Genomic DNA, 57,076 nt, shown 5'->3' with positions numbered 1-57,076 from the left:
ACCTCGCCCAGGCTGAGCCCGAAGCCCAGCGCGATGATCGACCACTGCAGCACCTGTTTGCCGGCAAAGCGGATGCCCGCATCGAAGCGGCTGCCCGGCGCGAGCAGGTTCTTCAGCACGATGCCGAGCACGATGCCAAACACCGGACCACCGACCAGTGGCAGCCAATGCCCCAGCACGAGTGCGACGGTGGTGACGGCGGCCGTCAGCAGCAGGCCTTCGTAATGGTGCTGGATCCAGGACGGGGTGGTGGAGAGCGGGCGGTTCATTTCAGCAGCTGCGTGGGTTGGGATGGCCAGTGTGGTCTGCCGCGAGCCATGCATCCAATACAAATAATGCAGCCATCCCATATCGAAATGGCATGGCAACGACCGCGGCCCGGCGCTGTACCATCGGCAACGGCCCCGATCGGGCGAACACGGCACACGATGCGATGAACCAAGCCGCTGTTGATGGAAACACCACGCCCTTTCGCGCCATCTTCGCCGGCATCTGCGCGCTGGTGCTTACTGTCGGCCTCGCCCGTTTCGCCTACACGCCCATGCTGCCGATCATGAAGGCGCAGGCCGGCCTGGACTACGTCGCCGCCGGTTGGCTGGCTGCCATCAACTACGCCGGCTACATGGCCGGCACGCTGCTGGCGGCAACGGCGGGCGACCTCCGCCGGAAGTACGTGCTCTACCGCATCGGCCTGGTGGTGGCCGTGGCCAGTACCGTGGCCATGGGGCTGACCCGCGACCCGGTGGCCTGGGGCGCGCTGCGGTTCCTGTCGGGGCTGTCCAGCGTGGCCGGGCTGCTGCTGGCCTCGGGCCTGGTGCTGAACTGGCTGCTGCAGCACGGGCGGCGCCCGGATCTGGGACTGCACTTCACTGGCATGGGGTTGGGCATCGTGGTGTCAGGTGCGGCGGTGGTGCTGACCCTGCCTGCGCTGACCTGGTCGGGGCAGTGGATCGCCTTGGGGGTGCTGGGCCTGCTGTTCTTCGTGCCGGCCTGGCTGTGGATGCCCGCACCGGCATCCACGCCGAGCACCGCGGTTGCGCAGGGCCCGCCGCCACCGGCCACCTCATCCGCGTGGACGCGCCTGCTCAACGCGGCCTATGTCTGTGCGGGCTTCGGCTTCGTCATCGGTGCGACCTTCATCGTCGCCATCCTGGAAAAGCTGCCCGTGCTGCAGGGCAGGGGCGGCTGGGTCTGGGTCGTCGTCGGCGTGGCCGCGCTGCCGTCCACCTTTGTCTGGGATCGCATCGCCCGACGCTTCGGTGCCATCCGGGCGCTGCTGCTGGCCTACGTCTTGCAGGGCATGGGCATGCTGCTGCCTGCGGTGTCGTCCGGCACGGCGATCAATCTGTTGTCGGCAGCGCTGTTCGGCGCCACCTTCGTCGGCATCGTCAGCCTCACCCTGGCGCTGGTTGGCCGCCATGTGCCGTCCAATCCCTCCAAGGCCATGGCGCGCATCACTCTCGGCTATGGCGTAGCGCAGATCATGGGGCCGGTCATCGCCGGGTACATGGCCAGGGCGACCGGCAGCTACCAAGGCGCGCTTGTGGCCACGGCGGCGCTGATGGGCTGCGGGGCGCTGCTGCTGTATGTGGCGGATCGCCGTGAGCGCGCGGTCACGCTTGGCGGCCAGCGCAGTCGACGCTGAAGATCGGCACCACGCGCCGACGCTCAAGGATTGAACATGTCTGGCTTCATTGGGGACCTGCTGGAAGGCATTGCGGACTGCTTCATCGATGTCTGGATGCTGGGCCGCCATCGCGCCGTGAAGGGGCGGCCGCCAATCGCTGGGATGAGGACGCGGCCGCTGTCGTGATGTTCAACGGCTGGGTGGTCGCGGTTTCGGTCGCGGTACAGTTCGCCAGCGTCGTGCTGTCCTTCGTGCTGAAGCTGCCGGTCTGGATCAGCCTGCTGCCCATTGCCGCCGGTGCGGTGTATGTCGGCTACCGATGGATGGCGCTCGTGCGCGCCTAGCCCACCAGACCTGGGCCAAGCCGACGCCATGAAGATTCTCTGGGCCGTGGCAGCCGCCATCGCACTGGCATGCGCCGGGTTCCTGGCCTGGCGCGGGTCTCTCGGCAGCAGTGGGTTGTTCCAGGCATTTCTGCTCGGCGCGGCGGCGTCCATCGCCTGCGTCGTTCTGTCAGTTGCGGTGGGCGGCCAAAGGCGAAGGCTTGTCGCCGGTGTGCTGCTGGCCGGCTACGGGCTGGCATTGATCGGTTTCCTGGTCGCCCTCGGCACTGTGCGCTGAGGGGCGCTGGTGGGCTGTGATGCCCAACGATACATTCCGCCAGATTTCACCAATTGATAACCAATCTCAATTGGCATAGCATTCCGTCCGCCAGCCCCGGACCTTCGTCTCGCCAGCGCCCACGCTCACCGACACGAAGGCCCCATGAAGACTCTTTCCCTGCTCGCCGCCGCCGCGCTGGCAATGGCTGCATCCCTGCCGGCACACGCCCATACGCCCTACCTGGTGCCCAGCACCTTCTCGCCGCGGGCAGGGCAGACCGTTGCCATGGATGCCTCGTTCGCCGAGACCTTCTTCGTCCCTGAAACCGCGTTCGATGACAGCCAGTTCTCGGTGACCGGCCCCGACGGCAAGCAGACGCCGCTGGCCTCGCAGGTGATGAAGACCCGCACCGTGGCCGAGTACACGCTGCCGGCCGGCACGGGCACCTACCGCCTCAGCACCGGCCCGCGCCTGGGCGCGCTGTTCCGCACCTGGCAACAGAATGGCAAGCGCGAGAGCTCGCGCGACCCGGCGGTGAAGATTCCGGCCGGTGCCAAGGTGATCTGTGATTTCCAGTCGCTCACCCAGGCCGACAGCTACGTCACCGTCGGCAATCCCGACCGCGCCGCGCTGGCGCCGCGCAACAAGGGCGTGGAGCTGGTGCCGGTCACCCATCCCAACGACCTGTACGTGGGTGAGACCTTCGATTTCATCGTGCAGTACGACGGCAAGCCCTTGGCCGACCAGGCCGTGGAAGTCAACGAGGCGGTATGGAGTTCGGACCGCACCCCGCAGGTGCTCAACCTGAAGAGTGATGCCGCCGGGCACGTGCGCTTGCCGCTGTCCGCGGCCGGCACCTGGATCGCGCTGACCCGCCACCGCACCGCTGCACCCGCCGGCGCGCCGGTGGCCGAGTACAGAAACAGCGTCACGCTCTCGTTCCGCGTGCTGAATCCCTGATTTCCCCGTAACACCGCCTCCGAGGTCGACATGAAAACCACCGTGCTTGCCAGTGCGTGCGTTGCCGCGCTGCTGCTTCCTTCCGCTGTTTCCGCACAGACCGCGCCCGGCCCGCGCCCGCTGGTGGGCGGCCACGGCAACAACGTGCTGGCGTTCATCGCCGAGCACGATGACAACGGCGACGGCCGCGTGACCTGGGAAGAGTTCGAGACGTTCCGCCGCACCCGCTTCGATGCAACCGATACCGACCGCAACGGCACTATCGAAGAAGCCGAGTACGTGGCCGAGTTCGATGCCCGCGTGGCCGCGGAGATCGAGCGCGAACGCGCCGCCCAGGTCGAGCAGACCAAGGTCCGCTTCGCCGCGCTGGACACCGACAGGAATGGCCAGGTCTCGCGCGCTGAGTTCGATGCCGCCGGCGAGCAGACCTGGCAGGGCGGGCAGAAAGCACTGGCCAGCAAGGGCAAGGATGCCAAGGCTGCACCGCAGCGCGAGGCAAAGACCGCCGTCGGCGCCCAGCGCTTCGACAACCAGCAGCGCAGCCGCCTGGGCATGCCGACCAGCCACACCGCGGCCGGCTTCCTGGAGCTGTACGACGAGAACAGTGACGGCAAGGTCGACCGCGCCGAGTACCAGCGCGTGCGCGATGCGCAGTTCGCCCGCACCGACAGCAGTGGCGATGACCAGCTGAACCTGGATGAGTACCTGGCCGAGTTCGAGACTCGCGTGGACCGCCGCATCGATGCCCTGGACCAGGGCGGCGACCGCCAGGTGCACGTGCGCTTTGGCGTGCTGGACGGAGACAAGGATGGCCACATGACCTTCGCCGAGTACCAGGTCTCGGGCAAGCGCCTGTTCGAAACCGCCGATCGCAACAAGGATGGCATGGTCGATGCGAGCGATGCCAAGGTGCCGGCGCCCGCACCGCGCCGATGATTGCCGAGGTCAGCCCGCGCGGGTGACCCGCCGTTGCAACCGTTGTTCTTTCCGCTGACCGGGCCGCCTGCATCAGGTGGTCCGGGAGGCCCCGTGCCTGATCGAGCCCTCGATGACGTCCCTTTTCAACCTGCTGCTGGCGACCTGCGTGACGCTGTGCGGACTGCATGCCGGCAGCGCCGGCGCTGCCGAACTGTACCGCGACGATGTGCTCGGCACCTCGCTCGACCTGCGCATTGACGCGCCTGCAGCGCAGGCGGCTGCCGCCCAGCATGCGGCGCTCGCCGAGATCGAGCGGCTGGATGCCGTGCTCAGCCGCTGGCGCGCGGACAGCGAGCTCAGTCGCTTCAATGCCAGCAGCGGGCCCCAGCAGCTTTCCGGCGATCTGCGCGCCGTGCTGCGTCTGTGCGAGGAGTGGCGGGCACGTACCGAAGGGCTTTTCAGCTGCCGCCTGGGTACGCTGGCACAGCGCTGGCGGCAGGCGCAGGACAGCGGCGTTCTGCCGACGCGCGAGGAGCTGCGTGCAATGGCATCGGCTGCGGCCAGCGCCGAGGTCAGCCTTGACGGCTGCGAGCCGGTGACCCGCCCGCAGACAGTGGTGTTCGATGTCGATGCCCTGGCCAAGGGCTACATCATCGATCGCGCCCTCGCCGCCGCCCGTGCAGCAGCGCCTGCCGCCACCGCGATCGGTCTGGACATCGGCGGCGATGCCCGTTACTGGCAGGCCAGCGGGGCAGGGCAACCCTGGCCGGTGGGCGTTGCCGACGCCCGTGCACCGCGTGACAACCGGCCCGCGCTCGCCACCGTGGCGCTGCGCGCGCAGGCCATCGCTGCCAGCGGCCATGCCACCCGTGGCTACACGGTGGGACGTCGTCAGTACAGCCACATGCTCGACCCCTGGTCGGGCTGGCCCATGCAGTTCGCACCGTCGGCGACGGTGGTGGCGCCAGATGCGAGCAGCGCCGATGCGCTGGCCACCGCGCTGTCGGTGATGCCGATCCGCCCCGGGCTGGAACTGGCCGATGCGATGCCGGACGTCGCCGCACTCATCCTCAGCGACACCGGTACCGCCTTCGCCTCGCAGCGCTGGCCGGCCTTGCTGCTGGCCACCGACGGTGCAGCCATTGCGCCCGAGCAGCTGGTCATCGATTACCAAGTGCCCAACCTGACCAGCGAGCGCTATCACGCGCCCTATCTGGCGATGTGGATCGCCCGCGAGGATGGCAGCCCGGTGCGCCAGCTGCTGGTGCTGGGCGAGCGCTCGCGCTACCTGCAGGATCTGCCCCAGTGGTGGCGCCGCTACGGCCGCGACGATCTGCCGGCCATCCAGGGCATCGCCCGGCCGACCCGCATGCCCGGCCGCTATTCGGTGGCCTGGGATGGTCGCGATGATCGCGGCCAGGCGCAGCCGCCTGGTGCGTACCGCGTGCAGGTCGAGGCCGCGCGGCAGGGCGGTGGTCACGAATTCCTGTCCGTGCCGATCGATACCGGCCAGGACCGCAGTCCTCCCGCGAAGGCGCAGGGCAGCAGCGAGATCGGCAGCCTGCAGGTTTCAAGGCCCTAATCACCCCCAAGTACCGATTACTCCCAGCAACGCAGACCGCGCCGCACTCCGGCGCTCCGCAGCCAGGAACGCCCAGGGCCACATCGCCCACGGGCACAACCACCTTCCACAACTGCGGAGTTCCCGATGAAACTGCAACCCTCACTGCTGGCCCTGGCCGTTGCCACCAGCCTCGCCGTGCCGGCTCTCGCCCGTGCGGCCGCGCTCGAAGCCGACAGCACCCTCGACACCATCCAGGTGACCGAGACGCGCAGGAAGTCCGACAACCAGAACGTCACCACGCTGTCGGCCAAGAACCTGCAGCAGCAGGGCGCGCAGAGCATGGAAGACGCCATCCGTTACGTGCCCGGCGTGGAAATGGTCGATCTCGGTCGCGCCGGTTTCAACGGGTTCAACATCCGCGGCATGGAAGCGGATCGCGTGTCCATCACCCTGGACGGCCTGAGCTTCCCGCAGAGCATGGACCCGGGCACCTATCAGCCCTATGAGTTCTTCCGTTCCGGCCGCGGCAGCGTCGATCTGGAAGCAGTGAAGACAGTGGAGATCATCAAGGGTGCCGACGCGATCACCGCCGGCAGCGGTGCGCTCAGCGGCGCGATGATGTTCATCACCAAGGACCCGGCCGACTTCCTCAAGGCCAGCGGCAACGACAGCTTCGGTTCGGTGAAGTATGGCTACACCGGTTCCAGCGACGAGAACATGGGGTCGCTGACCCTGGCCAACCGCACCGGCAGGTTCGAATCGCTGCTGGTCTACACCAAGCGCGATGGCCACGAGACCGAATCCTGGTACGGCACCACCATCGATCGCCTTGGCCCGGGCCGCCGCACGCCCGATCCGGTCGACCGCGAGAGCGACAACCTGCTGTTCAAGGTCAACTTCCTGGCTACCGACACCCAGACCCTTGGCGTGGTGTATGAGCGCGCCCGCTCCACCAACGATGTCGACAACTGGACCCGCAGCGACGGCACCGGTTCGTACTTCTTCCGCAGCGCCGAAGACCGCAGCGACCGCGACCGTTACGGCCTGAAGTACGCCTGGCGCGCGGACAACGCGTTGTTCGACAGCATGGAAGCCACCGCCGATTACCAGAAGAACTACATCCAGGGCCAGACCAACGTGCTGGTGGCCAACGGCACCGCAGCCACCTATGGCACCCGATGCTCGACCACCGACCCGTGCTCGCGCCAGGAGAACCGCTGGGACACGCAGAAGCGCAACCGCGTCGCCCTGGACTTTGACAAGAGCGTTGAAGCCGCCGGCCTGCGCCATGACATCGTCTACGGTGCCGCCTGGCAGCAGGCAAAGATCCACTGGAACTCGGTGGACTCGCGCTGGGGCAACGATGGCAGCCTGTTCACCCGCGATACCGATCCGTCGTTGTGGCCGGACACCCGCGAAACCGACCTGACCGCCTACGTGCGTGACCGCGTGCGGCTGCTCGACGACCGCCTCAGCCTGACCGGCGGCCTGCGTTACGACAGCTACAAGTACACCCCGGAGACCTCGGCCGGCGGCAACGGCCAGTCGGGCTACAAGGACGACGCGGGCAGCGTCGGCGTCTCCAGGTTCTCCTCGCCGACCTGGAACCTGGGCGCCGAGTTCAAGTTCACCGACACCCAGTCGCTGTGGGTGCAGGGCGGTCGTGGCTTCCGCGCGCCGGGCGTGAACGACATGTACGGCAGCGCGTCCAGCACTGACTACACCCGCGTATCCGACGGTGCCACCGTGTCGTTGCCCGATGGCCGGAGCAACCCGGACCTGGCTGCCGAGCGCAGCCTGAACCTGGAGATGGGCTGGCGCTTCCAGAGCGATCGCCTGCGCGTGGGCGTGTCGGTGTTCCGTGACAAGTACAGCAACTTCATCGACACCGCCCAGTACCTGGCCGACGAAGGCATCCAGTACCGCAACGGCCGCGGCGTGGTCAGCAACGGTTACACCTACACCATGCCGATCAACCGCGGCGACGTGGAAGTGAAGGGCGTGGAAGCCGAGGGCATGTGGCTGCTGGCTGATGACTGGCTGGCCCGTGTGGCCTACTCGTACAACGAAGGCACCGACAACGACGGTGAGCCGCTGGCCAGCATCATCCCGGCCAAGGCCGTGGGCGGCCTGACCTACAACGCGCCGTCGCGCCGCTGGAGCGTCACCGCCAACATCACCCACCAGCAGCGCAAGGCCCCGTCGGACTACGGCAAGAGCATCACCAACGGCAGCTACGGCGTCGAAGTGGTGCCGGTCTACGCCTACAAGGCACGTGAGTACACGCTGCTGGATGTGTTCGGCAGCTACGCCATCACCCCGAAGATCAACCTGACGGCCGGCGTCTACAACGTGTTCGACAAGGAGTACTACCTGTGGAACCGCGTGCGTACCGCCGGTGCCGGTACCGCGATCTTCCAGGGTGCAACCAGCCCTGATGGCATCGGCCGCTGGTCGCAGCCGGGGCGCAATGTACGCTTCACCCTGAGCTACGACTTCCTGTAAGCAGGGCAGGGGTCGGATCCCTTTCCGCAGGAAAGGGATCTGACCTCGTTGCACGGAACGCATCCACGCATGGCATGGCTCTACAGTCTCTTCTCATACTGCACTTTGATGCCCACTCGGCACTGAGCCGGTTGGTGCCACCGCCGCTGTAGCTGTAGTCCACACTGCTGGAGAAACGCTTGGAGGCCTGCCAATGCAGACCCACGTTACCGCTCAGGGGCGTCTGGTCGGCCAGCCGGTCGTCCGGTTCCGGTACCGACGCCACCCGTGACCAGTTGCGGGTCAGGTTCGCCGTGATCTGCAGATCCACATCCGTGCGCAGCAGGTCGGCCAGCGCGAAACGGGCATCCAGGGTCAGCCCATGCGTCTGCGCCTTGACCCCCAAGGGCCGGACGACACGCTGATCACCTGGCTGTTACTCAAGGACAACCAGCGCTGAGGGCGACCCACGGGTGGGGTGCCTGCGCGGACGACCCTCCACGCCTGGCGCGGATCTACTGGCGCTCAGCGCGCCCGTTCCAGCTCTTTCAACCTCGCCCTGGCATGCTCCAGCCACGGCGCATTGTGGCTGCGCGCATGGCGCGACCAATGCCGGGCATCGTCCAGGATGCTGGTAAACAAGCTGCGGCTCTTCTCACGGTCCGCCGCATCCGGCTGGGCCAGCAGCCACTCGGCGTACAGGCAGCGCGCCGCAGCATCGTTGCCGCATTCCACGGCGCGCTCGAAGGCCGCCTGGGCGCCCGGGGCATTGCTGTCTGCCAGGGCCTGCGCGTACAGCAGGGTCTGCTCGGGTTTGCGGCGCACATCCGGGTGGCGGGCGAACAGACCTTGCAGCGTCTCAACGGCAAGCGTGGCGTTCCCGGATTCAAGGCGCGCACGCGCCAGGCCAGTCAGGATGTAGGGGTCATCGCCCAGCGGGGAGCTGGCGGCCTGCTCCAGCAGCGTCCTGGCCTCCTCGGCCTGGCCGGAGCCCAGCAGCTCCATCCCAAGCCTTACGCGGTTCTGCACGGTGGGTGTGCGATCTAGCTCCGCCCGCGCATTGCGTACGCCCTTGCCCGGGTCAATGAACTGCTTGGCCGAGTGAACCACCTGACGGGCACCACGCGAATGGCGGATTTCGGGCAGGTAGATCGCCACGAAATACACCAGGCTGCCCAGCAGCGGAAACGAGAACAGCAGCAGGAGCCAGTACAGGCTCTGGCCCGAGCGAATGGCGTGGACGGCGAAATAAATGGCCGCGATGAAGTGGAGTCCGATTCCAATGTAGGGCATGGTGTGCCGACAGTTCGCTCTGAAGGGTGGAACTATAAGGGATCGCGCCACCCGGTTCGCCGGGCTGACGCAGGGTTCGATATACCCCGTCCGGGGCAGGTGGAAACCGATCGCGTCGGCTACTAATGCGCTTCATGGCTCAGGGGCAGCGATCTTGCAGCGGCTTTACGTGATGTTCCCTGACAGGGCGCCCTGCATCGGGCTGCTCTGGATGCGCCTGTGCCTGGCCGCATCGCTGTGCCTGTCGATCGGTGACGACCCGTGGCACACCGCCGCCTCGCTGCTGGTCTCGGCGCTGGTCGCGGCCGGATGGCTCACCCTGTTCGCCGTGCGGCTGGCGACCGGCGTGATGCTCTGGAGCGGGCCGTTGACCGCGCTCGTCCTGCTGCCGCTGGGCCTGTTGCTGCTTGGGCCAGGCGCGTATTCCCTCGACGCCTGTTCCTTTGGCCGGCGCGTGATCGATCTGGTAGGCGCCGCACGTAACCCGAAAGAGTAATCAACGCAGCCAACCAACAGGGCTACGTCGCCACGCGAGGCAGCGTCAAGCTGTGCTGCCCCCACGAACCCCTGCGGTCGATGGCCCACACCGTTCCCTCCGAAGCCACGCGGCCAGCAAAGGCTGCCCGCCAGTGTGCGGTACTTCTGCCCCTGGCCCTGCTGGCCACGCCGTCACTGGCGCTGGCCTGTGACGGCGGCGCCTGCACCAACCTCGGCGATGGCCAGCTGCAGCTGGACGCCTCGCTGCGCCTGCGCGGCATGTATTACGACCCGACCCGGTTCGGCATCGGCGAAAGCGAGGACGGCTACGGGCTGCTGCGCGCCCTCGCATCGGCGCGCTACCGCGAGGACAACTGGCAGGCCATGCTGCAGCTGGGCGCCCATGCCGAAGAAGGCAAGGCCGGCGGCCCGGGCAAGACCGATCGCGGCGCGCTGGACATCCAGCAGGCCTACTGGCGCTGGGAAACCAACGGCATGCACGTGCAGCTCGGCCGGCAGGAAGCCGGCTATGGCAGCTCTCGGCTGCTGTCGGTGCGTGACGGGCCGAACATCCGCCTGGCCTTCGACGGTGCGCGCGTCGGCTGGGCCGGTCGCCTGGGCACGTTGGACCTGATGGCCCTGCGCGCGGTCGAGAACCGGCCGGGCGCCTTCGATGACCGCGGCGAACGCGGCGCGCACCTGTGGGGTGCCTACGCCACCACCGCCCGCGGCCACGGCCCGGGCCAGTGGGACCTGTACCTCCTGGACTACCGCCGCGAGGCGGGTCGCTTCGCCGCCGGCAGCGGCATCGAGCGCCGGCAGACCGTGGGCGCGCGCTGGTTTGGCCGTGCAGGCGGCCTGGACTGGAACACCGAGCTGGTCGCACAGGGCGGCGAACTGCGCACGGCGGCGACCGATCTGGACATCCGTGCCTGGACGGTCGCCACCGATACCGGCTGGCAGTGGCAGAACGTCCCGCTGCAGCCGCGGCTGGGCGTCAAGGCGGACATCGCCAGTGGCGATGGCAACCTGCACGATGGTCGCCTGGGCACGTTCAATGCGTTGTACCCGAAGTCGGCGTACTTCAGCGAAGCCAGCCTGCTGGCCCCGGCCAACCTGATGGACATCCAGCCCACGCTGGCCCTGCGCCTGCATGAAACGGTGACCACCGAACTGGGCGTGCAGCTGGCCTGGAAGCACCGCCGCGCCGATGCGGTCTACACCACGCCGGCGCCGCTTGTGGCACTGCCCGGTACGGCAGGCGGTTCCGGCCGCATCGGCAATCAATACAAATCCGAAACACGCTGGCAAGCCAGCGAACACTGGCAATGGCAGCTGCAGCTGGCCTGGATGGATGCGGGTCCTGCGCTGAAGCAGGCCGGCGGCCAGGACACGCTGTTCGCCTCAATCGTTGGAGCATGGCAATGGTGAATGCAACCGCATCACAGAACTCTCCCCAGGCCGGTGCCTGGTCCCCGCTGAAGATCGGCATGTTCCGATCACTGTGGTTGGCCATCCTGGCCAGCAACATCGGTACCTGGGTCAATGACGTGGCCGCGGCCTGGGTCATGGCCGAGCGCACCGGCTCGCCGCTGATGGTGGCCCTGGTGCAGTCGGCCACCACGGTGCCGATCGTGCTGCTGGCGCTGGCCGCCGGCACGCTTGCCGACATCGTCGACCGCCGCAGGTACCTGATAGTCACCCAGGGCTGGATGCTGCTGGTGGCACTGGTGATGGCCGTGCTGACCCACCTGCAGATGCTCAGCCCGGAACTGCTGGTGCTGCTGACGTTCTGCATGGGTTGCGGCGCGGCGATGGCGATGCCGGCCCAGGCCGCGATCGTGTCCGAACTGGTGCCGCAGCCGATGCTGGCGTCGGCGGTTGCACTCAACTCGATCGGCATCAACATCGCGCGCTCGATTGGTCCGGCCATCGGTGGCGTCATCGTGTCCCAGCTCGGTGCCATGTACGCGTTCGCCTTCAACGCCATCACCTTTGCCGCCATGCTGGTGGTGGTGTGGGCGTGGAAGCGCGACGCGACCGCGTCCAGCCTGCCGCCGGAAGGTTTCGGTGCCGGCCTCAAGGCAGGCATCCGTTACGCCACCAAGGCCGGCAAGCTACAGGCCGTGCTGATCAAGTCGGTCGGCTTCTTCTTCTTTGCCGCCGCCGCCAACGCGCTGCTGCCGGTAGTGGTGCGCGGCCAGATGCACGGCGGGGCAGGGCAGTACGGCATGTTGCTGGGCTGCATCGGCATCGGCGCGGTCGGTGGTGCACTGTTGCTGCCCAAGCTGCGTGCAAAGCTCGACCGGGACATGCTGGTGCTGCTGGCCACGCTCGCCCTGGCGGCCAGCCTGGTGGGCCTGGCGCTGCTGCGCAGCTGGTACCTGCTGCCGCCGGTAATGATGATCAATGGCTTTGCCTGGATCACCGTGTTGTCCTCGCTGCAGATCGCAGCGCAGACGTCGGTGCCGGCCTGGGTGCGTGCGCGCGCCCTGGCGCTGTACATCATGATCTTCTCGGCCGGCATGGCCGCTGGTGGCCTGAGCTGGGGCGCACTGGCGCAACAGACCTCGCCGGAACTGGCCCTGCTGGTGGCCGCCATCGGTGCGGCGGTCGGTGGCCTGCTGGTGTGGCGCGTGCGCATTGCTGGCACCGAAGAACTGAACCTGCGTCCGGCCGGGCACTGGCCCGCACCGGAGCTGTCGGTAGCCGTCTCGCATGATCGCGGCCCGGTGCTGGTCACCCTTGAGTACCGCATCGACAACGCAGACCGCGCGGCCTTCCACACACACATGCATCAGCTGGGCATCATCCGCCGCCGCGATGGTGCGGTGGTCTGGGGTGTCGTCGAGGATGTGGCCAGCCCGGGCATCCACCTGGAGTATTTCGTTGCGGCGTCCTGGCTGGAACACCTTCGCCAGCACGAACGCATCACCGCCGACGACAAGCTGATCCAGGAAGCGCTGCGGGCGCTGCACAAGGGCGAACGTGCCCCCGTGGTCCGCCACTTCGTGGGCGGTGGCGAGGCACCCGTGGCCCCGCTGGCACACCACCACCAGGACATCTGACAACGCCGTTGTCTGCAGCAATGCGTTGGACCGCAGGGCGCCCCAGCGAGCGCCCTGTGCACATGAGGGGCTTCCGCAATCGTCCCATGCGCTGATCCGCGCATCGGTGCAAGACGATGTATCAAGTATTACGGACCATACGTAACCGAAACGCCTGCGCACCGGCCACAGTACGTCTCACATCACCCACTCACGCGAGTTCCTCCATGAAAACCATCACCCGCACCCTGGCCGCCACAGCGCTGGCCCTGTCGGTCCAGGCCGGTCTGTCCGCCCAGGCTGCCGAACCGGCCACGCCGGCCGCCGTCACCAGCATCGCGCGCACCGCCAGCTACATCACCACCGCCGATGGCGTGCAGCTGTACTACAAGGACTGGGGCCCGAAGGACGGCCCGGTCGTCACCTTCAGCCACGGCTGGCCGCTGAACTCGGACAGCTGGGAATCGCAGATGATCTTCTTGGCCAACCACGGCTACCGGGTGATCGCGCACGACCGTCGGGGCCACGGCCGTTCCAGCCAGCCCTGGGATGGCAACGACATGGATCACTACGCCGACGACCTCGCCACGGTAATCGACACCCTCGGCCTGCACGACGTGACCCTGGTCGGCTTCTCCACCGGTGGCGGCGAAGTGGCGCGCTACATCGGCCGCCATGGCACCGGCCGGGTCAAAAAAGCCGTGCTGATCAGCGCGGTGCCGCCCTTCATGCTGAAGACCGCCGACAACCCCAACGGCCTGCCGATCGAAGTGTTCGATGGCATCCGCAAGGCGCAGATGGATAACCGCGCGCAGCTGTACAAGGACATCCCGTCGGGCCCGTTCTACGGCTTCAACCGCCCGGGTGCGAAGGTCTCGCAGGGCCTGATCGACGCCTGGTGGGCGCAGGGCATGCAGGGCGGCCACAAGAACACTTACGACTCGATCGCCGCGTTCTCGGCCACCGACTTCCGCGCCGACCTGAAGAAGTTTGACGTGCCGACCCTGGTCATCCACGGTGATGACGACCAGATTGTGCCGATCGACATCTCCGGCCGCCAGTCGGCCAAGCTCATCAAGGGTGCGAAGCTGATCGTGTACCCGGGTGCGCCGCACGGCCTGACCGATACCCACAAGGACAAGGTCAACCAGGACCTGCTGACCTTCCTGCAGGAAAAGTAAGCGACAGGGGCCTCGGTTCTGCCGGGGCCCTGTCTGCCGTCAATCGGCCGCAACCCGCAGCGCCTCGATGACCAGCGCAAAAGCAGGAGAGTGCTGCTTTCTGCTCGGGTAGTACAGGTGGTAACCGGAGAAGGGCGGGCACCAGTCCTGCAACGTGCGGACCAGCCGCCCTTCCTGCAGGTGCGGCGCGAACTCTTCTTCGGGCAGGAAGGCGATGCCGAGGCCTTGCAGCGCTGCCAGCACGATGTGCGGCGAACTGTTGAAGGTCGCCTGCCCATCCACCCGCACATTCACCTGCCGGCCGCGTCGCTCGAACTCCCAGACGTACAGACCGCCGGTGGTGGGGAAGCGCATGTTGATGCAGTTGTGCGCAGTCAGGTCAGCCGGCACTTTCGGCGCCGGGTGCCGGCTGAAGTAGTCTGGCGTCGCTACCGCGGCCATGCGCAGCGGTGGCCCGATCGGCAGTGCGACCATGTCGCGGTCGATGCTCTCGCCCAGGCGGACCCCGGCATCGAAGCGATCGGCCACAATGTCACGCAGGCCGTAGTTCACGTCGAATTCGATGTTCACGTCCGGGTAGCGCTGCATCAGTGGCTGCAGCCGCGGCAGCAGCACTGTCCGCAGCACGTGGTCGCCGCAGGTGAGACGCACGGTGCCGGCGGGTTTCTCCCGCAGCTCGGTCAATGCATCCAGCTCGGCCTCGATTTCATCAAAACGATTTCCGATTGCCTCCAGCAGGCGCTCGCCAGCCGGCGTGGCCGAGACGCTGCGCGTGGTGCGGGTCAGTAGTCGGATCTGCAGCCGCTCTTCCAGCGCCTTGATGGCCTGGCTCAGCGCCGACTGGGAGACACCCAGCACGGCCCCCGCGCGGGTGAAGCTGCCTTCCCGGGCGACGGTGACGAAGGCAAGGAGATCGTTGAGGTTGCGTCTGGCCATAGGGCCAGTGTGGCATGACGGATTGATTAAGTACGCTAATAGACCCTAAAAGGTTCCATTGGCTAATCAAGGCAATGGGGTCTGGTCAGAATGGTGACCACTCCCCATCCCAGGATGCACCGGCCATGACCCTCTCCGTCAAAGCCTACGGCGCCCACGCGGGCGATCGCCCCCTTGAAGCCATCGACATCGCCCGCCGCGCACCCGGCGCCGATGACGTCCAGATCGCCATCGCCTACTGCGGCATCTGCCACTCGGATCTGCACCAGGTCCGCGCCGAGTGGGCCGGCACCCTGTACCCTTGCGTGCCCGGGCACCAGATCGTCGGCCGCGTGGTCGCCGTGGGCGCCCAGGTGCAGGGCTTCAAAGCGGGCGATCTGGTCGGCGTCGGCTGCATCGTCGACAGCTGCCGGCATTGCCAGGACTGCGGCGATGGCCTGGAGAACTACTGCGACAACATGGTTGGCACCTACAACGGCGCCACCGCCGACGCGCCGGGCCATACCCTCGGTGGCTATTCGGAGCAGATCGTCGTGCACCAGCGCTACGTACTGCACGTCCGCCACCCGGAAGACCAGCTGGCCGCCGTCGCACCCCTGCTGTGCGCCGGCATCACCACTTGGTCACCGCTGAAGCACTGGAATGCCGGCCCGGGCAGCAAGGTCGGCATCGTGGGCATCGGCGGCCTGGGCCAGATGGGTGTGAAGCTGGCCCATGCGCTGGGGGCACACGTGGTTGCGTTCACCACCTCGGAGAGCAAGCGCGACGCGGCCGTGGCGCTCGGTGCCGATGAAGTGGTCGTGTCCCGTTCGGCGGACGAAATGGCCGCGCACGCGAAATCGTTCGATCTGATCATCAATACCGTGGCGGCCCCGCACGATCTCGACGCCTACCTGGTCCTGCTCAAGCGCGATGGCGGCATGGTGCTGGTCGGTGCACCGGCAACGCCGCATCCGTCGCCGGCGGTGTTCAACCTCATCATGAAGCGCCGCACGCTGGCCGGGTCGATGATCGGCGGCATCGCTGAAACGCAGGAGATGCTTGATTTCTGCGCCGAGCACGGCGTAGTCGCCGACATCGAGTTGATCCGTGCCGATCAGATCAACGACGCCTACGAACGCATGCTCAAGGGCGACGTGAAGTACCGCTTCGTGATGGACACCGCCACGCTTCCTGCCTGAAGAGACCCCGACCATGAAGCATTTGCTCCTCCTTGCCGGCCTGGTGGCCGGCTCGATGACGGCGTCCGCGCAGGATCTCTCCCGCGGCGCCGACAATTTCTACCGCAGCGAGCGCGTCACCTTGCAGAAGGTGACGTTCCGCAACCAGTACCAGATGAAGGTAGCCGGCAACCTGTTCCTGCCCAGGGACCGCACACCCGGCATGAAGTACCCGGCCATCGTGGTCGGCCACCCGATGGGTGCAGTGAAGGAGCAAAGCTCCAATCTCTATGCGCAGAGGCTGGCCGAGCAGGGCTTTGTCACCCTGGCGATCGACCTTTCCTTCTGGGGCGAGAGCGAAGGGACACCGGGCCATATGGTCGCGCCGGAAATCTACGCCGATGACATCAGTGCCGCCGTGGATTTCCTGGCGATCCAGTCGACCGTTGATGCGCGCCGCATCGGCGCGCTCGGCATCTGCGGCAGCGGCAGCTTCGTGATCAGCGCGGCGAAGATCGATCCGCGCATCAAGGCCATCGCCACGGTCAGCATGTACGACATGGGCTCGGCAGCACGCAATGGCCTCAATGCATCGCAGAATCTGGCCGAGCGCAAGACGATGATCCAGTCCGCCATCGAACAGCGCCAGGCAGAATTCAACGGTGCCGCACCACGTTACGTGCCGGGCACGGCCACCGAACTCAGCGCGGAGACGCCGGAGGTCCAGCGCGAGTTCTTCGATTTCTACCGCACCCCTCGGGGGGCCTATACCCCGGCTGGGCAGCAGGCGGACCAGACCACCATGCCGCTGTTCAGCAGCCTGGTGAAGTTCCTCAACTTCTATCCGTTCAACGATATCGAAACCATCGCGCCGCGCCCGATGCTGTTCATCAGCGGCGACCAGGCCCACTCACGTGAGTTCAGCGAAGACGCCTATCGTCGTGCAGGCGAGCCGAAGGAACTCCATTGGGTGAAAGGGGCAGGGCATGTGGACCTGTACGACCGCACCCAGCTGGTTCCCTTCAACCGACTGACCGCGTTCTTCCAGAAGGGATTGGTGGCACCGTGATGGCCGACGTCCACAACGCACCGGCAAGCGCACATTGGGGTGGCGTCTTCGCGATGACCCTGTGCGTGTTTGCGCTGATCGCCTCGGAGTTCATGCCGGTCAGCCTGCTCACACCGCTGGCCGTCGACCTGCGGGTGAGCGAGGGCCTGGCGGGCTATGGCATCGCCATCTCCGGCGCCTTTGCCGTGCTCACCAGCCTGTCGATTGCGCGATTGGCAGGGCGGATGGACAGGCGAACGGTCCTGTTGCTGCTCACCGCGCTGATGGCGGTGTCCGGCGTGGTCGTGGCCACCGCGCACAGCTACTCGCTGTACATGGCCGGGCGGGCGCTCATCGGCGTGGTCGTCGGTGGGTTCTGGTCACTGTCGGCAGCGACCGCCATGCGCCTGGTTCCCCCCGCACAGGTCCCACGTGCCCTGGCCATCTTCAACGGCGGCAATGCGCTGGCCACGGTGGTCGCGGCGCCGCTGGGCAGCTATCTCGGCGGGATCATCGGCTGGCGCGGTGCGTTCCTGTGCCTGCTTCCGGTCGCGGCGCTGGCGTTCGCATGGCAGTGGGCAAGCCTGCCGCGCATGCCTGCACGCACCGCCGCCGCGCCAGGCAACGTGCTGGCACTGCTGCGGCGCCGGCAGGTGCGATGGGGCATGGCCGCCTGTGGTGCCTTCTTCATGGGCCAGTTCGCGCTGTTCACCTATGTCCGTCCATTCCTGGAAACCGTGACCCACGCGGGCACCACCGCGGTAACGATGGTTCTGTTGGCCATCGGGCTATCCGGTTTCATCGGCACCGTACTGGTCGGCCGCGCACTCACGTATGGGCTGTACCGCACGCTGATAGCCATTCCCATGCTGATGGCGGCCATCGCCGTGCTGCTCGTGCCGTTCGGCGCCCAGCTCTGGCCGGTCGCCGCACTGCTCACGGTGTGGGGGCTGTTCGCCACCGCCGCACCGGTGGGCTGGTGGAGCTGGCTGGCGGACACCTTCAAGGATGACGCCGAGGCCGGCGGTGGTCTGATGGTGGCGGTCGTGCAGTGCTCCATTGCCGTGGGGTCCACCCTTGGCGGCGCACTGTACGACCACGGTGGCCACGGCAGCACCTTCGCCGCCAGTGCGGGCGTACTGGGCGTGGCTGTCGTGCTGGCTTGGCGCACCGCGGCGGGTCAACGCCAGCTGCCGGCACAGGTAACCCGCAGTCAATCCGAGCCCGCCTGAACTTCTACGCCGACCCCCCCACGCAGGAGCCAACACCATGAATACTCCCATCCTCATGCTCGCCCTTGGCGCCACGGCGCTGCCTGCCGCGCATGCCGGCCAGCAGACCATCGCCCGCGCTGGCGAGCAGGCATCGCAGTCCGGCCCGGAGGCGTACTTCACCGGCCGCGTGCGGATCGATCCGGTCTGGCCGGCCGAGGGCGGCATTCCTGCATCCGGCGGCCTGGTCACCTTCGAGCCGGGCGCGCGCTCGGCCTGGCACACCCACCCGGCCGGGCAGAGGCTGGTGGTCAGCAGCGGGGTAGGGCTGGTGCAGGAGTGGGGCAAGCCGGTGCAGGTTATTCGTCCCGGGGACGTTGTCTGGTGCCCGCCGGGCGTAAAGCACTGGCACGGCGCCGCACTCGGTATCGCCATGACCCACTTGGCAGTGACCGGCACGATGGATGGCCGCAACGTGGCGTGGATGGAGAAGGTGGACGACGCCCAGTACAACGCCCACTAAAGCCAGCTCGTGGCTGCTGCTCGCCACACTCATCCTGGCGGGGCTGCCCGCCACCAACGCACGGGAGCCCTTGCCCATGAACACCTCATCCCATAACCAAATGCCGGCCCTTGCATCGCTGAGCCCCCGGCAGCAAGCGCTGGTTCCGATTGCAGCGTTCGCGGCCTCAGGCAACTTCGAGCGCCTGAAGCCGACGCTGGACGCGGGACTGGATGAGGGCCTCAGCATCAGCGAGGTGCGCGAGGTGCTGTTGCAGCTGTACGCCTACGCGGGCTTTCCCCGCAGCCTCAACGCACTGGGTCAGTTGATGGAGGTTGTGCAGGCACGCGCGGCGCGTGGCCTGCATGACGACGCCGGGCGCCAACCCAGCACACCTGCGCCGCAGGGCGAGGCCTTATTGAAGGTCGGGACGGACAACCAGACGCGGCTGGCTGGTGCCCCGGTGGCGGGTCCGCTATTTGATTTCGCGCCCGAGGCCAATACGTACCTGCGCACCCACCTGTTCGGCGACCTCTTCGCGCGCGACAACCTGGGTTGGCAGAGCCGCGAACTGGCAACGCTCGGCATGTTGTCCGTGATCGAGGGTACGGAGGCGCAGGTATTCGCCCATATCGGAATGAGCATGAACATCGGCGTGGAGCAGGGCGCACTTGCCGAGCTCGCGGACATACTGGAGGCCCGCGTGGATGGGGCGCCGGCGCAGCGGATCCGGCAGGCGCTGCAGCGGAAAATGCAGCCGTAGCGCCGACGTCGCAGACCGTGAGACCGCCCTCCGTATTCTCTGGGCCATGCTTACGTCCTCCGCACATCAAGGCTTCCAGCGCGCACCCAACCCCTCTGGCTGGGTGCAGACCGGCGAGCGTTGGGCGTTATGGTGGAACGCGCGCGAAGTAGCCGCGGTCATTCCGGATGGACGGCCGGGCGTTCGCCTCTGGATGAAGGGGCAGAAGATGTGGCATACCAAGGATGTGCGAGCTGCCAGCATCCGCCAGGGCAAACGCTTCGCAGAGCGCTGGTGTGCCGCGCGGTTGTACCCGGAGCTGCCGTTGCGCGAAGCGGTCGCCCGGCTCGTCCAAGCTGCCCCGCACGATCATGCGGCGCCGTTACCGCGCAAAGAGCGGCAGCAGGTCCGTCGTCTCGCCGACGCGGGCGGCCGCGATATCGCGCGCATCAAGGAAGCACTGGACGCGCGCCGGCCGCAGCAGGCGCACTGAGCGCTGTCGCCGCAGAGCGGAGCCCATGCATGAGCATGGGCTCCGCCGGCCGCTTTCACTTCGGCATCAATACACTGTCGACTACGTGCACCACGCCGTTGGACTGCATGACATCAGCGGTCGTCACCGAGGCCTTGCCACCCTTGGCATCGATCACCCAGACCTTGCCGTCCTGCAGCTTCACTGTCAGCGGCTCGCCCTGCACGGTCTTCAACGTGCCGGTGCCACCATGGCTGCGGGCGGCGGCGGTCAGCTGGGTCGAGGTGTAGGTGCCCGATACCACGTGGTAGGTCAGCAGCTTGGTCAGCTTGGCCTTGTTTTCAGGCTTCAGCAGCGTATCCACGGTACCGGCCGGAAGCTTGTCGAAGGCTTCGTTGGCGGGCGCGAACACGGTGAACGGGCCCTTGCCGCTCAGCGTATCAACCAGCCCGGCAGCCTTCACCGCAGCCACCAAGGTGCTGAGGTTCTTGGCCGTGGAGGCATTTTCCACGATGGTCTTGTTGGCATACATCGGTGCGCCGCCCACCATCGGGTTGTCGGCGGCAAACACTGCGGGTGCGGTACAGGCGACCGCGATGCCCGCGGCAATGGCAAGACGCTGGATCTGGCTACGCATGTTCGTTTCCTCACTGGACGAGGCCGTTCGGCCTCTTGATGAATGCAGGGGTGCCTGCGGATAACGCGCCAGTGGCAGCTTTTGCAGCGCGTTGTGCCTACCTCTACGTCCCATCGAGGCCGGTTGGATGCAGCGGATTTCAAGCGTCTTTTGAATGGTTCAACGACGTTGACGAGGCGTGATGAGGGGCAGGACGCATGAAGCGGGCCCGCGCCAGAAAATCGACACTATTTGGCCCGGGCGCGGGCTTTGCTACCCTTCGTCCGGGGCGCGACCACGCGCGCTCCGGATGCCAAAAGGATGCTTCGGTAGATGCCCAACAGAGCAGCGCGGAAATGGCAGGGCCTGCCGAAGTTCCAGGAGGCACCGCGCCGCAGGAAGATTGGCACCATTTTGAAGCTTGCCGGCGTCTCATGCATTCTCCTGGGACTGGGTTGGACGGCGTGTTACCTCTACGTTGACCGCGCCGAGCTGGCCGCGCCCTTCCTCGGCGTGATGGCGGTCGGCGTTCTCGCCCTGGCCCGCAGCCGGCGCGCCGATGCCACGTCTTTGCTGATCGTCGCCCATGGCGTATTCCTGTCCGTGGTGGGCGTGGCGGTGATTGATGCCCCGATCGCCTGGGTGCCGCGCTCTGGGCATCTGTTCATGCTGCCGCTCGCGGCGGGCGCTGCCTTCACCTTCGATGCGCGCGAGCGTTACGGCTCGCTGGTGTTCCCGCTGGTCTGCCTGGCGACGTTTGCGTCATTCGCCATCGGCGCGCTGGATTTCCTGGCCCCCGGCACGTCGCCGCCCATTGAAGTCCGCGTGTGGGGCGCGCGCTCCAATACGGTCATATCGATGACCCTACTGGCCGCGATCTTCGCGATCTACCGCAAGGACATCGGCAACCGGCTGCGCCTGGAGCGCGAGCTGGGTCGCTCAGTGCGCAATGGCGAGATCGAAGTGCACTACCAGCCGCAGGTGCGCGGTAATGGTGTGGTGACTGGCGTGGAAGCGCTGGTTCGCTGGCGGCGTCCTTCCGGCGAACTGCTGCCGCCGGGTGCCTTCATTGCGCAGGCCGAGGAAAGCGGCGCGATCCGTGACATCGGACTTGAGGTGCTGCGGCAGGCCTGCGAGCTGCTGGTGCAGTGGGCCAGCCAAGCCGAGACCCGCAACCTGCGGGTGGCGGTCAACATCAGCCCCATCCAGTTGCTGGACGACGGCTTCGTATCAGCGATCAGCGCCGTCATCCGCGATGCGGGGGTGAATCCGGCGTTGGTCGAGCTGGAACTGACCGAGTCGGCGCTGTCGGCGGAGACCGCTGAGACGATCGAGAAGATGAAGGGGCTGGAAGCACTGGGCGTGACCTGGGCGCTGGACGACTTTGGCACCGGTTTCTCCGGCCTGTCCACGCTGCGCACGTTGCCGGTACGCAAGTTGAAGATCGACCGCAACTTCGTTGACGAGGCCACCACCCAGGAGCGCGCGCAGCACCTGCTGGGCAAGATCGTGGAGATTTCCCAGGTGATGGGCATGAGCGCGCTGGCCGAAGGCGTGGAAACCGCGGCGCAACGCGACCTGCTGATGGGTCTGGGCTGTGATCACTTCCAGGGCTATCTGTTTGCCAAGCCTATGCCGAAGGCGGAACTTGTCAGCTGGCTGAGAGGCCACTGCCTGGTGGTGCCCCGCAACGCTGGCTAGAGCCCTCAGCTTCAGCAGGTGAGTTAGTCCGCGTCCGCGTTGAGGCCGCAGAGCAGCGCATCCTGGCGCCCGAAACGAAGTCCTGACGGAGCCATTGCGCCTGCCGCTCACGCGCCCCAGCGGTCTCCATTGGCCGCTGGGGTGTCGGCCGGATGATCCCCCGGGACTGTCGGACCTCGGGCTGTTACGCAAAGCACGGGTAGTCGCTGGCGCCAGATGTTCCCGGCCCAGCCACCGCATGCCGCAAGGTCAGCCGCCACGGCGCCAGCTTTCCCAGGCGCCCGAGACTGACCATACTGGTCCGCATGAACCCATTCCGCCGTATCCAGGCCTCTCTGGCCGGCCACCTGCGCAGCGAGGCCTGGCGTCGCCGCGCCGCGCTGTGGATCGGCGCCGTGGCCGTCGCGCTCGTCGCGATTCTGTTCGCCAAGGCCAGCGACGCTGCGTTCGGCCTGTTCCAGCGCGCCATCGACCACTCGCCGTGGTGGGCGCTGCTGCTCACACCCGGTATCTTCGCCTTGCTCGCCTGGCTGACCAGCGGCGCCCTGCGCCCGACCCGGGGCAGCGGCATTCCCCAGGTCATCGCCGCGCTGGAAAAACCCGATGAGACCTTCCGGCAGGTCAATCTCTCGCCCGGGGTGTCCGCCGGCAAACTCCTGTTGACCTCGCTCTCGCTGCTCGGTGGCGCATCGGTCGGCCGCGAGGGCCCCACTGTCCACGTTGGCGCCAGCCTGATGTACCTGTTCGGCCGCTGGTTCGGCTTCAAGGATCCCAAAGAGCTGTCGCACTTCCTGCTCGCCGGCGGTGCGGCCGGCATCGCGGCGGCCTTCAACACGCCCCTGGCGGGTATCGTGTTCGCCATTGAAGAGTTGAGCGGGCGCTTCGAGCATCGGTTCTCGGGCACGCTGTTGACCGCGGTCATCGTGGGCGGCGTGGTCTCGCTGGGCCTGCTCGGCAACTACACCTACTTCGGCCACGTGGCTGCACGCATGCCGTTAGGCCAGGCCTGGTTGGCCATCCTGCTGTGCGGGGTGGTGGCGGGCCTGTTGGGCGGGGTGTTCGCGCGCATGGTGCTGGCCAGCGTGGCCGGCCGACCGCGCTGGCTGGGCACGCTGCGGCAGCGGCACCCGGTGCTGCTCGCCGCAGCGTGCGGCCTGGTGGTGGTCGGCTTGGCCGCCGCATTCGGCGATGGTGCGTATGGAACCGGGTATGAGCAGGCACGCAGCCTGGTGCAGGGCCATGCTGAGGTCGGCCACGAATTCGGCCTGATGAAACTGCTTGCCAATCTGGCCTCGTACATCGCGGGCATTCCCGGCGGCTTGTTCTCGCCGGCGCTGGCCGTGGGCGCGGGCATCGGCCACAACCTGGCTGCGCTGATGCCCGCCGTCGATCCGCGCGCCTTCGTGCTGCTGGGCATGTGCGCCTACCTTACCGGCGTGACCCAGGCGCCGCTGACGTCGGCGGTCATCTCGCTTGAGCTGACCGACAGCGGTGACCTGCTGCTGCCGATCCTGGCCACAGTGCTGATCGCCCGCGCCGTGTCCGGTCTGGTCTGCCCCGTGCCGATCTATCGCGGCCTGGCCGAGCAGCTGCTTCCCAACGCAGCCCGGTAGTGCCCGCCGCTGGCTGGGGCAAACCATCAGAACCCGCCCGCCAGAAGCATGAGAATGCGCTGTTTGTTCAATCCAGCCTTGGGGTGGAGAGCGAAACTACAACGCCGCACGGACCGCTTCCATGGACTGGTTGCGCTGAAGCGGCAGCGGGCCGCCATGGTCCCGTCCGCGTTGGCCCCCCGCTTCACTGTGGTCCTGGATTGAGGGCTGATGGGCTCATTTTGATCGGGATGATCTCCGGGTCAGGTTTGGGCGTAGCGTCAGCAGCTCTGCGCGGCTTCCACTCACACCGAAGACCACCATGAAAATACTGGCTGCACTGCTGCTGTTTCCGGCACTTCTGTTCTCCGGCTCGATCACAGCCGCACCAGCACCCACGCAGGGCGTGCGTGCGGAGCAGCTCGACGCGTTTCTCGACCCTGTGGAAGACAGCAGCGTCGATCTGCCTCTGCCGGTCGAGGATCAACCCAGCAACTGACGCAGAAGCAGCGCGCCGCCGACAGGGTTCCCGGCGTCATCCAACGAACCGCCCAAGCTACCCCAAGGCGCGACGAACAAGCGGTCCAGCACAGTGTTCGTCTGCATCAGGCAACTCATGTCCCATGCCGGAAATCGCCGGGCCTCGACCACGGTGTCACCCAGCATATGCAGCCGTACATGGTCACTGCTGGCCCTGATGCGGCCGATGGCACCCTCGATGCCATCCGCAGGCCCTTCGATGTACTGCAGGAAGCGCGACCCATCGAACAGCATTGCGCCGGTGACGCCGGCCATCCGGTTGAAGCGCTGGGCACCCTGTACGATGCGTTCAAGGCGGGGGGCATCAATGCCCGGCACAGCGAAGCTTCGATAGGCAACAGCACGCAGCATGGATCAGTCCGGTCAGGTTCTGAAGATAATGTACGCCTTCCCGTCAGGCCGTGCTTGATCATTTCCGCCCAATGGCTCGGCCGTGCGCCATGTGGTTTCACATGGGGATCAACGCTGCAGCACACCACGTTCTCCCCACGACAGGGATGCTTTGGCAGACATCACGGCTGGAAAGACCATGTGCGAGCGAGAGAATCACTACAGCTGCGGCGCAGCCGGCGAGACAGGCCGGTTTCGACTGGAGCGGGTTGAACGCGGTGAGAATGACCGCGGAACGGGGCCAAGCATCGTGAAGGTGCACGCGCACTGCCATACCTGCGACAGCGACTTCGTCGCGTGCGAGCCGGTCGGACTGACCGCGATTTCAGGCGGCGCCGTGCTCAGCTGCACGCATTGCAGCAACCGCCAGGCCATAGGCCAGGGCGTCTTTGACAGCCTGCGAACCTCTGGACGCCCATAGACAGCCTGGAAATAGAACCCCAAGCCCCCGATTCTGAAAGCTTCAGCACGCGGCTCGCATTGCAAATCCGCGTGATGTCGCCGCCACATGGTCTCTACAGCAGGACCGGGATGCTCCCGACTCCCCGGCGGCAAACCCGCAGCCGGAACACAGAGCCTCCCCCATGCGCGACCAGGTCAGATCCACCCGTTACGCCACCCCGTCCCGCGTCCGCGAAGGGCGTCCGTTTCCCCAGGGCGCTTCCTTCGATGGCCAGGGAACCAACTTCGCGCTGTTCAGCGCACACGCCACCAAGGTCGAACTGTGCCTGTTCGATGACCACGGCAACGAACAGCGCATCGAGCTGCCCGAGTACACCAACGAAATCTGGCACGGCTATCTTCCCGAGGTGAAGCCCGGCCAACGCTACGGCTACCGGGTGCATGGGCCTTACGCCCCGGCTGATGGCCACCGTTTCAATCACCACAAGCTGCTGCTCGATCCCTACGCACGCGAAATCGATGGCGACCTGACCTGGGCAGATGAGCTCTACGGCTACACCATTGGTCACCCCGACGGCGACCTGAGCTTTGATGAACGTGACAGCGCACCATTCATGCCCAAGGCTGTGGTGGTGGAAGATTCTTATGACTGGGAAGGGGACGAGCACCTGCTCACGCCCTGGAACCGCACGGTCGTCTACGAGACCCACGTGCGCGGTTACACCCAGCGCCATCCCGAGGTAGCCGAGGACGTGCGTGGAACCTGTGCCGGCCTCGCCCAGCCTGCCGTGCTGGATTACATCCGCGGCCTGGGAGTGACCGCCGTGGAGCTGCTCCCCATGCACGCCTATCTGGACGACCACCATCTGCTGGAAAAGGGCCTGCGTAATTACTGGGGCTACAACACGCTGGCCTTCTTCGCGCCCAAGCGTCGCTACCTGGCCAGCGGCCACCGCGACGAATTCCGCGACATGGTCAAGGCCATGCACGGGAAAGGTCTCGAGGTCTTCATGGACGTGGTCTACAACCATACCGCCGAAGGCAATGAGCTCGGGCCGACGCTGTCGTTCAAGGGCATCGACAATGCCACCTACTATCGCCTGGCCGAAGACAAGCGGTACTACATCAACGATACCGGCACCGGTAACACCTTCAACCTGAGCAACCTGCAGGCCATCCGCTTCGTCTGCGATTCCCTGCGTTACTGGGCGCAGGAAATGCACGTCGACGGCTTCCGCTTCGACCTGGCAACCATCCTGGGGCGGGAGCCAACGGGATTCGACCAGCGCGGCGGCTTCCTCGATGCGGTTGGCCAGGACCCCCTGCTCAGCCAGGTGAAGCTGATTGCCGAGCCCTGGGACTGCGGCCCCGGCGGCTACCAGGTCGGGCACTTCCCGCCGGGCTGGGCAGAGTGGAATGACAAGTTCCGCGACACCGCGCGCAGCTTCTGGAAGGGCGACGAAGGCAAGCTGGCCGAGTTCGCTACGCGACTGACTGGCTCGGCAGACCTGTTCGATCGGCGCGGCCGCCGCCCGTGGGCATCGGTCAACTTCATCACCGCGCACGATGGGTTCACGCTCAACGACCTGGTCAGCTACAACGAAAAGCACAACGACGCCAACGGCGAAGACAATCGTGATGGCTCCAGCAACGATTCGTCCTGCAATCATGGCGCCGAGGGGCCGACCGACGATGCAGGGATCAACGCGCTGCGCGAACAACAGATGCGCAACTTGCTGGCCACACTGCTGCTTTCGCAGGGCACGCCGATGATGCTTGCCGGCGACGAGCGCGCGCAGACGCAGGGCGGCAACAACAACACCTATTGCCAGGACAACGAAACGGCCTGGATCGATTGGGAGCGCGACACCACCGAGGGCCGACTGGCCCAGTTCGTCCGCGATCTGCTGGCCCTGCGCCAAAGGCATCCGATCCTGACCCGCGGCCGCTTCCTCAACGGCCAGTACAAAGAACAGGCCGATGTGCGCGACCTGACCTGGCTCAATCCCGCAGGCCGGGAGATGACCGATGAGGACTGGAATGACGCGGGTGCGCGCTCGGTCGGGCTGCTGCTGGAGGGCAGGGCACAGGTATCAGGCGTGCGCGAGCATGCCAGCGATGCGAGCCTGCTGGTGGTGATCAACGCCTATCACGAAGGGGTCGATTTCGCCCTTCCGGACGACGAGGGCGCCTCGCTCGCCTGGTCGATGCTGTTGACCACGGATGCAGCCCTCGCGAGCGAACAGGAACTGCAGGGTGCCGGCCACTTCCTGGCCCCACCGCGCAGCCTCACCGTGTTCCGGTGCGGGACCGTGTCTGCAGGCTGAGCCATATACAGAAGCCCCGCTTTCGCGGGGCTTCTCTTGTTTAGGCAATATCCCACTTGTGCGCGGACGCGGGCTTCTGCTTGTAGATCCCGCCCACGAAGTCCACATGCAGCTCCATCCAGTCGCCATTGATCTGGCGGGCCAGCACCTCAAAGTGCTTGGGGTGACGCTGCGGCTCGCCTGCGGGTGTCCATCCCGCCCGCTTCACGGCATCCAGCGCGACGGCGGGGTCCATCTGCACGTGCTTCCCGGCATGGTGGCCTGGCCCGTGGTGCGGCTTCTTGTGCTCGATCTCCACCCGCTTGCCACCTTTACGGGCGATGCTGAGCACCTTGATCTCCGAAGGGCGACGTTCGCCTTCCAGAGTGACGGCCAGGCCGGGCGCGATGGTGAAGGCGTCGGCGCCCTTGGGCCCTAGATCCGCCAGGTAAGGCCGGCCATCTGCCAGCAGGGTGAAACGGTGGGCGAACACGTGTTCAACAACGCCGGACAAGGCGATTTTTTCGTGGTGCGGCATGTATTTCTCCTGAGGGCGCCCATGCTCGGGCGCAGGAATCAGGTGGGTGCCGCACCGCGTACGCTCAATGGAGCGCTGCGCAGAGGTTCAGCGCAGGTTGCCCGCTTCAGGTCAGTCGAACACTCAGCCAACGCCGGTCGGCCCCTCCAGGACCAGCCGGACCTTGCGCAGCAGCTGCTGCCGGTTGAAAGGTTTGTTCAGCACCTCGTATTCGGAACCGCCGGCGTCGGTACGCTCCAGACTCGCTTCCGCATAGCCGGTCGTCAGCAGCACCTTCATCCTCGGCAGGCGGCGCTTGGCCTCACGGGCCAGCAGCACGCCGTTCATGCCACCCGGCATGATCAGATCGGTGAACAGCAGGTCGAATACCTCGCCCTGTTCCAGCAGCGCCAGCGCCGAAACGCCATCGTTGGCAATACGGGTCTGGTAGCCCCCCGCTTCAAGCAGCATCTGCGCCAGTTCGGCAACATCATCGCGGTCTTCGACAATCAGGATGCGCTCGCTGCCACCCCGGTCCATGGCCATGTTGGTGGGTGCGGCATCCTTGGTCAGCGCATCGTTCGTGGCGGGGAAGTACAGGCTGACCGTTGTGCCTGCGCCGGGCTCAGAGGCGATCCGTACGGTGCCGCCAGACTGCTTGACGAAGCCGTAGACCATCGACAGTCCCAGTCCGGTACCTTCACCCTCCTCCTTGGTGGTGAAGAACGGATCCATCACCCGCCGCACGATGTCCGGCGACATGCCACTGCCGTTGTCCTGCACTGAAATGCAGACAAGACGGCCCGCCGGCAGGTGATCGAGTTCATTGGCGGCCGCAGCCTTGGAGACCTCCACGTTGCGTGTGGTCAGCAGCACGCGCTGGTCCGGGCGTCCTTTCAGTGCATCGCGTGCATTGATGACCAGGTTGAGGATGGCCACCTCGGCCTGGGTCGTGTCGATCCTGCAGTTCCACAGCCCGGGCGCCAGATCCATCTTCAACGCCACGTCTGCGCCGACACGCTGCTCGGCCAGTTCAACCGTGGAGGACACCAGCGAATTCAGATTGACGGTCCGCCCTTCCAGCTTCTGCCGTCGCGAGAAGGCCAGCAGCTGCTGGGTCAGCACCGCGGCCTTGTTGGCGGCAGACTGCGCCTGCGTCGCCGCGCGCCTGACGAAGCTGTCGGGTCGAAGCTCCTCCTCCGAGGTGCCGGTGATCATTTCCAGATAACCGGACATGACCTGCAGGAGGTTGTTGAAATCGTGCGCAATGCCACCTGTCAACTGGCCGAGGGCTTCCATCTTCTGCGCCTGGCGAAGTGAATCCTCCGCATCCCGCCGGCGCGACACATCCAGCTGCGAACCAAAGAAGTACACCAGCCTGCCGTCGTCATCGAACACCGGCGACACAAAAAGTGCATTCCAGAAGGTCGAACCATCCTTGCGATAGTTCAGCACCTCGGTTGCGGCCTCGCGGGTCTCGGCGATGGCTTCGCGAATCTCGGCGATCGCGTCACGATCGGTTTCCGGCCCCTGCAGGAAGCGGCAGTTGCGGCCAATCAACTCGTCACGCTCATAGCCGGTCATTTCAACGAATGCCCGGTTGGCGAAGATGATCGGATTATCGGGCTGGTGCGGGTCGGTGATGATCATCGGCATCCGCGTGGTTTCAACGGCGCTGAAGAAGATGTCCGAGCGCTTGTCACCGATCGGCAACGCGTTCTCGCTTCTTACCGACGGCGAAGGAAAGCCCTTGAATTGATCGTTCGACACGCGATTCCCTGTTCGGTTGGATCGGATCACCGGAATGGCACCGGGCCCATCAGAGCCCGGCACCTTGCCACAACCGGCGTGAAAATGACCGCGTTCAGTCTTAACAGTTCAGTTTAAGCTGCACGTTGCTCAGGCGATGCCCGCACCACCCGTTACACCGAAGACTTCACCAGTCAGGTAGCTGCCTTCCTGGCTAGCCAGAAGCACATAAATCGGCGCGATCTCCACCGGCTGTCCCGGGCGCTTCATCGGCACCTGCGTGCCGAACTTCGTCACCGCCTCGGTCGGCTGCCCACCGGAAGACTGCAGCGCGGTCCAGAACGGACCCGGCGCAACCACGTTGGCCCGGATTCCCTTCTCGACCAACTGTGCCGACAGCGCCTTGGTGTAGGCCACGATGCCCGCCTTGGTGGTGGCGTAATCCAGCAGGATCGCCGAGGGGTCATAGGCCTGCACCGATGCCGTGGTGATGACCGCTGCGCCCGGCGGCAGGTGCGGAACCGCTGCCTGGCAGATCCAGTGCATGGCGTAGAGATTGGTCTTCATCGTCTTGTCGAAGTCCTCCGCGCTCAGCTCGGCAATGCTTTCGCGATATTGCTGGCGGGCCGCATTGACCACCAGGATGTCCAGGCCGCCGAAGGCTTCCACGGTGCGCTCGACCATCGTCCTGCACCACTCCGGGTCGGTGATGTCACCCGGCAGCGCCAGCGCCTTGCGGCCTTCGGCTTCGACCAGTGCGAACACTTCTTCCGCGTCCGAGGCTTCGGACGGCAGATAGGACAGGGCAACATCGGCGCCTTCGCGGGCATAGGCAATGGCTGCAGCGCGGCCGATACCGCTGTCGGCGCCGGTGATCAGTGCCCGGCGTCCGCCCAGCTTGCCCGAGCCCTGGTAGCTGGTTTCACCGTGGTCCGGCACGGGGTCCATGGCTGCGGCCTTGCCCGGCACGGGCTGCGGCTGGGCGGGGAAGGGCGGCTGCGGAAACTGGCTGCGCGGGTCCTGCATTTTCAGACGATCATTCATGGTCGATCCTTATCGTGGGGCGGGGGAAAGTGGGCCGCTCAGGGGCAGCGCTGGGAGTCTGCAACAGTGGCCATGGCCATCACCTGGGCCAGGTGGCTCAGGCCTTGCGGGGTGTTGCCGAGGTAGTGGCCGGTGTCCGGGTCCACCATTTCGCTGAGCACGCCCTGGCAGCGGCCAAGTGCGCCGTTCAGGGCATCCACGCGGGCGCGGGCGTCATCGACGAAGCCCAGGCGCGCATAGGCCTCAGCCATCCAGTAGGAGCAGGCGATAAAACAACCTTCCTCTTCGGGCATGCCCGAGTAGCGGTAGTGGAAATCCGACTGGCCCAGCTCGCGGTCGATGGCGCGCAGGGTGGCCAGCAGGCGGTCCCGGCCGTCGAAGCGGAAGCGCACCGCCAGCGCCACCGATGCATCCAGCTTGCCGCTGCCGGGGTACATCTCGAACGCCTGCAGGGCATCGGACCAGCAATGGGTCTCGATCCAGTCACTGATGCGGTCGCGCTCGCGCTGCCAGCGGTCACGGCACGTGGTCGGCAGCTGGCCCTGGTCGGCCAGCTCGACCGCCCGCGCCAGCGCCTGCCAGCAGCTGATCTTGGACATCGTGTAATGCTCCAGCTCAGGCAGTTCCCATATACCGGAATCCTTCGCGCGCCAGTGGTCCGCGCACAGGTCGGCAATGCGGGAAAGCAGCTCTGCGCTGGCCCCATCCAGAATGTTGCCGGCCGCCACGAAACAGAACGCGGTCTCGAAGATGTCACCGTAGATGCCATGCTGGTGCTGGTCGCCGGCAAGATTGCCTTTCACCACCGGCTGCGTATCGCGGTAACCGCGCATGGACAGTTCCTGCACCGGCTCCACCATCTCGCCATCCAGAGTGAATACCACCCTCGGCCCATGGCGTCGCAGCTGACGCAGCAGCCAGGTGAATGCCGCTTTGGATTCCGCCTCCAGACCCGCGGCCAGAAACGCCTGGATCGTGTAACCCGCGTCGCGCACCCACGCGTAGCGGTAGTCGAAATTCTTGTCGCCGCCAATGCGCTCGGGCAGGGAGGTCGTGGCAGCAGCGGCAATGGCGCCAGAGGGCGAGTACAGCAGCAGCTTGAGGGCCAGCGTGCTGCGCACGAAGGTGGCTCGGTCCCAGCCGTTGTAGGACACGTTTCGTGCCCATGCCTTCCATTCCCGATCGGTCAGATCGATGCGGCCGTCCACTTCCTCCACCGACGGTGCCACCAGCGGCTCGTCCTCGCCGACCACCAGCGCGACAGTCACGCGCTCGCCGGCACTGACCGCACATTCGCCACGTGCGCCCTCGTCGGTCCAGTGGAGTTGCAGCGCCGGATGATGGATCACTACGCCCAGCAGCCGCTGCACATGGAACACCGTGTGCTCGCCGATGGAGGAACAATAGGGGCTGGCCGACTGCGCACGGGTGCTGGGGTACATGTGCACCGCAAAGCGCACTTCACCCTCCAGGCCCTCGATGCGGCGCGCCAGCTCGCACCACGGCAGCCGACCGGCGTTGCCGCTGTTCAATGACTCCGTCAACGACGCGCGGCCGGATGCCGTCGTAAACACGGTTTCCAGCACGTTGCTTTCATCGCGATAGCGGCGCTCGACCGTGCAGGGCTCGGTGGGAGCAATGGTGAAGTAGCCGCCGTTGCCGCCGTCCAACAGGCGATCAAACAGCGGCGGGCTGTCCATGTTGGGCGCGCACCACCAGTCGATGGACCCGTCGCAGCCGGTCAGGGCAACAGAGCGACCTTCGCCCAGCGCCGAGTACTGTTCGATGGGCAGCGCACCGTCGCGCCTGCGCCCACTCGCGACGGGCGACTCACCGATCTTCCTTCTATCGAGGGCTCTCGCTTCCGGAAACGTCGACATCAACGCCCCCTCCGACAAGCGTTCAAAGCTGCCGGAACAGCAGTAGGGGTGCACATGATGAACATCCAGACGTGGGGTGCATCGAACCTAGAGAGCCGCGCGCGCAGACAGGGTGAGGCAGTGTTCAACGCCGTGTGATCATTGCGCGGCGTTGACACCTGCATGCACGCCCCATGGACACGCGGACGACCATGCTCGCGCCGCTACACGCTGAGGTCTACATGCAACGTCCTGTCCTTTTTCTGCTGCACAGCCTGGGCGCAAGCCATCAGGAATGGAGCGCCGTGCGCCGCGCCCTCGGCGATCGATTCGACTGCGTTGCTCTGGACATTCCTGGCTTTGGCGGCACACTCGCTGGCAACGCGACCGACATTGATGCCCTCGTGGACTGGTTCCAGCAGGAAGTCACCGCGCGTGCGCCCACCTGCTGGTTTGTCGTTGGCCACAGCATGGGCGGCAAGATCGCAACGCTGCTCGCCGCCCGCAGCCGCGACGGTGTGCAGGGCCTGGCAGGCCTGGCCGGCGTGGTGCTGGTGGCGGCATCGCCCCCATGCCCCGAGCCCATGGAAGAGGCACGCCGCGAGGAGATGCTCGGCTGGTTCGCCGAAGGCGGCCCGTTACGCGCCGATGCTGAGGCATTCATCGACGCCAACGCGCATCGACCGCTGCAGGGTACCACCCGCGAAGCCGCCATCCTCGACGTGCGGCGCACCGACCCCATCGCCTGGCGTGCCTGGCTGAAGCAGGGCAGCTGCGAGCATCGCCAGGAAGAGGCAGCCCACCTGCACGTGCCGGCGCTGATACTGGCCGGCGCGGAGGATGGTGACCTGGGTGAAGCCGCCCAGCGTGCGCTGAACGCGCCGCATTATGTGCACGCGAGCGTCGAGATCGTGCCGGATGCTGCGCACCTGATTCCCATCGAACAGCCGCAGTGGCTGGCCCAGCGCATTGCCGCGTGGGCGCTGCCGCTGGCGGCACGTGCACTGCCGCCAGCCTTCGTCCAGCTGCTGGACGAAGAACGGGTTGCGCCGCGCATGCGGGCCCGCCTGCTGGCCCGACATGCCGCGCCGCTGCCGCTTCCCGAGTCCGCGCTGCCCGCACGGCACCTGGCCGTGCTCTCTGCCTTGGCGTCATGCCTGGTACCCGGCGCAGATGCCGAGGAACTTGCACTGCGCGTCGGCCACGCACTGGTGAACCATGAGAGCGACGGCTGGCGTTTTGCCGACCTGCCAACGGATGCGGACGCATGGGCGCGGGCGCTGGATCAGCTGGATATAGCTGCCAATGGATTCAGCACGCTTGCTCCCGCGGCACGGCACACACTGCTTGAGCAGGTGCAACGGCAGAGCGCCGCTGTGCCGCCTGGCGCCGTGCTGGACCCCGCGCAGTGGGCACACTGGTTTGAGGATGCGCGGGCATTGTTTGCCAGGACGTGGATGAGTCTTCCGTCGACGTGGGCTGCCGTCGGCTATGACGGCTTTGCTGTTGGCGGCAAGGGCGCGCACAGCCCCGGCTATGAGCACGCCCAGGCCGGGGTCATCGACGGGTGGCAGCTGCCATGCTGAATCGAACCCACCGCAACGACGGCAAGGCTGAATCGTTCGATGCCGTCATCATCGGCAGCGGCGCTGGCGGCGCCCCGCTGGCGGCCCGTCTGGCCGAGGCCGGCGTGTCAGTGCTGGTGCTTGAGGCGGGTCGAACCTTCAGACCCGACGACCACCTCGCCGACGAACTGGCCACCGACATCTACTGGATGGAAGAGCGTCTCAGTGGAGGCCAGACCCCTACCGCTTTCGGGGCAAACAATTCCGGGCAGGGCGTAGGTGGATCCACCCTGCACTGGGGCGCGTTCTGCCCGCGGCCGGACCCGCGGGATCTGTGCCTGCGATCCCTGGCAGGGCAAGGAGCCGACTGGCCCATCGCAGCGGCAGAACTGCAGACGTATGTGCAGCGCGTCGAGACCTTCATCGGCGTATCAGGCCCTGCGCACTACCCGTGGGACCCGGCGCGTCAGTACGGCTATACGCCCGTGCTGCGAAATGCTTCGGCCCAGGCCATGCAGCGCGGTTGCGACGCGCTGGGCATCATCGCAACCGATGCGCCCGCCGCGCTGGTCAGCCAGGCCCGCCAGCAGGCGCACTGGGGCGTGCGCCACGCCTGCAATAACTGTGGTGCCTGCCACCAGGGCTGCAGCAATGGTGCCAAGGCCAGCATGGATACCTCTTGGCTGCCGTGGGCAACGGCGCACGGCGCGGCCATCCGCGACCAAAGCCGGGTGGTGGACCTGGAGCGCGACGCCCAAGGCCGTATCAGCGCAGTGGTTTACCAACGCGACCATCGCCTGCACCGGGTCAACTGCTCTGCGGCGTTTCTGTGCGCGGGCGGCGTGGAAACGCCACGCCTCCTGCTCAACCTGGGGCTGGCCAACAGCAGCGGCCAGGTCGGTCGCAACTTCATGGCCCACGTGGCCACCCAGGTGTGGGGCTTCTTCGAAGCCGACATGTGCATGAACCGAGGCTACCCGTCTTCGCTGATCACAGAGGATTTCGTGCGCCCGCACGACGCTTCGTTCGCCGGCGGCTACCTGGTGCAGAGTCTGGGCGTGCAGCCGGCCACACTGGCCAACACCCTCGCCCGGGGTGCTGGCCTATGGGGCCAGCCACTGGTGCATGCACTGTCCTCCTACCGGCACCTGGCCGGCATCGGCATCAATGGCGAGTGCCTGCCGCAGGAGGGGAACCAGCTGACCCTCAGCGATGAACGTGATGCCTTCGGCATGCGCCGCGCGCGGGTGGACTTCAGCTATGGCCCCAACGAAAAGGCACTGGACGCGCACGCCCAGGCCGCGCTGACCCGCATCTGGGAAGCCGCAGGTGCCACAGGCATCTTCACCGCCGCGCGCTCGGCCCACACCCTGGGCACCTGCCGCATGGGCGACTCGCCCGACACCGCTGTGGTGGACGCCGACGGGCGCAGCTTCGACATCCCCAATCTCTTCATCTGCGACAACTCCGTCTTCCCCAGTGCGCTGGCCGCCAATCCGGCGCTGACCCAGATGGCACTGGGCCTGCGCACCGCCGAGCGGTTCCTGCAGACGCTGCCAACGCGCAGCACCACTTTCTCCCCAACAAAGGACACATCATGGATCTCGGAATAGAAGGGCGCATCGCGCTGGTCAGTGGCGCCGATTCGGGCATGGGCAAACAGACCGCACGCGAGCTGCTGCAGGCTGGGGCACGTGTAGCCATCACCGACGTACCCGACGGCACCCTCGATGAGGCCCTGCAGGAGCTGGCGCCGCTGGGCGAAGTCATCGCCGTCGCCGGTGATGTCACCGATGCCAAGGATGTGGAGCGCATCTGGGCCTCGGTGCGCAGTGAACTCGGTGACCCCGACATCTACGTCAACGCCGCCGGCGTCACCGGCGCCACCGGCGATTTCCTGGATGTCGACGATAACGGCTGGCTGCGTACGCTGGATATCAACCTGATGGGTGCAGTGCGCATGTGCCGCCAGGCCATCCCCGCAATGCGCGCCAAGGGCTGGGGTCGCATCGTGCTGTTCGCCTCGGAAGATGCCGTGCAGCCGTATACCGACGAGCTGCCTTACTGCGCCTCGAAGGCGGGCGTACTGAGCCTGGCCAAGGGCCTGTCCAAGCAGTACGGCAAGGACAACGTCATGATCAATACCGTGTCTCCGGCCTTCATCCATACGCCGATGACCGACGCGATGATGCACAAGCGCGCCAAGGAAAAGGGCATGTCGTTCGAGGAGGCCATCCGCACCTTCCTGGACGAAGAGCGTCCCGGCATGGTGCTCAAGCGCCGCGGCCGGCCCGAAGAGGTCGCCGCCGCCGTCCTGCTGCTGTGCTCCGAACGCGCCAGCTTCATCAACGGCGCCAACATCCGCGTAGACTCGGGCTCGGTCTTCACCCTGGCCGGGTAAACTCTGTCTCCGGCCCAGGTAGTGCCGGCCGCTGGCCGGCACCCCACCCAAAATTCATGATGCCCACCATCGCCAAAGCTGTTGACTGGAAAAACAGGCCGCTCCCCACCCGCCATATCGTACTGATGCTCGACTTCCACCTCGATGCGGCGGAGTCGGCCAGCGTTCGCCATGGGCTCCTGCCCCTGGAAATGGAGGACAAGTGGTTCCTCTACTGCGAGGGAACTACGCTCTACATGCACCGGAGCTGGACCGGTGTCTGCATTGCCCGGGTTCACTTCGTGTCCGAGGGCGACGGACTGCATGCCGTCAGCGCCGAGATCAATCGCGACCCTGAGCAGTATGCGGGTACCGACGATGCCGCGGATATCGCCCTGATCGAGCGCATGGTGCGTGGGATGGGGGCTTCACAGCGTTACGTCGAGCAGCGGCAGGCCGGTCGCCATGGCTGGCTGACCATTACCCCGACAACGTCGCGCTGAATCACCCGCGGTCACAACAGCAGCAACGCACCGATCAGGGCGGGGGGCATCACCAGGATGCCCACACGCAGGAAATCCAGGGCGCCCACGTGCTCGCCCTCACGTCGCAGCGCAACCAGCCACAGCAGGGTGGCAAGGGAGCCGGTCACGGACAGGTTGGGCCCCAGGTCCACGCCGACCAGCAATGCGGCATGCACCTGCGCAGGCAGATCCACCGCCTGCGCCACGGACCCGGCCGCCAGGCCTACCGGCAGATTATTGGCCACGTTGCTGAGCAGCGCGGCGGCAACGCCTGCAACCCAGCCGGCCTGGCTGGTCGAGCTGCGCGCCAGGGTCTCCAGTGCATCCGCCGCCTGCTGGATCACCCCGGTCTGCGCCACCGCCTCCACCAGCACGAAAAGACCCGCCACCAGCGGCAGCACGCTCCACGACACATGGCGCAGCAGCGGCAGGGGGCTGCGCCGTTGCGCCAGGGCTACGACGGCCACGCTCAGCAGCCCGGCACAGAATGTCATCAGCCCCAGACGTCCATTCAGCGCGGAGGTGACCACCAGCACCGTCCCGGTAAACACCACACCCGCCGCTGCCAGCTGGCCCCCGCGCGAAAGCGGCTGCTGCGCTGGCGAAACCGAAATCGGCTGGGCGATCTCGCGCCGGTACAGCACCCTCAGCACGGCATACGTGGCGGCGATGGCGGCCAGCGAAGGGGGCCCGAACTGTTTCAACCATTCCAGCAGGGGCGGCATATGTGCGCCAAATACCACCAGATTGGCAGGGTTGGAAATGGGCAGCACAAAACTGGCGGCATTGGCGATGAATGCACAGACGAACAGATAGGGCAGGGGCGTGACCCCGGCCACCCGGCATGCCGCGTACACCGCAGGAGTAAGCACCACCGCCGTGGCATCGTTGGACAGAAGGATTGTCACGACCGTGCCGACCAGGAACACCAGATCGAACAGGCGCCGCCCCGAGCCGGCCGCATGCTGCACCGCATACAGCGCCAACCAGTCGAACACCCCTTCGCGCCGTGCCAGCTCGGCCAGCAGCATCATGCCCACCAGGAACAGGTAGACATCCTGGCCCTCGGCCACCGCACCCACGAAGGTGGCGACCGGCAGGGACCCGGTCAGCGGCAGCAACAGCGCGGCGGCCACAGCCCAGACGTATTCGGGAATGCGCAACGGGCGGAACAACAGGCCGGCAATGGTCACTGCCACGGCGGCCCAGATGATGATCGACGAAGCTTCAGCGTGCATGTACTAACCAGACCTCATAAGCGTTCAATTCCCGGCGCACTCCGTGTCTCCGGTACCTTCAGCGCCAGCAGCAATGCCGCTGTGGCGATCACCGCCAGCACCAGGAAAGCGGCATCATAGCCTTCGCGCTGCACGATGAACCCCGCCAGAGCCGGGCTCAGTGCACCGCCTACCCCGAATGCCGTGGTGACCGCGCCCAAGGTGACGTTGAAACGCCCGGTCCCCTCGCTCAGGTCGCTCACCATGACGGGTATGAGCGCACCAAAGATGCCCGCGCCGACGCCATCCAGCAGCTGCACGCCCAGCAGCCAGGCCGGGGCATCGGACAGAGGGTAGAGCGCAGCACGGATCGGCAGGATCAGAAAACCCGCCAGCAGCAGCGGTCGTCGGCCCCAGCGATCAGCACGCGCGCCCACCAGCCACGCCACCGGAATCATCACCAGCTGTGCGGCAACAATACAGCCGGCGGTCAGCGTGGTCGCCAGGGCAGGGCTGCTCATCGCCAGTTTCTGCCCGACCAGCGGCAGCATCGCCGCGTTGGCGAGATGGAACAGGCAGCTGCACGCGGCCAGCAGCAGCAACCGACGATCCCGCAACAGCAGCCGCGCGGGGGAGGGAGCGTGTGCCTGCCTTGGCTCGTCAGCCAGGCCGCGCGCCCGCGCATCGTCGACGGCCGCTCCCGGAATCGCAGCCGTGGCGGCCACGCTTGCCAGTGTCATCACTGCCATCAGGTAGAACACCACCGTCGGCCCCCACAGGTAGGCCAGGCCACCGGCCAGCAGGGCCGCCACCACGTTCCCGGCATGGTTGAAGGTCTCGTTGCGCCCCATGCGCCGCGCAAACGCGCGCGGCCCGCTGACGCCCAGCGAAATGGCCGCAATGGCCGGTGCAATCACCGAGGCCGCCACGGCACTCAACGCCTGGGTAGACGCCACCACCGCGAAGCTCTTCGTCCACGGCAGCAGCAGACACGTAGCGGTCACCAGGACGGCAGCGATGGCCAATGTCATCCGCTTGGCGTGGAGCCGGTCCATCAAGGCCCCGGCAGGCGTCTGGGTCATCAGCCCGATGACGGCCGACACCGTCATGACCGCACCGATGCTGGCCGGCTGCCAATCGTGTACCGACAGCAGATAGATGGCCAGATAGGGGCCCAGCCCATCGCGCACGTCTGCCAGGAAGAAATTCAGGCCATCCAGGCCGCGTTCTGCGCGCCGGCGCGCAGGGGCATCGGGGGTGGGGTCGATCACGGGGCTGCTGGAAGGGGAAGGCCGGCAGTGTTATGCGCGCCTCGCCGTGATGGCGATGTGGCGTCGCGACGCATCAGTCAGCGCCTGAAGGCCGCCTCGCCACCACGCACGCGTTCGGCAGCAACCTCTCGGCGATCTCCAGCAGTGCCCGCAACCGATCCATCTGGCGCAGATCCTGGTGGTAGCCCACCCAGATGTCACGCCCAGGTGGCTGCCCGAAGCCGTCAATGCGGTGCAACCCGCCTATCTGCTCACCCAGCGGCCGTGGCAAAACCGCAACACCAAGACCGCGGGCGCACATCTGCGCCTGGACGCTGCGGCTGGTACTGGTGAACGCCGGTTTCGACTGCGGGAAGGTCTCGATCAGCCAAGTCACGTCGGGGAAGTGGGCCTGCGCCGAGTTCATCAGGATGAGCCGTGCCGCACGCGGATCCTCTGCCACCACGCGCACCGTCGCCTCTGATCCATACAGCCCATAAGGCATGGTCATCAGCCGGCGCTGGACGATATCCGGTTCACTGAACGGCACGATGCGAAACGCAACATCCGCTTCGCGGCGGGACAGATCGAGCAGCCGGTAGCTGGCGATGACTTCCGGCACCACGCCCGGGTGGCGCTGCGCCAGCTCGGCCAGGCTGGGCGCCAGCACATAGGCGGCAAACCAGTCGGCCGAAGAGATCCGCAGGGTTCCCTCCAGCCGCTCCTGGCGTCCCGCCAGGCGCCTCTCCATTGCAAGTGCGGACGCCTCCATCGACTCCGCCAGTGCAAGCACTGCATCGCCAGAGTCGGTTAGGACCAAGCCGTCCTTCGTCCTGCGGAACAGAGGCTGCTCGGCCTCGTCTTCCAGCACCTTGACCCGCCGGCCCACCGTGGGGTGACTGACGCCAAGGCTGCGGGCGGCCTCCCCGAGGGAGCGGCTGCGGACCACTGCCAGAAAAACGCGGATGTCACTCCATTCCACGGCCAGGCCCACCCGTTCAAAAATGAACATGAACTATGCAGCAGTGTCACCGCCCAAACAATCCTGCAAGGCCCACCATGCACTCCCCGCCCCATACCGGGGCAGCAGGAACCGGAATGCCACGCAATGGGCACACTGAACGGAAAAGTCGCACTGGTCACCGGCGCTACAAAGGGCATCGGCGCAGGCATTGCCCGTCGCCTGGCCAGCGATGGCGCACGCGTCGTGGTCAACTACGCCTCCGCGGAAGATGCGGCCACGGCCCTTGTTGCGGACATCGAGGCCGGCGGCGGATCTGCAGCCGCGGTTCGCGCCGACGTCCGCAACAAGAACGACGTGGATGCGCTGGTTGCGGCGGCGCTTGACCGCTTCGGCAGGCTGGACATCGTGGTCAACAACGCCGGCATGTACCGGTTTGCCAAGATCGAGCACACCACCGAGGAACTGTATCGTCAGCAGTTCGACCTCAACGTGCTGGGCACGCTGCTGGTGACCGGGGCCACCGTACCGTTCCTTGGCGAGGGCAGCAGCATCATCAATATCGGCTCTGTGGTCACCCGCGTGCTGCCGGCGGAAAGCGCCATCTATACCGGCACCAAGGGCGCCATCGATGCCATCACCGGCGTGTTGTCCCGCGAACTGGGCCCGCGCGGCATCCGCGTCAACTCGGTCAATCCCGGGCTGATCGAGACCCAGGGTACGCATGCCAATGGCGTGATGGGCTCGGACTTCCAGACCTGGAACGAGCAGCAGACACCGCTGGGCCGGATCGGCCAAGCGGTCGACATTGCCTCGATCGTTGCCTTCCTCGCGTCGGCGGACGCGGGCTGGGTGACGGGCGAAAACATTCTCGGCTCGGGTGGCATGCGCTGATACGCGCAGGTCTGAATGACCCAAGGAGAAATCGGTGAACGTGGATCAGACCCCAGGCGTGCATGACGCGCGCCGCTGGCCGGCCCTGGCGGTGCTGCTGACGGGCACGCTGTTGCCGCCGCTGGACTTCTTCATCGTCAACGTGGCGCTGCCTACCATCCGAGCCGATCTGCATGCATCGGCAGATGTCACCCAACTGGTCGTGTCGGTGTATGCCATGGCGTACGCCGTCACGCTCATCCTGGGTGGGCGCCTGGGTGACATCCATGGGCGTCGGCGCACCTTCGTCGGTGGCATGCTGGGGTTCGGGCTTGCGTCGGCCATCTGCGGGCTGGCTGACTCCGCCGCCATGCTGGTGGCCGGCAGGTTGTTGCAGGGTATTTCCGCGGCAGTCATGGCGCCGCAGTCACTCGCCTCCATCCACGCGTTGTTTCCCCCGGCAGAGAAGGGGCGCGCGCTGGGGCTGTATGGCGCCACCTTCGGTATCGCTTCGGTTGGCGGGCAGTTGCTTGGCGGCTGGCTGGTCTCGGTGGATGTGCTGACCCTCGGCTGGCGCAGCGTTTTCCTCATCAATCTTCCGGTCATTGTGTTTTCCGCTCCCGCAGCCCTGCTGCTGGTTCGCGAAACGCGGGCAGGGCACGCGCGGACAATGGACTACCGGGGCGCCGTGCTGATGGCGCTGGCCGCACTCGCGCTGGTGGTCCCCCTCATCGAAGGCCGCGAGCGAGGCTGGCCATGGTGGAGCCTGGTTCTGCTGGCAGCCAGCCCGGCACTGGTCGCGACGTTCTGGCGGTACCAGAAACACCTGGAGCGCATGGGCGCATCACCGCTGGTGCCACCGTCTGCCCTCACCATCGCCTCGGGCCTGCCACGCGGACTGCTTGCCGCTGTGTGCTTCTATGCATTGGCCGCGTTCTTTCTGACGTTCGCGGTGTACCAGCAAGCCGGCCTGCATCGCGACGCGCTTTCCGCAGGCCTGGCCATCCTGCCGCTGGGCATCGGACAACTGCTTGGTCCGAGCTGTGGAATTCGCCTGTCGCGCTGGTTGGGTGTGCGGGTTGCGGCCTTCGGCATGGGCGTGGAAGCGCTGGCCCTGCTGGCCGTTGCCGGCCTCGCTGTCTACGGCAAGCCCGGCTGGCTCGTCGGGCCGCTGCTTCTGCTGGGCATCGGGCAGGGCATTGCCTTGCCGGCGCTGGTGCGCCTCAATATTGACCGGGTGGAACCGCGCTGGGCAGGCCTGGCCGCCGGTGCGATCACCGCGGCCATGCAGATGGGTGCCGCGCTTTCCGTCGCACTGGTGGGCGGGGTTTTTTTCGCATTGGCACCGGATGGGGCAGGGTCCGGCGAAATCAGCATTGCCTTTGCGGTGGCCTGCGTGATGATCGCCATCGCAATGGCTGCCGCCGCGTATCTCAGCCTTGCGCGCCCACGACCGGCCTCTGTCGGCCTGGCTTAGAGCCCGGAGCGCCGGCCTCCGCCCGCGGCCGGTGCGCACCTGCAACAATCATCGACCTGCCGCTGTGGGTGCGTTTGGCTGAGGCGTTGGAACCACCGCTGACGCCAGCAGCGCCTCACGGTCGGGCTCGAAGGTCAGCCGCTCCAGCGCACGGGCCATTGCCCGTTGGGCATGCCTGCGCGCCTCGCGGGCGATGTCCGGATCGAGCGCCAGCTGCAGCGCGGCAAAGCCCTTCTGCAGCCGGATGTTGACCTCCAATGAGCCTGCGGCGTCGCGGGCAATGGGGGTGAAGACATCATCGAACAGGTCGCTGGCCTGCAAGGGGGCGACGTGTACGTGCGGGTATCGCACCTCAGCGTGGGTAGCGTCCTGGCGCAGCTCGGCCCAGCGGTGCAGCAGCCGCACGCACGTGCCTATCACATCGATGCAGGTGCCGGGATCGTTGATGGATGCGGACATTGCGCGCTGCCCCACTTCCGAGAGGATGACCAGGCCATAGCGCGGATCATCGTCGATGGCCCGCGCATCGCTGCAGCTCAACGTCGCCAGCAGCAAGCCGCGCGTTTCCTCGCTGACCTCACCCTCGACCTCCATCAGCGGACGGTCCGGCGAGGCAAAGGTACCGACCTGGCAGAGCAGATGGATGCGCAGGGTCTTCTCCATGGCCAGGGCCTCCAGCCGCGCCATGTCGATATGCTCCACATAGGCGATGCGCTGGTCCGAGAGCCGCATCGCGGTGGCACTGGCGGGCTGGGGTGGCGCACCGCCCAGCAGTGGGTCGGCTGCGCGGCGCTTCATTGCGGCCAGCGTTGCACGTTCCACAAGATCGATGGTCTCCCCCAGTCGGCCGAACCGCGAGAACTGTTCGATGGCACGCAGCAGCGTGATGGTGATGATCACAATGACGCCTACCGTCGCACCGAACAGCACGAGCCGACCGCTGTCCCCATACAGGCCTGTGCTGAGCGCGATCAGCCCAACGATGGAGAACAGGAAAGCACCGATGAAGGTCGCCAGCGCGCCCTGCGCCCGGCTGTCCTCGATCAGCAGGCGCGCAGCCCGGGGCGTCGCACTATTGGAGGCCGAGCCGTACGCCGAAACCATGGTCGACAGCGAGAACGTCGTAACTGTCAGCATGGACGCGGCCAGGATGCCAAGGATGTTCCCGACCGAATCAGCACCGATGCGCGTGGCCAGTCCGGCCGGAATGAGGAACTTCAGGAACGCGCCCGCCAGGGCAGTGGCCACGCCCATGGCACCATAGAGCGTTGAGCGGAACCACATCCGCCGCGTCATCCGGCCCAGATAGAGTTTCCATAGGGTCAGCATCGTGCAGGCTCCGCAGATCGGCCATGTTCCGGTGAAGAGTACCCAGTAGATCCACGCCATGCGTGGATGAGCCAACCGACAGCAGAAAAGCGCACAGCGAAAATGCCGTTACGCAGCCGGGCCCCGCCGAGAGCACTCAGCAGGGCCATGGAACCCCGGCCTCCGACGTGATGTCTTCAAACAAGGGCAGCCCAAACCAATACCCCTGCATCAACCGGATACCCAGATCGGACAGGCAGCGTGCCTCGTCAGCCAACTCAATGCCCTCGGCAATGACCTCGATGCCGAGCTCTCCACACATCCCGACCACGCCGGCCACGATGGCCCGACGCGACGGACTCTGGTGGATGCCGCGCACCAGCGCCATGTCCAGCTTGACGATATCCGGCTGGAAGTCGGCCAGCAGGTTGAGCCCGGCAAAACCGGCGCCGAAATCATCAATCGCCGTTTTGAAGCCGATGCGCTTGTACTCCGTCAGAATTTCCGCCAGCCACTTGCCGTCGTTGATTTCCTCGCCTTCCACCGTCTCGAAGATGATGCGCTCGATCGGGAAGCCGTGGCGCCGCGCCGCTTCCAGCGTGGAGCGGATGCACACCTCGGGCCGGTAGATCGCGTTGGGCAGGAAGTTGATCGAGAGAAGGGACTGCATCTGCAACAAGGCCGCGGTCCGGATTGCCTTCTCCCGGCACGCCTGGTCGAACGCGTACTGGTGTTCCGTACCCACCTGCGACAGCACCGAATGGGCCGACCCGCCGTCGGGGCCGCGCACCAGTGCCTCGTGCGCGAAGATCGTGCGCGAACGGATATCCACGATCGGCTGGAACGCATAGCTGAAATCGAATCCAAGCGCAGGGGCGTCCCGGCACAGGGCGCACCCGGCTCGCTTGTCGAGGGTGGGCATGGAATGCTCTCTGGACGGCAGGGAGGGCAGTGTAGCCACTGCGCCGACAAGGCCAGGTGCAGGTACGCCGTGGCCACGTCATGGGCCGGATTACTTTGGGCAGGCGCGATCCTGGCGGCGCACCGCCATTGTCTGCGGCAAAGAGTCGCCAGTCGCCCCAGGAATCACATGAAACCGTCGTTGTCACCCGCTGTGCTTGTTGCCCTCGCGCTTGCAGGCGTCTGCAGCCCTGCCTTTGCACGTTCCGATGCGGGGCCGCGGTACGTGGCTTCGCCCGTACGGGTGCCGCAGCCGGTCGATCAGGCATTTTCCGGCGTCATCGAGATCGAGGTCGACGCCACGGATGTGCAGCGCAGGCTGTTCACGGTGCGCCAGCGCATCCCGGTTGCCGGGGCGGGCCAGATGACGCTGCTGTATCCGCGCTGGGAGGCGGCCAGCCATGGGCCGAGCCTGACGGTCACCGATCTGGCCGGGCTGCAGATAACGGCGGCGGGCAAGCGGCTGGCATGGCAGCGGGACGGGTACGAACCACACGCTTTCCATGTGCAGGTTCCCGCAGGGACGCTGGCGATCGACGTCACGTTCCAGATGGTCAACGCGGGCAACCTGCTGACGCCGGACATCGTCAGCGTGCCGTGGCAGCGCCTGGTGGTGTATCCCGCCGGATGGTACGCGCGCAACATCCCCATGGCGGCGACCCTCACACTGCCCGCCGGGATGCGTGCCTTCACCTCGTTGGTGCCGGAGCGCAGCCAGGCGACGCCCCTGGCCTTCCGGACGACATCGCTGGAGGCGCTGCTCGACTCGCCCGTGCTGGCGGGGCGGCATGCTGCACGGGTGCCGTTGGACGGCGACGGCATGCCGCCCGTATCGCTCGACATCGTCGCGCTGCGTCCCGGCGATCTGGAGGTGCCGTCTGCGCGCGTGGCCGAACTGCGCAGGCTGGTCGCGCAGATGCGGTATGTTTTCGGCCCCGCGCCGTTTCACCGCTACGAGATCCTGGCCCGGCTCAGTGACGAGGGATCGACCGGTGGCACCGAACACCGTGCTTCGAGCGAAAACGAGCTGTCGTCGTCCCACTTCCAAGCGTGGGACGATCAGATCCTGTTCCGCGATCTGATCGCGCATGAGGTCATCCATGCCTGGAACGGCTTCCACCGAACGCCGGCCGATCTCTGGGCGCCCACCCCGAACGTCCCGGTGTCCGGCAGCCTGCTGTGGATGTACGAAGGGCAGACCGAATTCTGGGGGCGGGTGCTGGCTACCCGTGCGGGGCAGTTCAGTCCCGCCGAGCTGCGCGACCGCCTTGCCATCGAGGCAGCGGAGATTGCCAATCGGCCTGGTCGCGCATGGCGCCCGCTGTCCGACGACGTCAACTATCCGGCTTTCATGCTGCGGCAGGCGGTGCCGTGGCGGGACTGGCAGCGGCGGCGGGATTATTATTCCGAAGGGGTCATGCTCTGGCTGGCGGTGGATGCCCGGCTGCGCGAGCTGACCCATGACCGCCGCAGCATCGATGATTTCGCCGCACGGTTTTTCGCTGGCGCCACGCCGGACGGTCCGACGCGCACCTACACTTTCGAAGATGTGTGCAGCGCCTTGAATGCGGTGGCGCCTGCCGACTGGCCAGGGATACTGCGCAGCTGGCTGGACGCGGACGATGAACTGGACACGCAGCAAGGCCTGAACCGAATGGGCTGGAAGCTGGTGTACACGGAGACGCCGACGGCAGCCTTCACCGCGAGCGAAGACGAGGCCGGCGTGTCCGATCTGAGCTACTCCATCGGCATCGCCGCGCGCGACAACGGCGTGATCCGCAGCGTGGTGTGGAACGGCCCCGCATTCCGCGCCCGCCTGCGCGCCGGTACGCGCATCGTCAAGGTCAACGGGGAGCCTTATACCGCTGCCGGCCTGCTGGCGGCAGCCCGGCGCTCGGCGCAGCACCCGGTAGCGCTGGAGATCGAGCAGGACCAGCAGTCATCCAATGTTGTGCTGGATTACCGCGGTCCGCTGCGCTATCCGAGGCTTGTGCGCCAGGCTGATCAGCCCGATCGCCTGTCCAGGCTGCTGGCGCCCCGCTGAGGGGCAGGGTGGGACGGAGGGGGATACTCGGTCCGACGCCCACGCGCCTTGGAGTGTGGGCGCTGGACTGCACTGGCTGCGTCGCGCAGAACGGCTACAGCGCGTCAAGGTTGCGCCGCAGTGCGTCAGCCTGCTGGGCCAGTGCGTCGCGGCGGCTGGCCGGCATCCGCGCCAGCTGCCGGTAGGGCATCTCCAGGCGAGGGTTGCCGCTCAGTGCCGCCGAGTTGCGGGACAGGAAATCCCAGTAGAGCGCATTGAATGGGCAGGCCCTGGGGCCAGTGGGCTGGTTCTGGCGATACGGGCATCGCCCGCAATGGTCTCCCATGCGATGCAGGTAGGCCGCGGCGGAGATGTAGGGCTTGGTCGCCAGCAGGCCACCATCGGCGAACTGGCTCATGCCCACCGTATTGGGCAGCTCCACCCACTCAAACGCGTCGATGTAGATGCCCAGGTACCAATGGTGCAGGGCATGTGGGTCCAGGCCGGCGAGCAGGGCGAAGTTGCCGATCACCATCAGTCGCTCGATGTGATGGGCATGCGCATTGGCAAGGGAGCGACCGATGGCAGCGCGGACGCAGGCCATGCGCGTGTTGCCGGTCCAGAACCACTCCGGCAACGGACGGTCATGGCCGAAGGCATTGCTGCGCTCGTAGCCTGGCATCTGCGCCCAGTACACGCCCCGGACATACTCGCGCCACCCCAGGATCTGGCGGATGTAACCCTCTACCGACGCGATGGGCGCACGGCCTTCGCGCCCCGCCAGCTCCACCCGGACAATCACTTCCCAAGGCGAAAGCATCTTTACGTTCAAGGCAAACGACAGCAGCGAATGGAACAGGCGCGACGCCTGCGCACTGATTGCATCCTGGTAGTCGCCAAAATGCGGCAGGCCATGTTCGATGAAGGCGTCGAGCTGCTGCAGAGCTTCGGTGCGATCCAGCGGCCAACGCAGGGCATCTGCATTGGGATCGCCAAAGCTGGCCACGCCGGCATCGCGGATCGTCTGCCACAGATCGGATTGGTCATGGCAGGGCCGCAGGTCCGGCGGCTCGGCTGGGTCGCCCGGCCAGGGCCTGCGGTTCTCGGCATCGAAGTTCCAGCGGCCGCCCCCGGGCCCGCCATCGGGCTCGATCAGCACGCCATGGCGCTGCCGCATGTGGCGATAGAACACCTCCATCGTCCAGCGCTCGCCACCTCGGTTGCCGAAAAACTGCGCCACTTCGTCGCGCGTGGTCAGGAAGTGCTCGCTGTCCACGCAACGCACTGCGATGGCCTGCTGCGCTGCGTAATCGCGCAGCTGCTGATCCAGTCGCCATTCGTCTGGCGCCTGGTATTCCAACTGACTGGCCCCGTGCTGGTGCAGCAACCAGGTCAGGTTGGCGGGCAATGATTGCTGGTTGGCGGGGTCATCGATGGCCAGGTACCAGACCCGGTGCCCCGCCTCACGCAACTGCTCGGCGAAGCGGCGCATCGCAGCGAAGATGGCCAGGATCTTCTGTGCGTGATGCATCACATAATCCGTCTCCTGGCGGATCTCCATCAGCACATACACCACCTCATCCGATCGCTCGGCAAACCACGCGTGGGCGGCATTGAGCTGGTCACCCAGCACCAGGCGCAGGCGGGTCACGGGGCGCTCCCGAGCGGACGAGGTGGCATCGGTTGGGAAGGCGAGGGCAGGGACATCGGATTCATGGTGGAAGGGGCGTTGACTACGTGAACGTCTACGCGGCAAAGATCGCTCTGGATGCATCCGATTCCGTCCTCGCCGCGTAGGCGAGGGACTATGGCAAAAATGAAGAAGCGAGCAGACCTGCCGCAGAAGATCTGCGCGACCTGTGGCCGGCCATTTTCCTGGCGCCGCAAATGGGCGCGGGATTGGGAGAGCGTGCGCTACTGCTCGGACCGCTGCCGTGACCAGCGTGGGCGGCCGGGCCCTGGCCCGACCCTGGCGTAAGACGCGACCTTCATCGCTAAAGCAGCAGAATGGTGTGCTTTCCCCGCAGAGTAGGGAGGCGGTAGCGCCATAGTGAAAGCCCTTTCTTTTATTGCCGCCAGCGTGCTGGCAGGTATCGCATTTCAGACCAGTGCATCAGGGCGCGGCCCGGATGCAGCGCCCTATTTCGAGCCCGGTGGTGCTGTGCGATTCAACTATGGCTGGCTCGATTACGCGCCCACCAGCCGCCTGCAGCTGGAACTGCTGCGTGCAGACCTCGACGCCGGGGCAGGCCCCTTTTCATTCTCCGCCCAGTACCGCTGGTACGACGGCTTCCACGCCGTGCACCACGTCTATGCCGGCTGGCAGTTCTCCGAGCAGACCCAGTTGAAGGCCGGGATCCAGCAGGTGCCGTTCGGGCTGCTGCCTACGGTCTCGCAGAGTTTCTGGTTTGGTTCTGGCTATTACCTGGGCATCGAGGATGACTACGACCCCGGCCTGGTGCTGGTCCACAACAGTGGTGATACCACTTGGCACTTCGGCTGGTTCTCCGGCGACGAATACGGCTCCGGTGCCCGCTATGACCGCTACTCGTTCGATGTGGCGCAGACCGATGCGCTGCCGTACCGCGAGCGGCAGCTGTTGCATGCACGGGTAGAGCAGGCGCATGCCTGGGCAGGTGGCGAGCTGCTGCTGGGCGCATCGGCCTTTGCGGGAAAGGTGCAGAACACGCAGACGCGCCGCCATCATGGCCACCAGGGCGCAGCACTGCACGCACAGTGGAAGCGCGATGGCTGGACGACGCAGCTGCAGTGGGCGCGCTATCGCTACGACGTCCCCGGTGAGCGCATCGCCATGTCCGCTTTCCAGGCGCCGTTCGAGATTGCGGCGCAGGCCGATGTGCCGAGCGCGAATGTCGCCTACTCGTTTGCGCGAAAGGGCAGGCTCGATGACCTGACCTGCTACAACAACCTCAGCATGGCGCGGCCGGTGGGGCATGGCGCCGGCATCCGCGACTCATGGCAGAACGTCACCGGCTGCAGCCTGCAGAAGGGCATCATGACCACCTACGTCGACTGGATTGCAGGCCGCGACATGTGGTTTGCCGGTGGCGAAGGCATCGGCATCGATGATGGCGGACCCTCGCGGTGGCGCTCCCGGTTGAACGTCAACATCGGCTTCTACTTCTGAGGCGCGCCGGGGCTGATCCCGGCGCGCCACACCTCTGGCGCTCTGCTTACCTGGCAGGCGCCTCATCGTCAGAAGCATCGGTTGGATCGTGCGCGGCCGCAGCGTGTTTCTGCTCCTTCTGCAGCTGCGCCCGCACCTTCCTGGCCAGGCCCGCATCCACTGCAGACGCCGTGTTGCCAAACTCCTGGCGGATGAAGGTCGCCAGCTGGGCGATTTCCTCATCGCTCAGGCGCTCGGCAAAGCCCGGCATGCCCAGGTTGGAGGGGCGTTTGTCCGTGGAGGGCAACGCACTGCCGTGCATCAGCAGGCGCACAACCGATGTAGGGTCGTCCGCCAGCACGGTCGGGTTGCCCGCAATGGCCGGGAACACGTTCCTGTAACCCAGGGCGTCGGTCCGGTGGCAGGCTGCGCAGTTGTCCACGAACAGCTCGGCGCCGCGGCTGTCGTTGATGCCGGCCTGCAGCTTGCGCGCGGTGGCATCGCTGGCAGCAAACGAAGAGGGGTCATGACCGCTGCCCGGCAACTGTTTCAGGTACACGGCCATCGCCCGCAGATCTTCCTCGGTCAGCTTCTGCGTGCTGTGCACCACCACGTCGGACATCGGCGTGCCAACCACGGTGCTGTGGGCATTGCGGCCGGTCTGCAATGTGTCCACGATGTCCTGCTCGCTCCAGCGGCCCAGGCCATCGGCGGGGTTGCCACGCAGGTTCACCGCATTCCAGCCGTCGATGATCTGGCCGCCGCTCAGGTACTCAGCGCCGGATTCGTCCAGTGCCTTTTCCTGCAGCGCAAACCCGCGCGGCGTATGGCAGCTGCCGCAATGGCCCAAGCCCTGCACCAGGTAGGCGCCCCGTGCCAGCTGTGCGTCGCCGTAGCGGCCGGCATCGAAGGCCACCGCATCCGCCTCCGGCGCGAAAGTCTTGCGCCAGATGGCCAGCGGCCAGCGCATCGACAGCGGCCAGGTAATCTCAACCGGCTTGTTGGCTTCCTTGACCGGCTCGATATCGCCATGCAAAAAGTACGCGTGCAGCGCCCGCACATCCTCGTCGGTGATGCGCGCATACGAGGGGTAGGGCATGGCCGGGTATAGCGTGCGGCCATCGGGTGCGATGCCATGCCGCACCGCGCGGTCAAAGTCATCCAGCGAATAGCCACCAATGCCGGTGTCCTTGTCCGGGGTGATGTTGGTGCTGTAGATGTTGCCCAGCGGCGAGGCCACCGGCAGCCCGCCGGCAAACGGCTTTCCGCCCGGCCGGGTGTGGCAGGCGGTGCAGTCGCCCGCCGCCGCCAGGTAGCGGCCGCGTTCAATCAGGGCAGCATCCGGCGCAGGGCCCTGCGTCAGTACACGGGTCTTGGTTGGCACGAACGCGCAGACGAGGGCCGCCAGCAACATGACCAGGCCAACCACCGCGATCCAGAGGAACAGCTTCTTCATGGTCGCGTCCTCAAGCCTGCACCAGCGGGCCCGGGTCGGGTAGGTACTTTTCGCGGATGGCCGTGGCCGCCCAGTAGGCCAGGCCACCCACCAGGCCGGTGGGGTTGTAGCCGTTGTTCTGCGGGAAGGCGTTGGCGCCGATCACGAAAACGTTGGAGACATCCCAGCTCTGCAGGTAGCGGTTGAGCGCGGAGGTCTTCGGGTCTGCACCCATGATCGCGCCGCCACAGGTATGCGTGCTCTGGTACTTGGTGATGTTGTAGCGTTCGCCGACCTTCTTGGCATCGCCGCTCATCGAAAGCGGGTCCAGCACCTTGCTCATCTGCATGGCCTTGTCCACGAAGAACTGCGAGGCCTTGATCTCGTTCGGGTGCCAGTCAAAGGTCATGCGCAGCAGCGGTCGGCCGAAGGCATCCTTGTAAGTTGGGTCCAGGCTCAGGTAGTGCTGCCGGTAGGACATGCATGCCCCCTGCACCTCGTAGTAGAAGTTGTGGCGGAAGTTGTCCGCCGCCGCCTTCTTCCACTTGGCGCCCCAGGCCGGCGTACCGCTGGGTACGTTGATGCCGCGCACTGGGCCCGCGCCGGGCTGCCGCGCCCACACCAGACCGCCGCCCACGAAGCCTGCCTTCGCGTTGTCCAGCTGGTTGCCGTTGAGATCGTCCATGGTGGTGCCGGCGCCGCCAATGCCGATGAAGCCATTGGCCTGCACCGTCTCGTCGAAGAACAGCACCACCCGGTTGAGGTTCTGGTAGGAATAGTTGCGACCCACCGTGCCGGTATTGCTTTCCGGGTCGTACGGCTGGCCTATACCGGACAGCAGCATCAGGTGCACGTTGTAAAGCTGGAACGCGCACAGCAGCACCATGTCGGCCGGCTGTTCCACCTCGCGGCCCTGCGCATCCAGGTATGTCACGCCCGTGGCCTTGCTGCGGCTGCCATCCAGGTTCACCTTCAGCACCTGCGAATGGGTGCGCAGCTCGAACTTGGGTCGCTGGCGCAGCACGGGCAGGATGCAGGCATTCGGGCTGGCCTTGGAGTAATTCAGGCAGCCGTAGTCACTGCAGAAACCGCAGGCGTTGCACGGCCCCAGCTGGCAGCCATACGGGTTCACATACGGGCCGGACGCGTTCGAGGCCGGGATGGGGTAGGGGTGCCAGCCCATTTCCTTGGCCGCCTTGTAGAACAGCTCGCCGCCCAGGTAGTTGGGGTTGGGGCCCAGCGGGTATTCGGCCGAGCGCGAGCCCTCGAACGGGTTGCCACCCTGCTGCACCACGCCGTCGATGACACCGGCCTTGCCGGAGGTGCCGCACACCAGCTCGAACATGTGCAGGTGCGGCTCCAGCTCGGCATAGGTCACCGGGAAATCCTGGATGGTCATGTCGGCCGGTATGAAGGCCTTGCCATAACGCTCTTCCACGTTGCTGCGCAGCTTCATGTCTTCCGGAAGAGGCCGGAAATGCGCGCCTGACCAGTGGCTGCCCGCACCGCCCACGCCGGTACCCGGCTTGAAGGAGCCCATCTGCCGGTAGGGCACGGCCGTATCGGAAGTCTTGTGGCGGATGGTCACCGTTTCCTGCGACAGGCTCTGCAGATAACGCCGGTGTACCGAACCCTCCAGTTCGTCCACCACGTTGGGGTAGGCAAAATCAGGCTGGGTATCGCGGTCGCCGCCGCGTTCCAGCGCCACCACGTGCAGGCCCGCATCGGTCAGTTCCTTGGCCAGGATCGCGCCTGTCCAGCCCATGCCGACGATGACCGCGTCGACCTTCGGTTTCACAAGTGCCATGTGCTTCAGCCTCTCCGTCCAGCCAGATCCACGGGCGGCAAGGGGTAGGCCTTGTCCCGTATACCAATCCAATCCAGGTAATCGGCGCGCATGCCGGGGTAGCCGATCATCTTCCAGGCCCCCATGTCCTTGTTCGCGCCGTACTTGGGGTCGGCGAAGTAGCCGTTCTTCACCTCACCCAGCAGATTTGAGAAGAACAGCTTGCTGGAAATGCCTTCCAGTTCGAGCTTGCCGCCCTCGGCCGCCTTTAGCAGGGTTTCCTGCTCGGCGTGGTCCAGCTGGGCAAAGGTCCTGCCCTGATGCTGCTGGCGGCACTGCGCATCAAATGCAGCAATGCCCACGCGCAGAATGTCACGCAGCACCAGCTTGCCCTGGTAGCCAAATTCGCTGGGCGCTTCCAGGAAGGGGCCCTGCATGTACCAGATATCCCCGGCGGCGTAGGGCGTCTGCATGTGGCGGTCGAGGAACTCGGGCACGCCCGATTCCACCGCGCCGGGCCCCACCTCGTCCGAGGGAATCAGCCGGTCGCAGGCCGCCACCACGAAGGACCACTCGGCCGCCGTGAAGAACTGCGGGGCATACGGCGTGCTTGCATCGGCGCGGGGCGCGGCCTCGCCGGGGGCAGCACCCGGGGCGCAGCCCGGCAGCGCTGCGGCAACGGGGATAAGGGTCAGACCCTGGAAAAAGCGACGGCGGGTGAGCGCCGGCAGCGGCTTGTCGGAGTTGTCGTTCATGGTCTGGCTACCTGCAGGGTGGCTGTTGTGAAGCATCGCGCGCGAGCTGTCGCGAGCGCGTGCGCATTCACGATCAACCCATTGTGTGGATGCAGCAGACTTTCCGTAATGGCAATATGGGAAATGAACTGTTGCCCCAACGGAAAGAAGTGCCGTGATCGATGACCTCCACGAGCTGCGTACCTTCGAGCGCATCGTTCACGGCGGCAGCCTTTCTGCCGCTGCGCGCGACCTGGGGGTATCCCTCGCGGTGGTGAGCAAGCGGCTGACCTCGCTGGAGCGCAGGCTGAAAGTGCGGCTGCTCCACCGCAGTACGCGGCGCGCCTCGTTGACCGATGAGGGGCAACTCTTCCGGGTGCATTGCCAGAACGTGCTGGATGCCGTGGACGCCGCAGAAGCTGCCTTGGAGCAGCGCCAGGATGTGGTGGCCGGCGTGCTGCGGCTGACCGCGCCCAACGGGTTTGGCCGCCGCCACGTGGTGCCGGCGGTGCGCAGCTTCCAGAAGGCCCATCCGGGGGTGCGGGTACACCTTTCACTGCGCGATGAAGTGGTGGACCTGGTGGGCGAGGGCATCGAACTGGCCCTGCGCTACGGCGCGCTGGACGATTCGCGCCTGGTGGCGCGGCAACTGGCTCCCAACCGGCGGGTGCTGTGCGCATCCCCCGAGTATCTGCAGCGGCGGGGCATGCCGCGCCGCATCGCCGATCTGCAGGGCCACGACTGCATCGCCAGCGGCAGCCCGCCGGTCAGCCATTGGCGCTTCCTGGAAGGCAGCCGGACCATTACTGCACCGGTCAACGCCACGACCCTGTGCGATGACGGCGAAGTGGCGCAGTTGATGGCCGTGCAGGGCGCCGGCATTGCGCGAAAATCCATCTGGGATGTGGCAGAAGATCTGCAGGCTGGCCGGCTGGTGGAGGTACTGCCCGACCACGCATTGGCGACCTCACCGCTGAGTGCCGTGCATGGGCCCGGCAAGCAGTTGGCGCCTCGGGTGCGCGTGTTCCTCGACCACCTGCAGTGCCACCTGCAGAGCACCATCGCCTGGCGCTATGCAACCGATCCGAACATACCACCCGATTAATCCGGAACCGCCCGCGAACCGTAGAGTCGAGCCTGCTCGGCTGCTTTTCTCTCGCAGCCCCCGCGTGGGGCGCCGCACCCGAATGCTGGTATTGGCTTGGCCCGTGATGTATCCGCTGGCAGGAGCCAGATCCCTCAAGAAGGCCACGGATAGCCATGAGCCGTTTTATCCTCCTGAGCGCAGCAGCCGCTTCGCCAAAGTAAGCCTCGACATGAACGGCGATGGATTGAAGGACGAAGCAGCGCTGGTCATCGACCGCGCCAGGCACCACTCAGGACTGCGGGTCTGCTTTGCAAAGAAGGAGCCCACATTGCCGCCCAACTGCCACATTCTTGTCGATGATGACCTTGAAGATTCCTATGACGATATGGGGCTTGTTGTGTGCCCCCCGGGCTGTCACCTCTACAACACAAGGTGGCGGACGATGCGTGGCTCGAAATCCGGTGTGCAATCCGACCGGCAGGCGCAAGGCCTCCACGCACCGCCCGGCATGGCCGGCCGACGGATTGCCAGCCGGACTCGCGGGCTGGGGATCGGCTCTGGCCACATTTGGACTGGTTCAAGGCGCCTTGTACCTGAAGGCCTTTTGGGGGTACTTCGGCCTGGACCCGTTCCAGTTTGTCGCGGTAGGGGAACTGGCCCTGGCTGGGTTGGCCGCTATGGCTTTTGTGCTGTTTCTCTTGGCGGTTGGGATGCTGCTCGCCAGCTGGATCGAAGCACGGCTGACGGGCCAGACCGCAAAGGGCGGGGCCCGCGCATGGGTAGTTCCGATAGTCTTCTTCGGCACGCTTGCTGGCCTCATCTGGTGGGCAGAGGCATGGGTCGCGCTTATTGGGATGATCTTGACCCTTTGCTGCGCACTGGCGGTCCAGTTTTCGCCTGTGGTACCCCGTGCCATCAAGGACTCGCCGTGGATGATCCACTCGCTGTTATTGCTGGTCTACGTGTCGGTTGTTTCAAGCTGGCTCGGCGAGAAGCGGGCGGCGGACAGCACTACAGGGGACCAACCCTACACCTCCATCCTCCGCACTGAAGCCGGCACGCGTGGCGACCTGGTCTTGTCAGGGCGCCTTGGTGATACGTATGGTTTGTGGGACCACGCGAAAAAGACGACAACGCTTCTCCCGGCCAGCGACATTACATCGCTCGAAATTGCGCGTAAGGCTACAAGCGTGGTCCCGGGCACGAAGTAGCCGTTTTGACTGCGCCTGCCCGGTTCGGGAAGCTTGGTGTGGCCGCCGCAAGCAATTTTCGTATGCGGCAGAGGGCGCGTTATCAGGGGTAGGGTAGATGTCCGCTCCTGGCCGATAGGGGACATCGGGGTTAAGGAGGTCAGGGCTCGCTATCAGTGATGGATGCAAAACGTCTCTGACGGATTTTCAGTGTAAGAATGAGAAGGCCACAAAGCCA

General features: G+C 66.1%; 50 protein-coding genes and 1 pseudogene (1 of these 51 only partly in view). 33 read left to right on the top strand and 18 right to left on the bottom strand.

The window, feature by feature from the left end; genetic code table 11:
• On the bottom strand, positions 1-269 hold the beginning of the coding sequence (locus DCO49_RS00710) for a YeiH family protein (protein ID WP_116862335.1). Its footprint begins 766 nt before the window's first position; only the first 269 of its 1,035 coding nucleotides appear in the window; it begins with the start codon at positions 267-269; its stop codon lies off the left edge, out of view.
• A gap of 164 nt (positions 270-433) precedes the next feature.
• On the opposite strand from DCO49_RS00710, the gene DCO49_RS00705 reads away from it, so the two are divergent.
• The 8 genes from DCO49_RS00705 (at position 434) to DCO49_RS00680 (ending at position 8,177) form a co-directional block, all read left to right on the top strand.
• Positions 434-1,645, top strand: coding sequence for a YbfB/YjiJ family MFS transporter (locus tag DCO49_RS00705; protein WP_116862468.1), 1,212 nt, complete (start codon positions 434-436; stop codon positions 1,643-1,645).
• Between the two features lie 36 nt (positions 1,646-1,681).
• Positions 1,682-1,813 carry a hypothetical protein gene (locus DCO49_RS20600; protein ID WP_279325619.1) on the top strand — a complete coding sequence of 44 codons (132 nt, stop codon included), beginning with the start codon at positions 1,682-1,684 and terminating at the stop codon, positions 1,811-1,813.
• The gene (locus tag DCO49_RS20245) at positions 1,810-1,971 is read left to right on the top strand and encodes a hypothetical protein (protein WP_165835651.1); all 162 of its coding nucleotides are present in this window, start codon (positions 1,810-1,812) and stop codon (positions 1,969-1,971) included. The genes DCO49_RS20600 and DCO49_RS20245 overlap by 4 nt, the downstream gene beginning before the upstream one ends.
• Positions 1,972-1,999: 28 nt before the next feature.
• Positions 2,000-2,248, top strand: a complete 249-nt coding sequence (locus tag DCO49_RS00700) for a hypothetical protein (protein WP_116862334.1) — start codon at positions 2,000-2,002, stop codon at positions 2,246-2,248.
• A gap of 144 nt (positions 2,249-2,392) precedes the next feature.
• Positions 2,393-3,190, top strand: a complete 798-nt coding sequence (locus DCO49_RS00695) for a DUF4198 domain-containing protein (RefSeq protein ID WP_116862333.1) — start codon at positions 2,393-2,395, stop codon at positions 3,188-3,190.
• A gap of 30 nt (positions 3,191-3,220) precedes the next feature.
• The gene (locus DCO49_RS00690; RefSeq protein WP_116862332.1) at positions 3,221-4,126 is read left to right on the top strand and encodes an EF-hand domain-containing protein; all 906 of its coding nucleotides are present in this window, start codon (positions 3,221-3,223) and stop codon (positions 4,124-4,126) included.
• 112 nt (positions 4,127-4,238) lie between these two features.
• A complete protein-coding gene (locus DCO49_RS00685; RefSeq protein ID WP_116862331.1) occupies positions 4,239-5,690 on the top strand; it encodes a DUF2271 domain-containing protein in 1,452 nt (483 codons plus the stop codon).
• A gap of 126 nt (positions 5,691-5,816) precedes the next feature.
• Positions 5,817-8,177 (top strand): TonB-dependent hemoglobin/transferrin/lactoferrin family receptor, encoded by a 2,361-nt coding sequence (locus DCO49_RS00680; RefSeq protein ID WP_116862330.1) that lies wholly within the window; start codon positions 5,817-5,819, stop codon positions 8,175-8,177.
• A 504-nt stretch (positions 8,178-8,681) separates the two neighbouring features.
• Here DCO49_RS00680 and DCO49_RS00675 read toward each other — a convergent pair.
• A complete protein-coding gene (locus DCO49_RS00675) occupies positions 8,682-9,449 on the bottom strand; it encodes a tetratricopeptide repeat protein (RefSeq protein ID WP_116862329.1) in 768 nt (255 codons plus the stop codon).
• Between the two features lie 154 nt (positions 9,450-9,603).
• Between DCO49_RS00675 and DCO49_RS00670 the strand changes: the two genes are divergently transcribed.
• The 4 genes from DCO49_RS00670 (at position 9,604) to DCO49_RS00655 (ending at position 14,154) form a co-directional block, all read left to right on the top strand.
• Positions 9,604-9,945 carry a hypothetical protein gene (locus DCO49_RS00670; protein WP_116862467.1) on the top strand — a complete coding sequence of 114 codons (342 nt, stop codon included), beginning with the start codon at positions 9,604-9,606 and terminating at the stop codon, positions 9,943-9,945.
• A gap of 80 nt (positions 9,946-10,025) precedes the next feature.
• Positions 10,026-11,357: an alginate export family protein gene (locus DCO49_RS00665; protein WP_116862328.1), complete on the top strand. Its 1,332-nt coding sequence runs from the start codon at positions 10,026-10,028 to the stop codon at positions 11,355-11,357.
• The gene (locus DCO49_RS00660) at positions 11,351-12,994 is read left to right on the top strand and encodes an MFS transporter (RefSeq protein ID WP_116862327.1); all 1,644 of its coding nucleotides are present in this window, start codon (positions 11,351-11,353) and stop codon (positions 12,992-12,994) included. Before DCO49_RS00665 ends, DCO49_RS00660 begins: the two co-directional genes overlap by 7 nt.
• Before the next feature lie 206 nt (positions 12,995-13,200).
• Positions 13,201-14,154, top strand: coding sequence for an alpha/beta hydrolase (locus DCO49_RS00655; RefSeq protein ID WP_116862326.1), 954 nt, complete (start codon positions 13,201-13,203; stop codon positions 14,152-14,154).
• A 39-nt stretch (positions 14,155-14,193) separates the two neighbouring features.
• On the opposite strand, the gene DCO49_RS00650 is transcribed toward DCO49_RS00655, so the two are convergent.
• Positions 14,194-15,090, bottom strand: coding sequence for a LysR family transcriptional regulator (locus DCO49_RS00650; protein ID WP_116862325.1), 897 nt, complete (start codon positions 15,088-15,090; stop codon positions 14,194-14,196).
• Between the two features lie 125 nt (positions 15,091-15,215).
• On the opposite strand from DCO49_RS00650, the gene DCO49_RS00645 reads away from it, so the two are divergent.
• From DCO49_RS00645 to DCO49_RS00620, 6 genes are all read left to right on the top strand, one after another.
• On the top strand, positions 15,216-16,271 hold the full coding sequence (locus DCO49_RS00645) for an NAD(P)-dependent alcohol dehydrogenase (protein WP_116862324.1): 1,056 nt from the start codon (positions 15,216-15,218) through the stop codon (positions 16,269-16,271).
• A 13-nt stretch (positions 16,272-16,284) separates the two neighbouring features.
• A complete protein-coding gene (locus DCO49_RS00640) occupies positions 16,285-17,319 on the top strand; it encodes an alpha/beta hydrolase (protein ID WP_116862323.1) in 1,035 nt (344 codons plus the stop codon).
• A complete protein-coding gene (locus DCO49_RS00635; protein ID WP_116862322.1) occupies positions 17,319-18,530 on the top strand; it encodes an MFS transporter in 1,212 nt (403 codons plus the stop codon). Before DCO49_RS00640 ends, DCO49_RS00635 begins: the two co-directional genes overlap by 1 nt.
• A gap of 37 nt (positions 18,531-18,567) precedes the next feature.
• Positions 18,568-19,032, top strand: coding sequence for a cupin domain-containing protein (locus tag DCO49_RS00630; protein WP_116862321.1), 465 nt, complete (start codon positions 18,568-18,570; stop codon positions 19,030-19,032).
• 76 nt (positions 19,033-19,108) lie between these two features.
• Positions 19,109-19,774, top strand: coding sequence for a carboxymuconolactone decarboxylase family protein (locus tag DCO49_RS00625; RefSeq protein ID WP_116862320.1), 666 nt, complete (start codon positions 19,109-19,111; stop codon positions 19,772-19,774).
• 46 nt (positions 19,775-19,820) lie between these two features.
• Entirely contained in the window at positions 19,821-20,246 is a 426-nt protein-coding gene (locus DCO49_RS00620) for a hypothetical protein (protein ID WP_116862319.1), read from the top strand.
• A gap of 55 nt (positions 20,247-20,301) precedes the next feature.
• On the opposite strand, the gene DCO49_RS00615 is transcribed toward DCO49_RS00620, so the two are convergent.
• On the bottom strand, positions 20,302-20,862 hold the full coding sequence (locus tag DCO49_RS00615) for a fasciclin domain-containing protein (protein ID WP_116862318.1): 561 nt from the start codon (positions 20,860-20,862) through the stop codon (positions 20,302-20,304).
• A 312-nt stretch (positions 20,863-21,174) separates the two neighbouring features.
• Here DCO49_RS00615 and DCO49_RS00610 point away from each other — a divergent pair, with 312 nt between their 5' ends.
• From DCO49_RS00610 to DCO49_RS20240, 3 genes are all read left to right on the top strand, one after another.
• Positions 21,175-22,542: an EAL domain-containing protein gene (locus DCO49_RS00610; RefSeq protein WP_116862317.1), complete on the top strand. Its 1,368-nt coding sequence runs from the start codon at positions 21,175-21,177 to the stop codon at positions 22,540-22,542.
• 305 nt (positions 22,543-22,847) lie between these two features.
• Positions 22,848-24,155, top strand: coding sequence for a chloride channel protein (locus tag DCO49_RS00600; RefSeq protein WP_116862316.1), 1,308 nt, complete (start codon positions 22,848-22,850; stop codon positions 24,153-24,155).
• Positions 24,156-24,456: 301 nt separating this feature from the next.
• Complete coding sequence (locus tag DCO49_RS20240) at positions 24,457-24,633, top strand: hypothetical protein (protein ID WP_165835650.1); 177 nt, start codon at positions 24,457-24,459, stop codon at positions 24,631-24,633.
• Here DCO49_RS20240 and DCO49_RS00595 read toward each other — a convergent pair.
• Complete coding sequence (locus DCO49_RS00595; protein ID WP_116862315.1) at positions 24,618-25,025, bottom strand: BLUF domain-containing protein; 408 nt, start codon at positions 25,023-25,025, stop codon at positions 24,618-24,620. The two genes, DCO49_RS20240 and DCO49_RS00595, sit on opposite strands and share 16 nt — an antisense overlap.
• A gap of 623 nt (positions 25,026-25,648) precedes the next feature.
• Between DCO49_RS00595 and glgX the strand changes: the two genes are divergently transcribed.
• The gene (glgX, locus tag DCO49_RS00590; RefSeq protein ID WP_116862314.1) at positions 25,649-27,793 is read left to right on the top strand and encodes a glycogen debranching protein GlgX; all 2,145 of its coding nucleotides are present in this window, start codon (positions 25,649-25,651) and stop codon (positions 27,791-27,793) included.
• 40 nt (positions 27,794-27,833) lie between these two features.
• On the opposite strand, the gene DCO49_RS00585 is transcribed toward glgX, so the two are convergent.
• From DCO49_RS00585 to DCO49_RS00570, 4 genes are all read right to left on the bottom strand, one after another.
• Positions 27,834-28,310 carry a hypothetical protein gene (locus tag DCO49_RS00585; protein WP_116862313.1) on the bottom strand — a complete coding sequence of 159 codons (477 nt, stop codon included), beginning with the start codon at positions 28,308-28,310 and terminating at the stop codon, positions 27,834-27,836.
• Between the two features lie 123 nt (positions 28,311-28,433).
• The gene (locus DCO49_RS00580) at positions 28,434-29,996 is read right to left on the bottom strand and encodes a histidine kinase famiy protein (RefSeq protein ID WP_243402614.1); all 1,563 of its coding nucleotides are present in this window, start codon (positions 29,994-29,996) and stop codon (positions 28,434-28,436) included.
• 192 nt (positions 29,997-30,188) lie between these two features.
• Positions 30,189-31,082 (bottom strand): SDR family oxidoreductase, encoded by an 894-nt coding sequence (locus DCO49_RS00575; protein WP_116862311.1) that lies wholly within the window; start codon positions 31,080-31,082, stop codon positions 30,189-30,191.
• Between the two features lie 38 nt (positions 31,083-31,120).
• Complete coding sequence (locus tag DCO49_RS00570; RefSeq protein ID WP_116862310.1) at positions 31,121-32,962, bottom strand: glycoside hydrolase family 15 protein; 1,842 nt, start codon at positions 32,960-32,962, stop codon at positions 31,121-31,123.
• 173 nt (positions 32,963-33,135) lie between these two features.
• On the opposite strand from DCO49_RS00570, the gene DCO49_RS00565 reads away from it, so the two are divergent.
• The 4 genes and pseudogenes from DCO49_RS00565 to DCO49_RS00550 all read left to right on the top strand — a co-directional run bounded on the left by DCO49_RS00565 (position 33,136) and on the right by DCO49_RS00550 (position 37,389).
• Positions 33,136-34,527, top strand: coding sequence for an alpha/beta hydrolase (locus tag DCO49_RS00565; RefSeq protein WP_243402599.1), 1,392 nt, complete (start codon positions 33,136-33,138; stop codon positions 34,525-34,527).
• Positions 34,521-36,053: pseudogene (locus tag DCO49_RS00560) on the top strand (GMC family oxidoreductase); the annotation flags it as partial. The gene DCO49_RS00565 and the pseudogene DCO49_RS00560, both read left to right, overlap by 7 nt.
• A gap of 50 nt (positions 36,054-36,103) precedes the next feature.
• Positions 36,104-36,907, top strand: a complete 804-nt coding sequence (locus DCO49_RS00555; protein ID WP_116862308.1) for an SDR family oxidoreductase — start codon at positions 36,104-36,106, stop codon at positions 36,905-36,907.
• Positions 36,908-36,966: 59 nt separating this feature from the next.
• Complete coding sequence (locus tag DCO49_RS00550; protein WP_133249371.1) at positions 36,967-37,389, top strand: hypothetical protein; 423 nt, start codon at positions 36,967-36,969, stop codon at positions 37,387-37,389.
• Positions 37,390-37,400: 11 nt separating this feature from the next.
• On the opposite strand, the gene DCO49_RS00545 is transcribed toward DCO49_RS00550, so the two are convergent.
• The 3 genes from DCO49_RS00545 to DCO49_RS00535 form a co-directional block, all read right to left on the bottom strand.
• Positions 37,401-38,648, bottom strand: a complete 1,248-nt coding sequence (locus DCO49_RS00545) for an arsenic transporter (protein ID WP_116862306.1) — start codon at positions 38,646-38,648, stop codon at positions 37,401-37,403.
• 14 nt (positions 38,649-38,662) lie between these two features.
• Positions 38,663-39,898: an MFS transporter gene (locus tag DCO49_RS00540; protein WP_207776442.1), complete on the bottom strand. Its 1,236-nt coding sequence runs from the start codon at positions 39,896-39,898 to the stop codon at positions 38,663-38,665.
• A gap of 73 nt (positions 39,899-39,971) precedes the next feature.
• On the bottom strand, positions 39,972-40,889 hold the full coding sequence (locus DCO49_RS00535) for a LysR family transcriptional regulator (RefSeq protein WP_243402598.1): 918 nt from the start codon (positions 40,887-40,889) through the stop codon (positions 39,972-39,974).
• A 96-nt stretch (positions 40,890-40,985) separates the two neighbouring features.
• On the opposite strand from DCO49_RS00535, the gene DCO49_RS00530 reads away from it, so the two are divergent.
• Positions 40,986-41,732: an SDR family oxidoreductase gene (locus DCO49_RS00530; protein ID WP_116862305.1), complete on the top strand. Its 747-nt coding sequence runs from the start codon at positions 40,986-40,988 to the stop codon at positions 41,730-41,732.
• Between the two features lie 34 nt (positions 41,733-41,766).
• The gene (locus DCO49_RS00525) at positions 41,767-43,188 is read left to right on the top strand and encodes an MFS transporter (RefSeq protein ID WP_116862304.1); all 1,422 of its coding nucleotides are present in this window, start codon (positions 41,767-41,769) and stop codon (positions 43,186-43,188) included.
• A 48-nt stretch (positions 43,189-43,236) separates the two neighbouring features.
• On the opposite strand, the gene DCO49_RS00520 is transcribed toward DCO49_RS00525, so the two are convergent.
• Both DCO49_RS00520 and DCO49_RS00515 read right to left on the bottom strand, forming a co-directional pair.
• A complete protein-coding gene (locus tag DCO49_RS00520) occupies positions 43,237-44,577 on the bottom strand; it encodes a DUF2254 domain-containing protein (RefSeq protein WP_243402597.1) in 1,341 nt (446 codons plus the stop codon).
• Positions 44,578-44,653: 76 nt separating this feature from the next.
• Positions 44,654-45,418: an EAL domain-containing protein gene (locus tag DCO49_RS00515; RefSeq protein WP_116862302.1), complete on the bottom strand. Its 765-nt coding sequence runs from the start codon at positions 45,416-45,418 to the stop codon at positions 44,654-44,656.
• A gap of 168 nt (positions 45,419-45,586) precedes the next feature.
• On the opposite strand from DCO49_RS00515, the gene DCO49_RS00510 reads away from it, so the two are divergent.
• Complete coding sequence (locus DCO49_RS00510; RefSeq protein WP_116862301.1) at positions 45,587-47,500, top strand: M61 family metallopeptidase; 1,914 nt, start codon at positions 45,587-45,589, stop codon at positions 47,498-47,500.
• Between the two features lie 94 nt (positions 47,501-47,594).
• Here DCO49_RS00510 and DCO49_RS00505 read toward each other — a convergent pair whose 3' ends face one another.
• Entirely contained in the window at positions 47,595-49,130 is a 1,536-nt protein-coding gene (locus DCO49_RS00505) for a cryptochrome/photolyase family protein (protein WP_243402596.1), read from the bottom strand.
• A gap of 156 nt (positions 49,131-49,286) precedes the next feature.
• Between DCO49_RS00505 and DCO49_RS00500 the strand changes: the two genes are divergently transcribed.
• On the top strand, positions 49,287-49,457 hold the full coding sequence (locus DCO49_RS00500) for a DUF2256 domain-containing protein (protein WP_116862299.1): 171 nt from the start codon (positions 49,287-49,289) through the stop codon (positions 49,455-49,457).
• 183 nt (positions 49,458-49,640) lie between these two features.
• The gene (locus DCO49_RS00495; protein ID WP_243402595.1) at positions 49,641-50,627 is read left to right on the top strand and encodes a hypothetical protein; all 987 of its coding nucleotides are present in this window, start codon (positions 49,641-49,643) and stop codon (positions 50,625-50,627) included.
• A gap of 46 nt (positions 50,628-50,673) precedes the next feature.
• Here the strand turns inward: DCO49_RS00495 and DCO49_RS00490 are convergent, their stop codons facing one another.
• Genes DCO49_RS00490 through DCO49_RS00480 form a run of 3 tightly spaced genes read right to left on the bottom strand, consistent with a single transcriptional unit; the run spans position 50,674 to position 54,582 of the window.
• Entirely contained in the window at positions 50,674-52,062 is a 1,389-nt protein-coding gene (locus DCO49_RS00490) for a c-type cytochrome (protein ID WP_116862298.1), read from the bottom strand.
• A gap of 10 nt (positions 52,063-52,072) precedes the next feature.
• On the bottom strand, positions 52,073-53,848 hold the full coding sequence (locus tag DCO49_RS00485) for a GMC family oxidoreductase (protein WP_116862297.1): 1,776 nt from the start codon (positions 53,846-53,848) through the stop codon (positions 52,073-52,075).
• A gap of 5 nt (positions 53,849-53,853) precedes the next feature.
• Positions 53,854-54,582, bottom strand: coding sequence for a gluconate 2-dehydrogenase subunit 3 family protein (locus DCO49_RS00480; RefSeq protein ID WP_116862296.1), 729 nt, complete (start codon positions 54,580-54,582; stop codon positions 53,854-53,856).
• 154 nt (positions 54,583-54,736) lie between these two features.
• On the opposite strand from DCO49_RS00480, the gene DCO49_RS00475 reads away from it, so the two are divergent.
• A complete protein-coding gene (locus tag DCO49_RS00475) occupies positions 54,737-55,666 on the top strand; it encodes a LysR family transcriptional regulator (RefSeq protein WP_116862295.1) in 930 nt (309 codons plus the stop codon).
• Between the two features lie 569 nt (positions 55,667-56,235).
• Complete coding sequence (locus DCO49_RS00465) at positions 56,236-56,859, top strand: hypothetical protein (RefSeq protein WP_243402594.1); 624 nt, start codon at positions 56,236-56,238, stop codon at positions 56,857-56,859.
• Positions 56,860-57,076: the final 217 nt, after the last annotated feature.

This window comes from Stenotrophomonas sp. SPM (assembly GCF_003105135.1).
Taxonomy (GTDB): Bacteria; Pseudomonadota; Gammaproteobacteria; order Xanthomonadales; family Xanthomonadaceae; genus Stenotrophomonas.
The sequence above is the reverse complement of the archived record's forward strand: the minus strand, read 5'-3'. Positions and strand labels throughout refer to the sequence as shown.

Bases quoted from the DNA above. Each gene is read 5' to 3' on its own strand.
- DCO49_RS00705 (WP_116862468.1), top strand. From the start codon at position 434: ATGAACCAAGCCGCTGTTGATGGAAACACCACGCCCTTTCGCGCCATC.
- DCO49_RS20600 (WP_279325619.1), top strand. From the start codon at position 1,682: ATGTCTGGCTTCATTGGGGACCTGCTGGAAGGCATTGCGGACTGCTTC.
- DCO49_RS00700 (WP_116862334.1), top strand. From the start codon at position 2,000: ATGAAGATTCTCTGGGCCGTGGCAGCCGCCATCGCACTGGCATGCGCC.
- DCO49_RS00695 (WP_116862333.1), top strand. From the start codon at position 2,393: ATGAAGACTCTTTCCCTGCTCGCCGCCGCCGCGCTGGCAATGGCTGCA.
- DCO49_RS00690 (WP_116862332.1), top strand. From the start codon at position 3,221: ATGAAAACCACCGTGCTTGCCAGTGCGTGCGTTGCCGCGCTGCTGCTT.
- DCO49_RS00685 (WP_116862331.1), top strand. From the start codon at position 4,239: ATGACGTCCCTTTTCAACCTGCTGCTGGCGACCTGCGTGACGCTGTGC.
- DCO49_RS00680 (WP_116862330.1), top strand. From the start codon at position 5,817: ATGAAACTGCAACCCTCACTGCTGGCCCTGGCCGTTGCCACCAGCCTC.
- DCO49_RS00675 (WP_116862329.1), bottom strand. From the start codon at position 9,449: ATGCCCTACATTGGAATCGGACTCCACTTCATCGCGGCCATTTATTTC.
- DCO49_RS00665 (WP_116862328.1), top strand. From the start codon at position 10,026: ATGGCCCACACCGTTCCCTCCGAAGCCACGCGGCCAGCAAAGGCTGCC.
- DCO49_RS00660 (WP_116862327.1), top strand. From the start codon at position 11,351: ATGGTGAATGCAACCGCATCACAGAACTCTCCCCAGGCCGGTGCCTGG.
- DCO49_RS00655 (WP_116862326.1), top strand. From the start codon at position 13,201: ATGAAAACCATCACCCGCACCCTGGCCGCCACAGCGCTGGCCCTGTCG.
- DCO49_RS00650 (WP_116862325.1), bottom strand. From the start codon at position 15,090: ATGGCCAGACGCAACCTCAACGATCTCCTTGCCTTCGTCACCGTCGCC.
- DCO49_RS00645 (WP_116862324.1), top strand. From the start codon at position 15,216: ATGACCCTCTCCGTCAAAGCCTACGGCGCCCACGCGGGCGATCGCCCC.
- DCO49_RS00640 (WP_116862323.1), top strand. From the start codon at position 16,285: ATGAAGCATTTGCTCCTCCTTGCCGGCCTGGTGGCCGGCTCGATGACG.
- DCO49_RS00635 (WP_116862322.1), top strand. From the start codon at position 17,319: ATGGCCGACGTCCACAACGCACCGGCAAGCGCACATTGGGGTGGCGTC.
- DCO49_RS00630 (WP_116862321.1), top strand. From the start codon at position 18,568: ATGAATACTCCCATCCTCATGCTCGCCCTTGGCGCCACGGCGCTGCCT.
- DCO49_RS00625 (WP_116862320.1), top strand. From the start codon at position 19,109: ATGAACACCTCATCCCATAACCAAATGCCGGCCCTTGCATCGCTGAGC.
- DCO49_RS00620 (WP_116862319.1), top strand. From the start codon at position 19,821: ATGCTTACGTCCTCCGCACATCAAGGCTTCCAGCGCGCACCCAACCCC.
- DCO49_RS00615 (WP_116862318.1), bottom strand. From the start codon at position 20,862: ATGCGTAGCCAGATCCAGCGTCTTGCCATTGCCGCGGGCATCGCGGTC.
- DCO49_RS00610 (WP_116862317.1), top strand. From the start codon at position 21,175: ATGCCCAACAGAGCAGCGCGGAAATGGCAGGGCCTGCCGAAGTTCCAG.
- DCO49_RS00600 (WP_116862316.1), top strand. From the start codon at position 22,848: ATGAACCCATTCCGCCGTATCCAGGCCTCTCTGGCCGGCCACCTGCGC.
- DCO49_RS20240 (WP_165835650.1), top strand. From the start codon at position 24,457: ATGAAAATACTGGCTGCACTGCTGCTGTTTCCGGCACTTCTGTTCTCC.
- DCO49_RS00595 (WP_116862315.1), bottom strand. From the start codon at position 25,025: ATGCTGCGTGCTGTTGCCTATCGAAGCTTCGCTGTGCCGGGCATTGAT.
- glgX (WP_116862314.1), top strand. From the start codon at position 25,649: ATGCGCGACCAGGTCAGATCCACCCGTTACGCCACCCCGTCCCGCGTC.
- DCO49_RS00585 (WP_116862313.1), bottom strand. From the start codon at position 28,310: ATGCCGCACCACGAAAAAATCGCCTTGTCCGGCGTTGTTGAACACGTG.
- DCO49_RS00575 (WP_116862311.1), bottom strand. From the start codon at position 31,082: ATGAATGATCGTCTGAAAATGCAGGACCCGCGCAGCCAGTTTCCGCAG.
- DCO49_RS00570 (WP_116862310.1), bottom strand. From the start codon at position 32,962: ATGTCGACGTTTCCGGAAGCGAGAGCCCTCGATAGAAGGAAGATCGGT.
- DCO49_RS00565 (WP_243402599.1), top strand. From the start codon at position 33,136: ATGGACACGCGGACGACCATGCTCGCGCCGCTACACGCTGAGGTCTAC.
- DCO49_RS00555 (WP_116862308.1), top strand. From the start codon at position 36,104: ATGGATCTCGGAATAGAAGGGCGCATCGCGCTGGTCAGTGGCGCCGAT.
- DCO49_RS00550 (WP_133249371.1), top strand. From the start codon at position 36,967: ATGCCCACCATCGCCAAAGCTGTTGACTGGAAAAACAGGCCGCTCCCC.
- DCO49_RS00545 (WP_116862306.1), bottom strand. From the start codon at position 38,648: ATGCACGCTGAAGCTTCGTCGATCATCATCTGGGCCGCCGTGGCAGTG.
- DCO49_RS00535 (WP_243402598.1), bottom strand. From the start codon at position 40,889: ATGTTCATTTTTGAACGGGTGGGCCTGGCCGTGGAATGGAGTGACATC.
- DCO49_RS00530 (WP_116862305.1), top strand. From the start codon at position 40,986: ATGGGCACACTGAACGGAAAAGTCGCACTGGTCACCGGCGCTACAAAG.
- DCO49_RS00520 (WP_243402597.1), bottom strand. From the start codon at position 44,577: ATGGCGTGGATCTACTGGGTACTCTTCACCGGAACATGGCCGATCTGC.
- DCO49_RS00515 (WP_116862302.1), bottom strand. From the start codon at position 45,418: ATGCCCACCCTCGACAAGCGAGCCGGGTGCGCCCTGTGCCGGGACGCC.
- DCO49_RS00510 (WP_116862301.1), top strand. From the start codon at position 45,587: ATGAAACCGTCGTTGTCACCCGCTGTGCTTGTTGCCCTCGCGCTTGCA.
- DCO49_RS00500 (WP_116862299.1), top strand. From the start codon at position 49,287: ATGGCAAAAATGAAGAAGCGAGCAGACCTGCCGCAGAAGATCTGCGCG.
- DCO49_RS00490 (WP_116862298.1), bottom strand. From the start codon at position 52,062: ATGAAGAAGCTGTTCCTCTGGATCGCGGTGGTTGGCCTGGTCATGTTG.
- DCO49_RS00485 (WP_116862297.1), bottom strand. From the start codon at position 53,848: ATGGCACTTGTGAAACCGAAGGTCGACGCGGTCATCGTCGGCATGGGC.
- DCO49_RS00480 (WP_116862296.1), bottom strand. From the start codon at position 54,582: ATGAACGACAACTCCGACAAGCCGCTGCCGGCGCTCACCCGCCGTCGC.